Annotated in this window: 46 protein-coding genes, 2 tRNA genes and 1 riboswitch (2 of these 49 cut by a window edge); of the genes, 13 read left to right on the forward strand and 35 right to left on the reverse strand. The window is 50.5% G+C overall.

Going from position 1 to position 57671, the window contains the following annotated elements; genetic code table 11:
- On the reverse strand, positions 1 to 401 hold the 5' end (the start) of the coding sequence (locus tag A3849_RS11165) for a helix-turn-helix domain-containing protein (protein WP_074111483.1). 421 nt of this gene lie to the left of the window's left edge; 401 of the gene's 822 nt are visible here — the first part of the coding sequence; its start codon is at positions 399 to 401; its stop codon lies beyond the left edge, outside the window.
- A 327-nt stretch (positions 402 to 728) separates the two neighbouring features.
- Between A3849_RS11165 and A3849_RS11170 the strand changes: the two genes are divergently transcribed.
- From A3849_RS11170 to A3849_RS11200, 7 genes are all read left to right on the forward strand, one after another.
- Positions 729 to 1919: a serine hydrolase domain-containing protein gene (locus A3849_RS11170; protein ID WP_074111484.1), complete on the forward strand. Its 1191-nt coding sequence runs from the start codon at positions 729 to 731 to the stop codon at positions 1917 to 1919.
- A complete protein-coding gene (locus A3849_RS11175) occupies positions 1919 to 2737 on the forward strand; it encodes an ABC transporter permease (protein ID WP_074111485.1) in 819 nt (272 codons plus the stop codon). Before A3849_RS11170 ends, A3849_RS11175 begins: the two co-directional genes overlap by 1 nt.
- Positions 2738 to 2765: 28 nt before the next feature.
- Positions 2766 to 3548 carry an ABC transporter permease gene (locus A3849_RS11180; protein WP_074111486.1) on the forward strand — a complete coding sequence of 261 codons (783 nt, stop codon included), beginning with the start codon at positions 2766 to 2768 and terminating at the stop codon, positions 3546 to 3548.
- Positions 3545 to 4543 (forward strand): ABC transporter ATP-binding protein, encoded by a 999-nt coding sequence (locus A3849_RS11185; RefSeq protein WP_074111487.1) that lies wholly within the window; start codon positions 3545 to 3547, stop codon positions 4541 to 4543. The genes A3849_RS11180 and A3849_RS11185 overlap by 4 nt, the downstream gene beginning before the upstream one ends.
- A 3-nt stretch (positions 4544 to 4546) precedes the next feature.
- The gene (locus A3849_RS11190; protein WP_074111488.1) at positions 4547 to 5035 is read left to right on the forward strand and encodes a GNAT family N-acetyltransferase; all 489 of its coding nucleotides are present in this window, start codon (positions 4547 to 4549) and stop codon (positions 5033 to 5035) included.
- Between the two features lie 105 nt (positions 5036 to 5140).
- Entirely contained in the window at positions 5141 to 5707 is a 567-nt protein-coding gene (locus A3849_RS11195) for a hypothetical protein (protein ID WP_074111489.1), read from the forward strand.
- Between the two features lie 56 nt (positions 5708 to 5763).
- Complete coding sequence (locus A3849_RS11200) at positions 5764 to 7071, forward strand: TerD family protein (protein ID WP_074111490.1); 1308 nt, start codon at positions 5764 to 5766, stop codon at positions 7069 to 7071.
- 247 nt (positions 7072 to 7318) lie between these two features.
- Here the strand turns inward: A3849_RS11200 and A3849_RS11205 are convergent, their stop codons facing one another.
- Complete coding sequence (locus tag A3849_RS11205; RefSeq protein ID WP_074111491.1) at positions 7319 to 13438, reverse strand: S-layer homology domain-containing protein; 6120 nt, start codon at positions 13436 to 13438, stop codon at positions 7319 to 7321.
- A 244-nt stretch (positions 13439 to 13682) separates the two neighbouring features.
- Here A3849_RS11205 and A3849_RS11210 point away from each other — a divergent pair, with 244 nt between their 5' ends.
- The gene (locus A3849_RS11210; RefSeq protein WP_074111492.1) at positions 13683 to 14882 is read left to right on the forward strand and encodes a HupE/UreJ family protein; all 1200 of its coding nucleotides are present in this window, start codon (positions 13683 to 13685) and stop codon (positions 14880 to 14882) included.
- Positions 14883 to 15002: 120 nt separating this feature from the next.
- Here A3849_RS11210 and A3849_RS11215 read toward each other — a convergent pair.
- From A3849_RS11215 to nrdR, 3 genes are all read right to left on the reverse strand, one after another.
- A tRNA-Lys gene (locus tag A3849_RS11215) sits at positions 15003 to 15075 on the reverse strand.
- A gap of 12 nt (positions 15076 to 15087) precedes the next feature.
- Positions 15088 to 15163, reverse strand: a tRNA-Ala gene (locus A3849_RS11220).
- Between the two features lie 304 nt (positions 15164 to 15467).
- The gene (nrdR, locus tag A3849_RS11225; RefSeq protein ID WP_074084047.1) at positions 15468 to 15944 is read right to left on the reverse strand and encodes a transcriptional regulator NrdR; all 477 of its coding nucleotides are present in this window, start codon (positions 15942 to 15944) and stop codon (positions 15468 to 15470) included.
- Positions 15945 to 16109: 165 nt separating this feature from the next.
- On the opposite strand from nrdR, the gene A3849_RS11230 reads away from it, so the two are divergent.
- The gene (locus tag A3849_RS11230; protein WP_074084046.1) at positions 16110 to 16328 is read left to right on the forward strand and encodes an alpha/beta-type small acid-soluble spore protein; all 219 of its coding nucleotides are present in this window, start codon (positions 16110 to 16112) and stop codon (positions 16326 to 16328) included.
- A gap of 91 nt (positions 16329 to 16419) precedes the next feature.
- Here the strand turns inward: A3849_RS11230 and A3849_RS11235 are convergent, their stop codons facing one another.
- The 12 genes from A3849_RS11235 to A3849_RS11290 all read right to left on the reverse strand — a co-directional run bounded on the left by A3849_RS11235 (position 16420) and on the right by A3849_RS11290 (position 36236).
- A complete protein-coding gene (locus tag A3849_RS11235) occupies positions 16420 to 16983 on the reverse strand; it encodes a lytic transglycosylase domain-containing protein (RefSeq protein ID WP_074111537.1) in 564 nt (187 codons plus the stop codon).
- Positions 16980 to 17576, reverse strand: a complete 597-nt coding sequence (coaE, locus tag A3849_RS11240; RefSeq protein ID WP_074111493.1) for a dephospho-CoA kinase — start codon at positions 17574 to 17576, stop codon at positions 16980 to 16982. Before coaE ends, A3849_RS11235 begins: the two co-directional genes overlap by 4 nt.
- Before the next feature lie 9 nt (positions 17577 to 17585).
- Positions 17586 to 18332, reverse strand: coding sequence for a manganese efflux pump (locus A3849_RS11245; RefSeq protein ID WP_074111494.1), 747 nt, complete (start codon positions 18330 to 18332; stop codon positions 17586 to 17588).
- 190 nt (positions 18333 to 18522) lie between these two features.
- Positions 18523 to 19365 carry a DNA-formamidopyrimidine glycosylase gene (gene mutM, locus A3849_RS11250; protein WP_074111495.1) on the reverse strand — a complete coding sequence of 281 codons (843 nt, stop codon included), beginning with the start codon at positions 19363 to 19365 and terminating at the stop codon, positions 18523 to 18525.
- A 51-nt stretch (positions 19366 to 19416) separates the two neighbouring features.
- Positions 19417 to 22089 (reverse strand): DNA polymerase I, encoded by a 2673-nt coding sequence (gene polA, locus A3849_RS11255; protein ID WP_074111496.1) that lies wholly within the window; start codon positions 22087 to 22089, stop codon positions 19417 to 19419.
- 204 nt (positions 22090 to 22293) lie between these two features.
- A complete protein-coding gene (gene phoU, locus A3849_RS11260; RefSeq protein WP_074111497.1) occupies positions 22294 to 22953 on the reverse strand; it encodes a phosphate signaling complex protein PhoU in 660 nt (219 codons plus the stop codon).
- A gap of 68 nt (positions 22954 to 23021) precedes the next feature.
- Complete coding sequence (gene pstB / locus A3849_RS11265; RefSeq protein ID WP_074084040.1) at positions 23022 to 23777, reverse strand: phosphate ABC transporter ATP-binding protein PstB; 756 nt, start codon at positions 23775 to 23777, stop codon at positions 23022 to 23024.
- A 240-nt stretch (positions 23778 to 24017) separates the two neighbouring features.
- The gene (locus A3849_RS11270; RefSeq protein WP_074084039.1) at positions 24018 to 24746 is read right to left on the reverse strand and encodes a response regulator transcription factor; all 729 of its coding nucleotides are present in this window, start codon (positions 24744 to 24746) and stop codon (positions 24018 to 24020) included.
- Positions 24747 to 24941: 195 nt separating this feature from the next.
- A complete protein-coding gene (gene pnpS, locus A3849_RS11275) occupies positions 24942 to 26735 on the reverse strand; it encodes a two-component system histidine kinase PnpS (RefSeq protein ID WP_074111498.1) in 1794 nt (597 codons plus the stop codon).
- A gap of 674 nt (positions 26736 to 27409) precedes the next feature.
- Positions 27410 to 31159, reverse strand: a complete 3750-nt coding sequence (locus A3849_RS11280) for a carbohydrate binding domain-containing protein (protein ID WP_074111499.1) — start codon at positions 31157 to 31159, stop codon at positions 27410 to 27412.
- A gap of 72 nt (positions 31160 to 31231) precedes the next feature.
- Positions 31232 to 34195, reverse strand: coding sequence for an alpha-amylase family glycosyl hydrolase (locus A3849_RS11285; RefSeq protein ID WP_074111500.1), 2964 nt, complete (start codon positions 34193 to 34195; stop codon positions 31232 to 31234).
- 367 nt (positions 34196 to 34562) lie between these two features.
- Positions 34563 to 36236, reverse strand: coding sequence for a fumarate hydratase (locus tag A3849_RS11290; RefSeq protein WP_074111501.1), 1674 nt, complete (start codon positions 36234 to 36236; stop codon positions 34563 to 34565).
- Between the two features lie 103 nt (positions 36237 to 36339).
- On the opposite strand from A3849_RS11290, the gene yfbR reads away from it, so the two are divergent.
- A complete protein-coding gene (gene yfbR, locus A3849_RS11295) occupies positions 36340 to 36999 on the forward strand; it encodes a 5'-deoxynucleotidase (RefSeq protein WP_074111502.1) in 660 nt (219 codons plus the stop codon).
- A 168-nt stretch (positions 37000 to 37167) separates the two neighbouring features.
- Here the strand turns inward: yfbR and thiH are convergent, their stop codons facing one another.
- The 5 genes from thiH to A3849_RS11320 all read right to left on the reverse strand — a co-directional run bounded on the left by thiH (position 37168) and on the right by A3849_RS11320 (position 41278).
- The gene (thiH, locus tag A3849_RS11300; RefSeq protein ID WP_074111503.1) at positions 37168 to 38280 is read right to left on the reverse strand and encodes a 2-iminoacetate synthase ThiH; all 1113 of its coding nucleotides are present in this window, start codon (positions 38278 to 38280) and stop codon (positions 37168 to 37170) included.
- 30 nt (positions 38281 to 38310) lie between these two features.
- Complete coding sequence (locus A3849_RS11305; RefSeq protein ID WP_074111504.1) at positions 38311 to 39075, reverse strand: thiazole synthase; 765 nt, start codon at positions 39073 to 39075, stop codon at positions 38311 to 38313.
- 70 nt (positions 39076 to 39145) lie between these two features.
- The gene (gene thiS, locus A3849_RS11310; protein ID WP_074111505.1) at positions 39146 to 39349 is read right to left on the reverse strand and encodes a sulfur carrier protein ThiS; all 204 of its coding nucleotides are present in this window, start codon (positions 39347 to 39349) and stop codon (positions 39146 to 39148) included.
- A 64-nt stretch (positions 39350 to 39413) separates the two neighbouring features.
- Positions 39414 to 40016, reverse strand: coding sequence for a thiamine phosphate synthase (locus tag A3849_RS11315; protein WP_074111506.1), 603 nt, complete (start codon positions 40014 to 40016; stop codon positions 39414 to 39416).
- A 124-nt stretch (positions 40017 to 40140) separates the two neighbouring features.
- Positions 40141 to 40242, reverse strand: a riboswitch (TPP riboswitch).
- 166 nt (positions 40243 to 40408) lie between these two features.
- Positions 40409 to 41278 carry an SDR family oxidoreductase gene (locus A3849_RS11320; protein ID WP_074084029.1) on the reverse strand — a complete coding sequence of 290 codons (870 nt, stop codon included), beginning with the start codon at positions 41276 to 41278 and terminating at the stop codon, positions 40409 to 40411.
- Between the two features lie 234 nt (positions 41279 to 41512).
- Here A3849_RS11320 and A3849_RS11325 point away from each other — a divergent pair, with 234 nt between their 5' ends.
- The gene (locus A3849_RS11325; protein WP_074111507.1) at positions 41513 to 41938 is read left to right on the forward strand and encodes an NUDIX hydrolase; all 426 of its coding nucleotides are present in this window, start codon (positions 41513 to 41515) and stop codon (positions 41936 to 41938) included.
- 182 nt (positions 41939 to 42120) lie between these two features.
- On the opposite strand, the gene A3849_RS11330 is transcribed toward A3849_RS11325, so the two are convergent.
- The 4 genes from A3849_RS11330 to citZ form a co-directional block, all read right to left on the reverse strand.
- On the reverse strand, positions 42121 to 42546 hold the full coding sequence (locus A3849_RS11330; RefSeq protein WP_074111508.1) for a hypothetical protein: 426 nt from the start codon (positions 42544 to 42546) through the stop codon (positions 42121 to 42123).
- 115 nt (positions 42547 to 42661) lie between these two features.
- Entirely contained in the window at positions 42662 to 43603 is a 942-nt protein-coding gene (gene mdh / locus A3849_RS11335) for a malate dehydrogenase (protein ID WP_074111509.1), read from the reverse strand.
- A gap of 89 nt (positions 43604 to 43692) precedes the next feature.
- Positions 43693 to 44988: an NADP-dependent isocitrate dehydrogenase gene (icd, locus tag A3849_RS11340; protein WP_074111510.1), complete on the reverse strand. Its 1296-nt coding sequence runs from the start codon at positions 44986 to 44988 to the stop codon at positions 43693 to 43695.
- Positions 44989 to 45146: 158 nt separating this feature from the next.
- Positions 45147 to 46259 carry a citrate synthase gene (gene citZ, locus A3849_RS11345; RefSeq protein WP_074111511.1) on the reverse strand — a complete coding sequence of 371 codons (1113 nt, stop codon included), beginning with the start codon at positions 46257 to 46259 and terminating at the stop codon, positions 45147 to 45149.
- Positions 46260 to 46647: 388 nt separating this feature from the next.
- On the opposite strand from citZ, the gene ytvI reads away from it, so the two are divergent.
- Positions 46648 to 47763, forward strand: coding sequence for a sporulation integral membrane protein YtvI (gene ytvI, locus A3849_RS11350; protein ID WP_074111512.1), 1116 nt, complete (start codon positions 46648 to 46650; stop codon positions 47761 to 47763).
- 114 nt (positions 47764 to 47877) lie between these two features.
- Here ytvI and A3849_RS11355 read toward each other — a convergent pair whose 3' ends face one another.
- From A3849_RS11355 to A3849_RS11365, 3 genes are all read right to left on the reverse strand, one after another.
- Positions 47878 to 48276: an FxsA family protein gene (locus tag A3849_RS11355; RefSeq protein ID WP_074111513.1), complete on the reverse strand. Its 399-nt coding sequence runs from the start codon at positions 48274 to 48276 to the stop codon at positions 47878 to 47880.
- A complete protein-coding gene (locus A3849_RS11360; RefSeq protein ID WP_074111514.1) occupies positions 48273 to 48800 on the reverse strand; it encodes an acyl-CoA thioesterase in 528 nt (175 codons plus the stop codon). Before A3849_RS11360 ends, A3849_RS11355 begins: the two co-directional genes overlap by 4 nt.
- Positions 48801 to 48881: 81 nt before the next feature.
- Positions 48882 to 50063 carry an MFS transporter gene (locus A3849_RS11365; protein WP_074111515.1) on the reverse strand — a complete coding sequence of 394 codons (1182 nt, stop codon included), beginning with the start codon at positions 50061 to 50063 and terminating at the stop codon, positions 48882 to 48884.
- A gap of 117 nt (positions 50064 to 50180) precedes the next feature.
- Between A3849_RS11365 and A3849_RS11370 the strand changes: the two genes are divergently transcribed.
- Positions 50181 to 50924, forward strand: a complete 744-nt coding sequence (locus A3849_RS11370; RefSeq protein WP_074111516.1) for a G1 family glutamic endopeptidase — start codon at positions 50181 to 50183, stop codon at positions 50922 to 50924.
- A 123-nt stretch (positions 50925 to 51047) separates the two neighbouring features.
- Here A3849_RS11370 and pyk read toward each other — a convergent pair whose 3' ends face one another.
- The 6 genes from pyk to A3849_RS11400 form a co-directional block, all read right to left on the reverse strand.
- A complete protein-coding gene (pyk, locus tag A3849_RS11375) occupies positions 51048 to 52472 on the reverse strand; it encodes a pyruvate kinase (RefSeq protein ID WP_074111517.1) in 1425 nt (474 codons plus the stop codon).
- 330 nt (positions 52473 to 52802) lie between these two features.
- Entirely contained in the window at positions 52803 to 53804 is a 1002-nt protein-coding gene (locus A3849_RS11380; RefSeq protein WP_074111518.1) for an acetyl-CoA carboxylase carboxyltransferase subunit alpha, read from the reverse strand.
- 1 nt (position 53805) lies between these two features.
- Positions 53806 to 54699 (reverse strand): acetyl-CoA carboxylase, carboxyltransferase subunit beta, encoded by an 894-nt coding sequence (gene accD / locus A3849_RS11385; protein ID WP_074084017.1) that lies wholly within the window; start codon positions 54697 to 54699, stop codon positions 53806 to 53808.
- Between the two features lie 75 nt (positions 54700 to 54774).
- On the reverse strand, positions 54775 to 54963 hold the full coding sequence (locus A3849_RS11390) for a glutamate decarboxylase (RefSeq protein ID WP_074111519.1): 189 nt from the start codon (positions 54961 to 54963) through the stop codon (positions 54775 to 54777).
- A gap of 146 nt (positions 54964 to 55109) precedes the next feature.
- Positions 55110 to 55610: a phosphatidylglycerophosphatase A family protein gene (locus A3849_RS11395; protein WP_074111520.1), complete on the reverse strand. Its 501-nt coding sequence runs from the start codon at positions 55608 to 55610 to the stop codon at positions 55110 to 55112.
- A 73-nt stretch (positions 55611 to 55683) separates the two neighbouring features.
- Positions 55684 to 57671, reverse strand: partial view of a DNA polymerase III subunit alpha gene (locus A3849_RS11400; protein WP_074111521.1) — the 3' portion only. It continues 1729 nt past the right edge of the window; only the last 1988 of its 3717 coding nucleotides appear in the window; its start codon lies beyond the right edge, outside the window — the gene reads right to left on this strand; the stop codon is at positions 55684 to 55686.

Here is a 57671-nt window from a genome sequence, read left to right on the forward strand (position 1 = left end):
GTTAACAGCAACTTCTCATGCATATCATGGGCTTGTACTCCCCACAATGCATCCAGGGATACATGAATATTATGTACTTCATCCACTGGCATTTTAAGAAATGGATAAACACCGCCTGGTTTGAAGTGTACTCCCACAACTGTAGACTTCACAGAAGTATCAATGATGAAAGACTTCGAATGTGGCCCACAAATAACAGAGCTGCCATATGCCCTCACCAGGCCTTTATTTTCCCGGTCTATTAGGTTAATCTTCCCCCCACTCAAGTTGAACACAAGTTCAATCGAACCATCCGGCAGCGTGAGTTCCTGCGAATACGGTGAGGTATAGCCTTCGAAATACCAAAAAAAATCCACAAAACCTGACAAAGGAGCTTGTGGAATATAAGTGCGTAACAGCATGGTGTTTACCTGACAGGAGCTATGGACATTAATCCATGTAGCCGCTCCACCCTCTCTTTGGCTGCATTCTCACATAGGTCTAATATAACCTTTTACTTCCATTTAAAAAAGTATTTCAACGAAGTATATCTCCCCGATAAAATCATGAACACCTCTACGTTATCACCTAAAAGATGAATAATCACCCGGGCAAGTTTGGTTATAAATTAAACTCTCTGTTGTAACATCCATTCCTTGGAAATATACTTAACGTAGTCATTTTGAGAGCGCTTTAGTTAGAGCTGTCAACTTCGCATGCGTAAAAATAGATAAGGAGGCACATATCATATGCTATTTACACCAGGAGTTACCGACTGCTCACCGGCAGAGGCAGGTTACGACACTTCAAGAATCGGGGTTTTGAATGCCCATTTTCAGACCCTGATCGATCAAAAAAAGATCCAGGCCGCATCTTACTGCGTCTCCAGGTATGGAAAGACATTTATGCACGGGGCTATGGGACCGCTCTCTTTCCGGGAAGATAGCACGGACCCGCTTTTACCAACAACCGTTCATAATATCGCGTCCATTACTAAAGCCATTACCTCAGTTGCTATCGCCAAGCTTGTGGAGGACGGTATTCTCCGGTTTGACATCCCGGTTGGCGCCATACTTGAACCGTTGAATGTGGCCCCGTTTGATAAAATCGATATCTATAGCCTTCTGACCCATACCTCGGGCCTGTTTCCCGACTGTGCAGGGAGCATCCCCTATCATAAGTCTTATTGGCAGCTCATTGAAGAGTATTTCGAAAAATATACCCCTGAGGACGGTGATCCCGACTGGATCACAGCCGCGCTGAGCTGCGGCGTCAATAAGAAAGTAGGCGAAGAATGGCAATACTGCTCCTTCGGCTTCTGCCTGCTCGGAGAAATTATTAAAAAAGTGACCGGTGTAACCGCTGAGCAGTACATAGAAGAGCAAATCCTGAAGCCTCTGGGTATGAAGGACACGGTTTGGGAACTGACGCCTGAATTGGCCAAACGCGCCATTATAAGAAATGAGAGACATGAAAAGCGGCTGAACGATCTAGTCAACGGTACTCAGCCTGAAGACTTGCAAATAGAACAGCTGTGGGATACGGTTTCCAAAACCGGGGGAGGCCTCGCCTCTACACCTGCTAACCTCATCCGGTTCGCCAACATGCTCCTGGGCATGGGAACCCTGGGCGATACCCGTATTGTCGGCCGCAAAGCAGTGGAAAAAATCACAACCCGCACCCTGCACGGGGTTCCCGATTACTGCTGGGGTAACGACGTCAAAGACCGGAGCTACGGCATTGGTCTCGATATGAGAAGAGGCCCTGCCTTCCTCTACTCGGAGACCAGCTATTTCCATGAAGGTGCGGGGGCCTGCTGCATGGCCATTGACCCCACAGAACAGCTCGCTGCCGTATGGTTTGTGCCTTTTGTCGGTGATAATTGGTACGCGGAAGGCTTGTTCAATGTAACCAATATCATTTGGTCAGGACTGATCTAATGAACAGCTTGAAGCACAATTGGCTGATTTGCCGGACGGTAGCGGGCGTGACCTACAAAGAGTGGAGTGCTTACCGCACTCATTCTATGGTGTCCGTTATCGTCGGCCCTGTATATTTTATGGTGCAATATTTCATCTGGACGGCGGTATATGGAGGTCATTCTTCGCTCGGCGGCATGGCACTCCCCGAGATGATCCGCTACTTTGGGGCTACTGCGCTTATCGGTTACCTGATCATGGATTTTGCCGACTGGAACTTATCCATGCTTGTGCGCACCGGTAAATTTCTCACCTTCCATTTGCGCCCGATTCATCACCGTTCGTTCGCATTCTTTCAGAAACTCGGCCATCGGTCTTTAGGCTTCCTGTTTGAATTTTTGCCGTGCCTTCTGATCTTCATTTTTATTTTTGGAGTAGATATGCGACCGGCAAGCCTCCCATGGACTTTTCTGTCGGTGCTGCTTGCCTTTCTAATGAATTTTTATGTGAACTACATGATTGGCCTGACTTCATTTTGGCTTGTCCAGTCGGGCGGAATACGAAGCGCGTTTATGCTGGTGTCGGGTATTTTTTCGGGTGCGCTTATTCCGCTTGATTTCTTTCCGCACTCGCTGCAGGTGATCCAGTTCTTCCTGCCGTTTCAGTACATGGCTTACCTGCCGGCAATGGTGTTCACCGGGCATTATTCTCTTGGAGGCCTTGAGCTATCCATACAGCAAGCTGTAGGTATGCAGGCCATAGCAGTGCTTATTACGTTCGGATTGAACGAGCTCGTTCGCCGCCAGGCTATGAAGCAGTTTACCGCTGTCGGTGCGTGAATGACCCCATGAAAGGACAGTTCTTACCATGAAACGGTATCTGGATGTTTACAAACAGTGTATGTATTCAGCTGTGCAATCAGCTGCGGCCTATCGTATGAATTTCATCGTCAGCAGCCTGATCACACTAGTCGGCAACATTTTGTTCCCACTGGTGACCCTGCTTATTTACCGGGCGGGAACCAGCTTTCCCGGCTGGAGCTTGTATGAGGTGTTGCTAATCCAATCTGTATTCACCATGTCCAGCGGGCTTTCAAGTGTTATTTTTGGCGGCGTTCTATGGACTACTATGTCGCATGTCCGTGAAGGAAGCTTCGAGGTTATTCTTCTTAAGCCGCTGAATCCGCTGTTTTATATTGTTGCGACTACATTTTCTACCGACAGTATCGGCTTGTTACTGGGCGGGATCTCTCTATTTATATTCTCTGCTGCACATGCAGGCGCTATTTCGGCCTTGTACTGGCTGCAGTTCGCCGGATTATTCATCGCAGGGACAGCTGTCCTGGCAGGATTATCCCTCATGATGGCTGCGATGTCCTTCAAATGGGTAGGCAATTCGAGAATCTCCGAGCTTGCCGACAGTGTGCTGCACATTGGAAAATATCCATTGCCCATTTTCCCGAAGGCTGTGCAGGCGGTAGCCTCGATGATCATTCCGGTGGGGATGATAGGCTTCTTCCCTGCCTCTGCTCTTCTTGGACGGGCGCAGGCCAGCGATTTCGCGGCTATTCTGCCGTGCTTCTTATTCCTGGCGGCGGGAGTATGGATTTATCGGCATATGATCAGATTGTACGAGGGGGTAGGCGGATGATGCCGGTTATTGATGTGAAGCATTTAACCAAAACTTATAAAACCTACAAGCGTGGCGCAGGTATGGGACAGACCTTCAAGAGCTTCTTCCAGCGCGAAGAAGTCATGGTCCACGCGGTCAACGATATCAGCTTTGCTATTGAGCAGGGAGAAATTTGCGGCATTCTGGGACCCAACGGGGCAGGGAAATCAACGGCAATCAAAATGCTCTGCGGAGCACTGTATCCTACAAGCGGGGAAATTCAGGTGCTGGGTTATTCGCCTGCCCGGGACAGAAAGCGCTATGTCGGCAAAATTGGAGCCGTATTCGGTCAGAAATCCCAGCTCATCTGGGATATTCCCCCTATCGACAGCTTCAACATGAACAAAGCCATCTACGGGATCGCCAATCCGGATTTTAAAAGCCGTCTGGAAGAGCTAACGGAGCTGCTGGATATCGCCCACGTGATCGAAAAGCCCACTCGAGTGCTGTCTCTTGGCGAACGCATGAAATGTGAATTCGTCATGGCTATGCTGCACCAGCCGGATATTTTGTTCCTCGATGAGCCCACCATCGGCCTTGATGTGATCGCCAAGGTCAAAATCCGTGAATTCGTTCACCAGATGAACAAGAAGCAGAATATGACATGTATTCTGACCACCCATGATCTGGAGGACGTGGAGGAGCTTGCACACCGGGTCATTGTCATTAACCACGGGGAAAAGGTATTTGATGATTCACTTCAGCAGCTGAAGCTTTTTCTGGGAGAGAAGAAACGAGTCAGTTTTACTTTTGCAGAGTCCGTACAGGGCACCGTCTTCGACAATGCCTATACCAAGGTAATCGATAGGCCTTCCGGCTTTCAGATTACGCTTGAAGTGGATACGGCTTATATTTCAATCAGCGATTTCCTTGAGGATATCTCCCGAAAGCACCGGTTCTCCGATATTTCGGTCAAGGAACTGCCGATCCAGCAGGTGGTTATGAATATTTATGAGAATGCGGCGGGTAATTAACCCATGAGTATTAAATTTAAAAAAGTGAGCGACTTTAACCGGGGAATACTCTTTGAATTATTGACAGATGCGTACTCATTGGATTGCAGATATGAACAAAACTGTTCTTCTGATTGGCAGGATTTTGATAACTTTTTCTTTGACCATTTAGAAATTGCTGATAAATATGGGCTTATCACTACACTAAATGATGAAGCGATTGGCTTTGTTTCATGGGATCCGAGAAATATGCCTGAGTATGCGGAAATAGGTCATAATTGCATTGCGTCAAAACACAAAGGCAAGGGTTATGGTAAAATGCAGCTTCAAGAAGCAGTTAATAGAATCATCCAACATGATGTGCGAAAGATTGTTTTATTCACGAATGAGGACTTAATCCCTGCTCAACGAATGTATGAGCGTGTCGGATTCGTAAAAGATCAAAAAAGAGAGAATCAGAATGTTGCAAATATTGCGGGTGAACGCATAGACTATATATATTTTGTAAAGTGAGTATAGTGTTTGTCATTACTAAATTACTAATCCTCTCTCCCAAGATTCCCCATATTCTGCTATGCTAATAGAATCATATAGAAGAAGCAGGAGGCGGAATTTTGAATGGATGCATTTCAATATGAGCTTACATCAGAGACGAATATCAATCTGAAATATGAGTATGGAGGTGAGTACTTCACGTTCAGCCTCTACCGGGATGACAGAGGATGGGTTCTTCACCCTTTTGACGGCATCCTGCTGAGGAATCAGGCGATGTGTGCCCTTGTCGCACAAGAGTTGTTCAAGCACAAGCCTTTTCAGGTCATGCTGGCGAAAGAAGGTATTCTCTTCACCGATATACGTTCCACGGTTAACCTTGATAATGTGAACACTCCGATTGCCGCTCGTAATGAGCGGGAGTCTTACGATAACGATAACCCGGCTGATGATCTGATGGAATTTGTTCAGCAGCACTCGGTTGAAGAGGTCATTGATTACGAGTGTAGTCTTGTCGAAAACCGTATCTCCTTTTATAGAGAAATTCTGCAGCGTATGTTCATGGACAATCTGGGTCCCTCAGATCCGGAGTTCCAAAAGGTGCAGGATATAGTCCGTATATATGAACAGTCCTTGGATATGTTATCCAGTCTGAACGGCCCGAATCTCGACACTGGAAGACGCGGCAGATAGTAACCTCCTGCTGATATTGGTCCAGATGCTACTAATCTTTTGAAAGGCTGGTTCTGATGACATTTGAGCTAATAAAGGGACAAAAATGCAACTTAACAAAAGCCGATCCACTCCTTACCCGTATTATAGTAGGGATGGGCTGGCATAATGCAAGATCTGAGGTTGAGGTTGATTTTTCTGTGTTTATGCTTACGCCATCCCAGACAGTCTCTAAAGATGAGGATCTTATTTATTATGGTAATCCTTCTACTCCGAACCAATCCGTAGCTATAGTGCCGTCCGATCAAAGAGTCAACACAGTGTTAACCGACAACACACAAATCGCTGTCGAGCTCAGTCAAATCCCTGCAGACTACGAACGGATTGCCTTTGCACTCACGATATATGAAGGGGAGAAACGGCTGCAAAACTTCTCGCTATTGGACGATGTATATTTACGGATCATCAATGCAGTTGATGGAACGGAACTTTTGCGCTACAGGCTTGGTAAAGCTTTTTCGGTAGAGACCGCCATTGTCGCCGGAGAAATCTATAGATATCATAATGAATGGAAATTCAGCGCTGTGGGTTCCGGATATGCAGGAGGCTTAGCTGCCTTATGTAAAAGTTATGGGATACAGGTCAATAACATCCTCCCGTCAGTTCAACCCGCCAGCCCAGTAATTCAATCGCAGCAGCCCCCCCTCTCTCTCCCAGAGCTGCGGTCACGGCCTAAGACGGCGGGTAATTTGCCCCCCTCTTCACCACCATCACCTTCAACCGCTCCTTTAGATCTCAATACCATCCTGCTTAAGAAACACGGGGAGGTGATCAATCTCCAGAAAGGGACTGAATCCCTGGGCGAGATCCTGATCAATCTCAACTGGTATCAAAAAAAATCATCGGGCTGGTTCGGAAGTAAAGGAATCGACCTGGACCTTGGTTGTCTGTTTGAATTAAAAAATGGCATTAAGGGCTCTGTCCAAGCACTTGGTGAATCCTTCGGAAGCTTGAACAGGCCGCCTTACATCTCCCTTGACGGGGATGACCGCACCGGATCCATAGCCACGGGCGAGAATCTGCGGATCAATGGCCATTATCTCTCCGAAATCAGCAGAATTGTGGTCTTTGCTTTTATCTATGAAGGCATCACGAACTGGTCTGAGGCTGACGCCATTGTAACCATCAAGCAGCAAGGCGGACCAGAAATCGAGGTCCGGCTGGATGAGCATAATAATCATAAGGGGATGTGTGCCATCGCCATGATCCGTAATCAGAAGGATGAGACCTTCAGCGTGGAGAGACTCGTAGAATATTTCGCCGGGCACCAGGAATTGGATCAGTATTATAACTGGAATCTGAGATGGGAAGCCGGGAGTAAATAGCGGATTCTCCAGATGGAGTCCGTCTTACGTATACCAGTTAGGTAGTGAAGAACACACACCGCTTTTTATACTCTAGCCTTCTCAGTTTACTTCAAGGAGGGATTGAGTATTAGAGCGGTTTTTTTGTGGGATAAATTATGACTTGGTTGATGAAGTTTATGCGGTCTTTCCAGTATAAATGTTGCAAGAAATAAATAGTGGACACCGTTATTCACAGTGTCCACCATAGTTGTAACTACATTAACTTTTACATGTCAAGACCAAGGTCAAGCGTTACGTTTAGCATCCGAAGAATCATCAATACCGCTTCAGCACGGCTTGCTTTATTGTTTGGCTTGAACTGATTGACGCCGGTCCCGTTGATGATGCCTGCACTGTGCAGTTGCTCGATATACGGCTTTGCCCAACTGTTCGACGTATCTGAGAAGGAATTCGTCGTAGCCGAAGTCATGTTCATTACACGAGCTAAAATTGCGGTGATTTCAGCTCGGGAGATAGATTGGTCAGGCTTGAAGGAGCCGTCGCCCGTCCCATTCAATACACCTGCTTGTTTCAGCGCGTTGATCACAGCCTCCGCCCAGTGTCCTTTTGTATCTGAGAATGTACTGTTGGCAGCGGCTTGGGAAGTATCCAAATGTAACGCCCTCACAACCATTGCTGCAAACTCAGCACGAGTTACATTCGCGCTGCCATGGAAGTTACCATCAGGTGTGCCAGTAACGATGCCGAGCTGCGCTGCAAGCGTTATTCCCTGCGCGCTCCAGTCCGTCGGTTTAACATCCGGAAACGTAACAACAGGTGCAGAACTGAGCAATTGACTGAGCGTTTTCTGCAAGTCAATCGGGCTTGGAATCAAGCTCTCATTAATGATAGGATGTATATCCGTCGGTGCCGTAGGCAGCACCGATTTCGGCGTTGACGTTGGCGTTGGTGTACTTGTCGGCTTCAGTGTCGGTGTTGGTGTACTTGTTGGCGTCGCTGTCGGCGTCGCTGTTGGCGTCGCTGTCGGCGTTGCTGTCGGCGTACTTGTCGGCGTCGGTGTTGGTGTACTTGTCGGCGTCGGTGTCGGAGTTGCAGGATCCTCTATACTCTTCACTAACTCCGTTGTATTCCGTACACGAATCCGGATCCCTTCCGTATTCTTACCCGTTATACCTATAGCTTCCAAGGTATCTCCGGCTGCCAGAACTGGAACAGGTCCGCTCTGCTTGGCAATATATCCGTCAGTAAAGACAAGCACCTGTCCTGTTCCATCATCTATCACATAAGAATTCTCATCAAACTGTGAAATGACCTTGCCTTTTACCTTCACTAACAGACCTTGGTTTGTTTCCAGGTTAGCTTGTCCGGTGGTTAACGCACGCGGTACCACCGGGCTTGTATGCCCCGTTTTGATTACATCCGCAGCGAACGAACCAAATTCAAGCTCTTTGTTATTCTCAAAGGTTTTCGTTTGACCATAGACTCTGACGGTATCCCCCTCGACCAGCGTATTTTCCGGCACTTCTTTAAATGCCATAATGCCGCCTGTAGCATCCTGTACGTAGAACGCATCGAAGAAGATATTCGAGCCGGTAACCACAGTTCCCTCGATCACTGCAGGTGTGCCATCAGGTTGGGTTCTGGTATCAGCAATGGTATTGATCACCGTCTCGCGGTGAGCCAGCCAGTTGATGGAATTTAGCCCAAGCTCATTATTGCCTTTAGGATTATAGGCTTCATCAAGCTGCTTATCATTGACAAAATTCATCCCCGAAACAATGATTCTGCCGCTTCCTACCCCTTCTGAAGCGATCGCAGGAATAGCAGAACCTCCGGTTCCATCATTAACATTATCATAGGTATAGCCGCCGGCAGCGACCTTATCCTGGAAGGTTGTCTCATTCCCTTTTACCAAAATCGTTACGTTGCTAGTGTCCGTAAGCGGGAGATGACCTGCCTTTTCCAGACTGGCGCCACTATAATACTCAAGCGTAGTTGCCCGGTCCGTTATATAATTACTGACTAGTCCGGGATGAAGTCTGACGGTAAAAGTATTCGTCCCTACTGGCTGGGACCAGAAGTTCCCCTCTGGACTCGTATCAAAAATCCCGTCATTGCTGACCTGAATTGTAGATCCGATTTGTTCCAGCAGCCCGTTTGCGATTGCGGGATTCGTACTGTTATTGCTCTTCTCGGTTAAGAATAGGGAGCCGCCCTGCTGTACGAAGCTTGCAATCGCCGAACTCTCATCAGCGGTTACAGCAACTGCAGGATGTGTAAACATAAGCACTTTTACATCTGCCAGAGTGGATGCAGTAATGGCGCCTGTATTCTCCACGACAGTGTACCCTTCCTGCCGGAGCTGGGTAGTAAAGGTCTTCAGGTTGTCCTTATAAGTACCGCCATCTGTTGAAGTATTCTCATTCTTATGGGAGGCATCAATCATTACCTTGATTCCCAGGGAGGCTTTGATCGTTACGTCCAGGCGGAACTGATTATCCCCCGGGGAATCTCCCACCGGTGTATCCAGTACAGCAATCAATGTATGATTGCCCTGCAACGGATTAGCCCAGGTAACTGTAGCTGAGGCTGTACTTTTCGATAGGATGGAAGGTACCACTGCTTTATTAATAAAGTGCGCTTCGTCAACCATGTCATAGTAGAAGTTAACATTCAGATTGGACAAGTCCTGTGAACCCAGGTTGGTCAATCCCGCTTCAAGTACGGTAGGACTGCCTGCAACCAGGCTGTTCCCTACAATATTAATTCCACTCACTTTCACATCGGTTGTCACCTCTTGTGACCAGATTGGTGCAGAATAAACCTGCTCTCCATCCATTTGCGTCACTTTCACAACAAACCATTGTTGCCCGCCGGTAACATGAACGGTAGGATTCCAAGTGAAATCAGAGGTCATCGGTGTGATCGAGTCCACGACTTTATCACCATTAGTGATCAATTCGACTTTAGCTATTCGGTCATCTGACTGGTAAGTGCTGCTGAGATAGTTGTATTCAGGCGTAGTCTTCTTTTCGACAACATCATCTTTCCCGGACACCGAGAAATTCAGGGTATCCCCTTTGACCGTTGCCCCCATATAGCTGCCATTCGCAAGGAAGTCTAGTGTAAAGTTAGGGTCTTCCGTCATATACACACGCATATTGCGCATGGATTGCAGTAAAGATTCCTGTGATAAGTCACTAGCCACGATGACCGTTCTGGCATTGGTCTGCCCCCAGGTGCCATCATGATTATCCTCGCCATACGTTGGAGCCACATGCCAGCCCAGATCGAGCGCCTTGAAGAATTTACCTTCTGCATTCGCATAGCCGTAGTGGCCGGATCCATTCCCCACCTCAAACATCGTGAACAATTTATCCACATTCCGGTCATAAGGTGTGAAGTTATTAAAAGCATTCGCGGACATATCCGGATGATTAAACTGTGCAACGACATCATCATAAGTCATAACCCAGGCATAATACTTGCTCAAATCCTGATATTGACCCGAGTTCTGTTTACGGTCGATAAAGTTGTCAGTTCCAAAGACATTGGAATGTCCCCAAGTTGTAGAAGTCATTTCAAAGGCAGGAAAAACAACAAAGCTGTCATTTTTGGTATAGCTCTTGGCTAAATCCTTAGTCAACTTCCAGTCTTCGCCGCCGGTACGCTCCGGAGAGCCTTTATGATCTACAGTATCTTGACCTACCAAGGCAGCATCAATATCATGCGAATGGTCTGAAAAAGCAAAGAAATCATAGTGATGGGCTTCCGCTGCTTTTAAAGCATCTTCAGGTGTACCCGCAGCGTCATGCGATATATTGGTATGGTTATGCGTTGTTCCGCGATAGTGATTCCCACCGGTAAATACTGGTGTCACTGTGAAGGTCCATGTATAGGTTCCCTCATTTTGCTTGGTATCACTGACTTTCACAATAACTGTGTGATTACTCACTGATAAATCCGCAGAATTGGTAATCTCAATGGTATCCCCATTAATCTTTGCAGGTACAGCCGTTCCGTCTAGTGTTACTTCCAGAGTAGATGCGTCAAGACCGCTTGGCTCATCTACTTTCACGGAAATGACAGGTTGTCTGTCTTCAATCTTTGTTCCTGACATTGGTGTTTCTTCGTAAAATTCAGGTGCAAACGTATCGTCAACAACAGAAACGGTATGAGGCTGATCCGGGGATCCCGACTGCTTCGTATCCTGCCCCATTTTGGCTTCGATGTAATAATCAAAACTGTTCCCGGAAGCAACAAAGCCGGAATTCAATACAGCAGTATAAGCACTGCCACCGGTTGAAACCATGGGCTTCGCAGTATAGACTCCGCTTGCTGTTCTGTAATAAAGGATTACAGAGTCTGCATTTTTGGCCGTTGCTGTAAACTGAATATCAGTATTCGTATAAGCTTCTGTTACCGCTTGATGCACAAGGGAAAGCTCTTTAACCTCCTGCACATCTGCTATGGATCTTGGAAATACCTGATATCCGCTCTTATACGTGCTGCCTGATACGTACTGGCTGAATATCCCGGTAAAAATATAGCTTGAATCTTTCTGCAACCGGGTGGAAACATCAATGCCACTGGCAGTGGTAACCCGTACCGTAATCGTTTTGTTCGTTACAGGCTCTGCAACGGTCAGGTTATATCCATTGCCGGAAATGGCCGGAATGTTAGTGATTTTCCCTGTGAATTTTACTAGCGATCCCTCATGCGGCTCCGCCTTCGTATAATCAATCAGATCGAGCAGCGTCGACTCAAAAGGGAGTGGAAGAGTGGTTGTATTATTTTTAACAACGGTCGTAGGCGTAATTTCGGTTAGGCCATTGTAAAACTGAACCGCACCTGTTACGGTGACCAAATCTCCTTCTGCAACGGTTACGCCTGCAGGCAGTGCCCCGAACACCGCAATGCCGCCCGTTGCATCCTGCATATAGAATGTATTGGCTGCAGTCACCTGGTTATTGCCAATCACAACCCCTTGTATCGTAAAAATCTGATTGATTTTATCCGATTTACCCGCACTGTCATTCGTCCGCAAGGTGCTGATAGGGGTAATCACCGTTGTATCTTCTTTGGTAATGGCTGTGCGTGGACCTTCCAGGTTCTTGCCGTTTAGCGTAGCTGTTAATTGCGCTACATAGACTTCATCTGTCCCGTTAGCAAATGTAAAGGAAAAGGAACCATCGGCACCTGAGATAATGTAGTCTTTGCCGTCGGCTGTAGAGGAGAATCGCGTCCCTCCTGCCGCATTATTGTAGCTGTAGATCAGCGAATTCGCTGCTGCTGCTCCTGCGGCTCCTACGATTCTGCCACCCCCGCTTGCGTCGAGGTAATAGGTCAGTTTGGTCTCATCGAGCACTGCGCTTGCCTGTGCCAGATTGATCATTACAGCATTACTGGCCACCTTATCCAGTTCAGTTGACGTAAGATAAACTTGCTTGTAGTCACCGGAATTATCGAAGGTCAGATGGAATGCTCCGGAAGGATCCGCATACACGGCCTGGGTAACCGGAACAGTTCCGGTACCTGGAGCACTTAAATACATGGAGACATATGTAGAGGAAGTAACAGAGGATATATCACCTGTGATTGTACCCACCGAGCCTTGGCTGGTGAACTGAATGTTCTGGCCAAGCGGTTGTGCGCTCTTGGTAATTACAACAGCAGGAGTTGCTGAGTTCCTTGGTGTAAGCACGGAGGCCGCAACGAAATCCGTACTATTATTATTGGTGTCCAGGCCAGCACCTTTGCCGGGTCCGGAGTTGCTGCCATCCTCGGATTTTCGTTGTGCACTGGTAGTATTGCTTAATGCACCGAGCTTAGCACCTTCAAAATCATTGGCGGCACCGTAGCCCAAGAAATCTACAACAGCAGGATCAGCAACACCCGTGATGGCAGTCTGCGTGTTTGTAAGTGCCACTTTGCCATCTCCGGCAGCCAAAGCGATGGTGCCTGTAACATCAGGCGCGGGAAGATCCGCTGGTGAATTAGTACCCTTCGCTTCTTGGATCAGCAGGAAGCCGTGAGCTTGAATTACCTTCCCTGTTAAACTAGTAATAGTTGGCGAGGTTCCCGTAGCAACGGCAGAGAATGTTCCTGCCTTAGAAGCATATTGAACGGCATAACCATCCAGATTAACCTCACTGTCTGTAGGATTGTATAATTCAATGAAGTCATAAGAATAGGGGGCTCCGCTATTCCCTCCCCCGCCATATACCTGGCTAATCACAATATGCGGCGAATCTATCGAAGCAGTCGCTGAAGCCCGGGACATCATCCATCCTTGCGGGAATACGGACAACAAGAGCAGGAGTACGGCTAAACCCAAGCTTGTCCTTTTTCTAAATCGGTTGAATCGGCTACTACGAAATTCCATGAATAAAATACCTCCTCTTGTGCTATAAGCTTCTTCCAACGGCACCCTATGAAAGGACGTGAGACTCCTTGCTAGATTAACAATAAGCATGCATTGTAAAAATTATATTATTCGATTGTATTAATTTTGTAAAATTTAATTTTTAACCTTACATAGGCATATACACCGAAAATAATTATTCGCTATAATAATGGTTATGCGACTTGCAGCAATTCTACTGCTCAACTAATAGGGAGGGACCTCTTTGTCATCTCGTAATTTCCGATCCAGCACACTTCATGGATTCATTCTCATCACAGCACTCATCGTTTCAGTTGCCTTCTCCAACCAACTGGCATCGGCCCATGCCCTCAGCGCCAGCTATACTACAGTTACTTTTGACAAAGACAAGACCGATTTCAGCTTTTCCTTAGACGTCATTTCTATTCTTGAAAGCATGGATGTAGATACCAATGGAGATGGAATTCTTCAAGAGGACGAGCTTGAGCGGAACAAGCATAAATTAGAAGAGTGGATCGGCGACAGTGTCGTTCTTGAAATGAACGGGAGCGAGCAGGCCGGAGAGCTTCTGGGCATCAGGCTTGATCAAAAGAGCGATAAAGAGGTAGTGACCTGGCATTATGCCTATCCGGCGTTCGAACCTGGACAAACGGTCTCTATTCTGGATGGCCTCTACTCCCAGACTACAAGTTCTCCCTATGTCAATCTAATCACTGCGCACAACGGGAGTCAGGTAAGTGAGACGGTTCTGCAGGGGAAAAGCCGGACATGGACCATGCTACTAACCGAGGATCAGCAGCAGCAGCAATTGACCTCTTCGTCCAATTCATCCAATCCGCAGACACAGAGCCCTTCCTCTCCAAATGACGGTAGCAGCACTATGAGCACTACGTCTGATTGGTTCTCATTCTTCAAATTGGGGATGAATCACATTTTGACCGGATATGATCATCTATTGTTTCTGTTCGCCCTTTTATTAAGAAAGCAAAAGCTTAAACAGTATATTTCCATTATCACGGCATTTACTTTAGCGCACAGCATCACATTAACTCTCGCAGTCCTGGGCTGGATTAGCTTACCTTCACGGTTAGTGGAATCGGCCATCGCCTTGAGTATCTGTTATGTAGCCCTGGAGAATATTTTCCGTAAAGAAATACGCTTCCGCTGGGTGGTCACATTCTTATTCGGGCTTATCCACGGTATCGGCTTCTCGGGTATTCTGCGCGGAATGAACCTGCCCAAAACCCATTTAGCCGTGGACCTGATCAGCTTCAATCTAGGGATTGAATGTATCCAGTTAGGCATTGTGCTGCTCCTGCTTCCAATCCTCATTTATTTTCAAAAAAAGAGCTTCTTCAAGCCCACTGTCACCTATGGTTCTTGGATAATTACCACCCTTGGGGCTGTATGGCTGGTTCAGCGGCTGTTTGGACTACTGATATAACTCAAAAAGAAATAGACCGCCCTCTCGCAAAGGATGCGGTCTATTTCCTGACTGTACTTCCGAAACCCGCCACGCTTTCCCAGACAACAAAAAAACGGCATTTCTGCCGTTTCTTTAAGATGGACTCTCAGGGGCTCGAACCCTGGACAAATAGATTAAGAGTCTACTGCTCTACCAACTGAGCTAAGAGTCCGTATGATGTTATTGGTGGAGCCAAGGGGGATCGAACCCCTGACCTCATCGCTGCCAGCGATGCGCTCTCCCAGCTGAGCTATGGCCCCATGAAGCGTTTTAGAACTACAATATGTATTCTAAAAACTGACTCTGTCCGTAATGTTTATGTCACTTAGAAGTTAATTTGTTTCGTAGGCGACTTCTATATAATATAAAATTCCGGACTCTGTGTCAACACTTTTCTCAAAAAAGTTTTTGGATTGATCCTCTGCCCGTCCGCTGAAGGATTTAGGAGTAGCAATAAACCACCTTACAGTACGGCGGCTTATTGCTTCACAGGGAAAATTCCATACAGCTTGCAGGCTAAAGAGAGAACGCTCTCACTCCACATAGCATACCCTCAGCAGCTCTCTATAATCCCTCCAGCTCTCCAGTACTCTTGGACAAGAGGCCTTTCAGCTCCTTCATGAACATGTTGATGTCCTTGAACTGCCGATAGACGGAGGCGAAGCGGACGTAAGCGACTTCATCTACAGGGTAGAGCTGCTCCATGACGAGCTCACCGATCTGACGGCTCTCCACTTCAGCCAAGGCGATCCCGCGCAGGGACTTCTCAACTTCGGAGACGATGACCTCCAGGCGCTCGACGGAGACTGGACGTTTCTCGCAGGCGCGGATCAGGCCGCGCAGGATTTTATCGCGGCTGAATTCTTCGCGGCTGCCGCCTTTTTTGATCACAATCAGTGGCGTTTCTTCGATCATCTCAAACGTGGTGAACCGCCGGCTGCATGACTCGCATTCCCGCCTGCGGCGGATTGACTTATTTTCGTTGGCCGGACGGGAGTCCAGCACTTTGGTATTCGTGTGATCACAGTATGGGCATTTCATAAGCTTAATCACTTCCTTTTGCAATATAGGTGTCGTCCCGTTCCGGCAAGGAATCCGGCTTCGAAGCGCTCATTCTAATTTCCATAAATCACCGTTTATTTGTTGTTATGAAGATGGCAAGTCCAGCACATAATACTGTTACCAACCGATAGGAGGTGAACAGTAATGAGCCAAAATAACAGCTCCAATAACCTGGTAGCTCCAAATGCACGCGGTGCCTTGGATCAACTGAAATACGAAGTTGCCCAAGAACTCGGTATCACGCTCTCCCCAGATGGATACCAAGGCAATAAAACTTCTTATGAAAACGGTTCGATCGGTGGTTACATCACTAAACGTCTTGTAACCCTGGCTGAACAATCACTGGCAGGTCAGTTCAAATAAACATTTCTCCATAAGTATGCCGAGAAGTATTATTCGACTTTCGGGTCGTGTAATACTTCTTTTTTGCATGCAAATGTAGGGTTGCTACACTCTAGAATTCATTATAGATCTCTGTGTACTGTTCGTAATAATAAATGACACGCTGCACATAATGACGGGTCTCGCCAATCGGAATATCCTTCACTGCCGCCTCGCTCCCGTCCCAGTCCCCTTCATCCAGCCATCGCTGCACCTTGCCTGGGCCAGCGTTGTATGCGGCAATAACCGCCGTGCGGTTGCCGTCAAACTTGCGGGACAACGAAGAGAGATACCAGGTACCCAGCTCAATGTTAGCGGAAGGCTCTTCCTTAAGCCTGTCCAGCGATACATCCGGGAGCTTGGCCTTTTCGAGCGCCCACTTGGCGGTATCCGGCATCAGCTGCATAAGACCTATGGCGCCTTTTTTAGATTCACGTCCGGTTTTATAATTCGTCTCAACCCGGATGATTGCCGCCACAAGGAACGGATCCATCTCATAGGTAAGACTGTGCTTGCGGATCTCATTCTTATAATAAATGGGATAAAACCAGGACATCCAGTTCGTACTCAAGAACAGAATGGCTGTAAAGCCTACAAACAGCAGGAGCAGCACTCTTTTTTTACGCAGCCATTTCATGATAGACCCAGCCTGTCCCATAAAGCTGCAACCTGCTGCCTTGTATCATCCAGATTACCCCTGTTGTCGATAACATAGGTGGCTTTACTACGCTTCAGCTCAATGTCCATTTGGGCATTCAATCTGCCTTCAGCCTGCTCCATCGTGAGCGTATTGCGTTCCATCAGACGGTCCAGCTGAAGCTCACGGGGAACGTAGACCACGATTATTTCCTGAAACAGATTGTCCAAACGGGATTCGTACAAGAGCGGAATATCTACTATAACCAATCGCTGGGGATTATCCTGTTCCAATGCATACATCTGGTTTTTAATCTCCCGGCGGATCGCCGGATGTGTCAGATCATTCAGCTTCTGCCGGGCCTCAGGATCGTGGAAAACGATCTCTCCAAGCCTGGCCCGGTTCAGTGTTCCATCCGGCTGCAGGATTTCTTCTCCAAACTCTTGCACGGCAGCGGCCAGCACCGGAGACTCCGGAAGCATTACCTCTCTGGCAATGACATCGGCATCCACCAGTCGCGCCCCCTTATCCACAAAGATTGCGGATACGGTGCTTTTTCCGGAGGCAATGCCTCCGGTTAAGCCCATAATCATGTACTCACCTCATAATAGCTTCATTATTCCCATTGCAATTAATAATAACGCAGGCAGTAAGGCAGCATGCCTCATCCAGTAGCTGCCTGACAGCTTCAGCCCCGTCTTCATCCCGAGCAGCAGAAAAGTTCCGCTAAAGAGGGCAATCATCAGTGATGTAGAGACCGGACTGAATCCCAGTAATGCTGCTCCAAGGCCCGCACCGAATGCATCCAGCGACAGTGCAATTCCAAGCACCATCGCTTCCATAGAGGATATGCTGCCGGAAGCATCCATATCGGCGGAAGAAGGTGTGCGAAGAATCTGGATCACGACTCCAAGATGCCGCAGCTCCAGCGAGAAAACCGCCGATTTAGGCGGTTCTGTGTCCACTGCTTCCAAGGAACCCTCATAACCAGGGCTCTCGGCAAGAGCAGCAGCAGTCTCCCGTCCAGCAGCCCCGTCAGCCTTCTCGCTATCAGCATCTGAACTATGCTCTTTTTCCTTCTGCATCAGCATCTGGAACAAAGACCAGCAGCCCATCAAGACGAGAATAACCGCTCCAATACTGGATGCGGCATGAGGAGAAACCACCTTGGCCAGCAGCACACCGACCTGCATTGAGACACCAATGACGATCCCCGAACACAGCGAGATAATCAGGATCGAGAGCAGCGGTATTTTCATTTTACGCAGCCCATATGTAACACCAACACCAAAACCATCCAAACTCAGGGCAAACGCCAGCAGCAGCAGTGAAAAAAATGGGCTGAACACCCGCAATCCCTCCCGTGAAGAACCGGCAGCCCGCCCGGATGGCTCCGGGCAAGGCTCCGTTCGCTCTAATCAGCATTCTTCACACAGTATATGGGCGGGACAGGTATTGAGTGCCTGACTTTTATTGCTGTATGGACAATATTAGCGTAAAACCGGAAGTACAGCAGTGCCAAATCTTACGATGTAACGCTTACTTTATGATCCCTTTTTGCGGCTGGCAGTTTGGACAATAATGCGTGCCTCTGCCGCCCACCACACTTTTCTCGATCAGTGTGCCGCAGCTCGCACAAGGCTGATCCTTGCGTCCATAGATAAGCAGCTGATGCTGGTAGCTTCCGCTCTCTCCCTGGCCGTTGACATACGATTTCACCGAAGATCCTCCTGCATTCACAGCCTCAGTCAACGTTGCGACAATAGCATGATGCAGCTGATCCAGCTGACTTCCGGTAAGCGACTTGGCGCCCGTTTCCGGGTGAATACGGGCACGGTGCAGCGCTTCATCTACATAAATATTTCCGATGCCGACCACATATTCCTGATTGAGTAGCAGCGGCTTAATTTTGGTGCTTTTGCCTGAGACGATTTCCTTGAACCGTTCCGGTGTAAAAGATGGCGCAAGCGGCTCTTCTCCCAGCTTCTTCAGCGGCAGCAGCAGTAAATCCTCACCCGGCTGAAACAGATGCATGGTGCCGAACTGGCGCACATCCGTGTACCGCAGCTCCGTACCATCCGTAAAATGAAAAATAACATGGGTATGTTTGTCCAGCGGCTCATCTCCCTGATAAAGACCGTAGCGGCCCTCCATCCGCAGATGGGATACCATAACAAGGCCATCCAGTACAAAGCGTAAAAACTTTCCTCTGCGCTCCACTTGTACTACAGTATGGCCAGCCAGCATGCCCGCAAAAGCCTGAATATCGTCTGGACGTTGAATGATCCGCGGCAGCCGGACGGTGACGTTCTGTATCTGCTTGCCCGTAATTAAGGCATTAAGTGTTCTTTTGACAGTTTCTACTTCCGGTAATTCCGGCATAATGACTCACCTCCCCTTCATTATACCGGATATACGATCCTTGCGGGGGGGCTATTTCGCCTCATACCAGTTGCTTCCATAACTTACCTCTGCCTTAAGTGGCACCGATAGCTTCAACGCTCCTGCCATTACTTCCGGCAGCAATTGTTTCATCAACTCCAGCTCATCTTCGGGTACCTCGAACACCAGTTCATCGTGTACCTGCAGCAGCATGCGGCTTTTTAGCCCGCGCTGGTGCAGCGCCTTGTCCATGTGAACCATAGCCAGCTTGATGATATCTGCCGCTGTCCCCTGAATTGGGGTATTCATCGCTGTACGTTCGGCAAAAGAGCGCAGATTGAAGTTCTTCGCATTAATCTCCGGCAGATAGCGGCGGCGTTCCAGCAGCGTGGTCACATAACCCTGCTTGCGGGCTTCTACTACAATATCGTCCATATAACGGCGTACACCTTTGAACACTTCGAAATACTGCTCAATGAAATGTGCAGCCTCTTTCCGCGGAATATTGAGGTTCTGAGACAGGCCGTAATCGCTGATGCCGTATACAATCCCGAAATTGACCGCTTTGGCGGAACGGCGCATGTTGCTGTCCACTTGGTCGGCGGCAACACCGAACACATCCATCGCTGTTTTGGTATGAATGTCCATATCCTCCAGAAAAGCTTCCTTCATCCGCTCATCGCCGGAAATATGCGCCAGCACGCGCAATTCGATCTGCGAGTAGTCTGCCGCCAGTATGGACCAACCCGGCTCGGAGGGCACAAAGACCTTGCGGATTTTGCGGCCTTCCTCCAGACGGATCGGAATATTCTGCAAATTTGGAAACTGGCTGCTAAGGCGTCCGGTTGCTGCAATAGTCTGGCGGTAGAAGGTATGCACCTTCCCGGTCTCCGCAGAGATTTCCTTCAGCAGACCTTCTACGTAGGTGGACTGAAGCTTCGCGATGGTACGGTATTGGAGAATCAGCCTTACAGCATCATGGTAGGGAGCCAGCTTCTCCAGCACCTCGGCATCCGTGGAATAACCTGTCTTCGTCTTTTTGACAACAGGCAGGCCCAGCTTCACGAACAGTATTTCGCCCAGCTGCTTCGGTGAATTGAGGTTGAACTCAGTACCGCAAATCGAATAAATATCCGATACCAGCCTGGAAATCTGGGCCTCAAACTCCTTGCCTAGATCGATCAGATCCTGTTTGTTGACAGCAATCCCCTGCTTCTCCATGTCAGCCAAAATGCGTGACAGCGGCATTTCCAGATCGACAAACAGGCCGGTCATATCCGTGTCCGTTAACTCCTGCTGCTGTTTCTGTACGATACCGAGTACGGTGGCGCTCTTACGGGCAACATGATTGCCCAGGATTTCAAGCTCCGGTATTTTATATTTAGCACCTTTGCCGAATACCTCTTCATCCGGAGACAATCGGGGCAGGCCATATTTGGCTGTAAGGTCATTCAGATTCTGGCTGGCTTCCGTAGGGTCCAGCAGATAGGCAGCCAGCTGAACATCATTAGCGGCTCCGGCAAAAGCAATCCCCTGCCAGTGCAGTGCCAGATCCGCCCGGTGCAGATCATATCCGCTTTTGGGTGCTTTCTCATCTCCGAGCCAATCCCGCAGCTTCGCCGCAGCAGGGCTCTTCAGCAGTGAAAAGGGCACGAAAAAGTGCTGCTCTGGCGAGGACAAACCGATGCCGATCACTTCCGAACGGTGCGGATTCTCACCGTTTGTCTCCACATGCAGTGCAGAAATGCCAGGCAATGCAGCCAGCAGCTCCGGCAGCTCCGTTTCCCCTACGATGGTGATATCCAGCTCCGCAGCCGGAGCCGCTTCTGTTCCATCTTCAGAGACTCCACCTGCAGGAGCATAGGCGCTCAGAGACAGACGCTCCAGCAGGGACTTGAATTCCAGCTTGGCCAGCGCCGGGCCGGCAGTATCTTTTTTGATTCCGGTAAAGACCATATCCTCCCAGGCATGCTCCAGTGGAACCTCACGGTAGATCGTCGCCAGTTTCTTACTCATTACAGCGCTGTCTGCGTGTTCCTCCAGCTTCTCCTTCATTTTACCCTTCAGTTCATCCGTTCCGGCCAGCACGCCTTCTACCGAACCGAACTGCTGCAGCAGTTTCAGTGCTGTCTTCTCGCCGACCCCTGGCACGCCGGGAATATTATCACTGGCATCTCCCATCAGACCCTTGAGATCGATGATCTGCTGTGGTGTGAGATCGTATTTGTCGCGGATTTGCTGCGGCCCGTACATTTCGACCTCAGTAACCCCTTTACGCACCAAAGCCACTGTCGTATGATCCGAAGCCAGCTGAAGCATGTCCTTATCCCCGGACACAATCATAACCTGGCGTCCAGCCTCATCGGCTTCCCGGGATATACTTCCGATAATATCGTCAGCTTCGTAGCCGTTAATTTCAAATTGCGGCACACCGAGATTGCGCAGCAGCTCTTTTAGCATTGGGAACTGTTCGGAGAGCTCAGGTGGTGTCTTTTGACGGCCTCCTTTGTAGTCTTCATAGCCTTCATGCCGGAATGTGATCTTCCCTGCATCAAAGGCTACAATCATATGGGTGGGCTTATGCTCTTCAATTAAGCGCAGCAGCATGGTTGTAAATCCGTACACTGCGTTGGTCTGCTGCCCTGCGGTATTCGTCAGCGGCGGCATTGCGAAAAATGCGCGGTAAATAATGTTATTGCCATCTATTAGAATCAACTTGTCCATTTCTGCACCTCGCCTTTATCTTGCATACTTCTTTACATTTTACCATATGCCCTGCTCAAGCAGAAACGGCAAGAGGTCATTCAACGCGGAAATACTCCAGTCATACAAAAAAAGCAAGCCTTCACTGAAGAAAGCTTGCTGTCTGAGTTTCAAAGGCGATATCGCCCCTTCTATAAACGTGTCTAATGAAAACAGGTCATTCTGCTATTGATTCAAATCGGGACGTTTGCCGGTCACCAGGTAGACTACACTCTCGCCAATATTGGTGGCATGATCCGCTATCCGCTCAATATACCGGCCAACCAGCGTCAGCAGCATAGCCTGATTCAAGAACTCCGGTTTTTCGACCATATAGGCATACAGCTCATTAATCATCCCGCTGTACAGTTGATCCACGTGGTCATCATCCTGGGCCATTTTATAAGCCAAATCCGTATTTTCGTCCAGATAGGACTGAATCGCTTCCGTGATCATTCCCGTTACAATCTCTGCCATACGCGGAATATCCACAAGTGGCTTAATCAGCTGTTGACCTTGGATCCGCATAGTGACCTTGGCTACATCCAGTGCCAGATCACCCATACGCTCCAGATCGCTTGATATTTTGAATGCTACAATAATACGGCGAAGGTCCTTCGCTACTGGCTGCTGGGTGATAATGAGCCGCGAACCGATTTCCATGATTCTGTCTTCCATGGCATTGAGACGCAAATCCGCCTTCACGATCTCCTGAGCTCGCTCAGTGTCCAGGTTCTGCAGAGCAAGTACCGCGCCTTCCAGCGCGTCTGTTACATGCTCGCCCATCTGCTGCAGCAGGCTGCGCAGCTCTTCCAAATCTTTATCGAATTCTTTTCTGCGAATCATTATAAAAGCGATCCTCCTCAAAAACGTATGGTCAGCCTGTCACTCTGGGAACATGCCAATCACTTGGATCAGCCGAAGCGTCCTGATATATAGTCTTCAGTGCGGGAGTCCTTCGGATTCGAGAACAGCATCTCGGTATCCGCAGCCTCCACGATTACACCGTTCAGGAAAAACACTGTGCGGCCCGATACCCGTGCGGCTTGATGCATATTATGTGTGACCATGACAATCGTATACTTGTCCCGCAGCTCCTGCACCAATTCCTCGATCTTAAGTGTGGATACCGGGTCCAGAGCGGAGGTCGCCTCATCCATCAGAAGAATATCCGGCTGTACCGCAAGCGCTCTGGCAATGCAAAGACGCTGCTGCTGCCCGCCGGAGAGACTGAGCGCCGATTTCTTAAGGAAATCCTTAACTTCCTCCCACAGGGCGGATTGGCGCAGGCTCTGTTCCACCAGAACATCCAGCTCTGCTTTGCCGCGGACTCCGTGCAGACGGGGACCGTAAGCCACATTGTCATAGATCGATTTGGGGAATGGATTCGGCTGCTGGAACACCATGCCTACCTGCTTGCGCAGGCTTTCCACTTCCACCTCGTCGCTGTAAATATTTTTACCGCTAATGTTAACCTTACCTTCAATACGTGTACCCGGGATCATATCGTTCATACGGTTAAGAGTACGCAAAAGGGTGGACTTCCCGCAACCGGAGGGTCCGATAAAAGCGGTCACCTGTTTCTCAGGCACTTGAAGGTCCACGCTTTTCAGCGCGTGAAATGACTCATAGTAGAGATCTAGCTTCTCTATGTCAATGATGGATTTCATTAGTTTTTGTGTCTCCTTCTCATCATCTTCGTACCCCATGATAAGCTTTCAGTGTAAATAGAGTTGAAGAGAATTGTTAACAGAATGTTAAATCATATGTAAGGTTTGGATGACAAGATAACAAGAAACAAAAAGCCCTCACATTGTGAGGACTTGCCACGGTCAACCGACGAATCCAATTCATAGCTTTTGTCAAAATGCTAGATATTTATGCATTCACTTAAAAAGAACACTGTTATTTTACATGACCGGGCTTCTTTTTTTGTTCACCACAAGTTTGTAGCCCACCCCGCGGATCGAATCGATATGCACGGATTCCGGGTCCAGCTCAAGCTTCTTGCGCAGGGAACTGACATGTACGTCTACGGTGCGTTGTCCTCCGATGTAATCAAAACCCCAGACGGCATTCATCAGATCATCACGTGTAAGCACCACCCCTGGTTTGCGGGCCAGATACAGCAGAACCTCGAATTCTTTGGGCCGGAGGTTGATGCTCTGCCCCCCCAGCAACACCTCATACCGCTCAGGGTAAATCTCCAGCTGTCCCAGGATTATGGTAGATGCAGGTACTGATGTATCCGGTTGAACTTCTTCGGCCAGCCCGGAAATCCGCCGCAGTACAGCACTGACACGGGCAAGCAGTTCAGATACGCCAAAAGGCTTGGTTATATAATCATCGGCCCCTGATTTCAGCCCCCGAACCACGTCCTCTTCGGCATTTTTGGCAGTCAGCACAATTACAGGCGTTCGGATGCCTTGACCGCGCAGTTTATCCAGAATATCAATCCCATTCATTCCAGGCAGCATCAGATCCAGTACGATTAAGTCAAAAGGTTCTCTAGTCGCACGGTCATATCCTGCCGTTCCATGATCCTCAACGGTGACCTCATAGCCTTCCTGCGTCAAATTATACGACAGCAGCCGGGACAGTGTCGGTTCGTCTTCAATGACAAGCAATCGTTGTGCCATAGTTTCCCCCGTCTTCATATGTTTTCAAATTTACAAAACTGCAGGCAAGCCCATCATATCACCGGAATGTTAACCCGGTGTAAAATAGCAAAGGATTCATAATTTTTAAGCCTCTAGAATTAATACTAGCTCTTTGAATCCTTGCTGGCAATCCGGGCAGTGAACAAAACTGCCCCTAATATTGGCACTGTCCGCTTAGTGAGAACCTTCCTGCAGCAGCGGAAGTTCCAAAATAAAGGAGCTGCCGATTCCAAGGTCGCTTTCTACAGAAATCGATCCGTGATGCAGCTCAACCAGATGCTTGACAATGGACAATCCAAGCCCGGTTCCGCCGGAGCTTCTGGATCTGGCTTTGTCGACCCGGTAGAACCGTTCGAAAATCCGCGGCAGGTCCTTCCGCGGAATTCCCATGCCGGTATCTCTTACGGTAAAGGTAACCGTCTCTATCCCGTCATTCATTTGGGTGTTAACCACAATTATATTTACGCTTCCGCCTTCATGAGTGTAATTAATCGCATTGGATAACAGGTTCATGAAGATCTGGCGTAGCTTATCTTCATCCCCCTCCATGAACAGCTCAGCAGGCACATCCGCACGCAAGCTGATATTCTTCTTCTCGGCTACCTTGCTGAGCGTTTCGAGCACGGAATCGAAGAATTCAATCAAATGGACCGGTGAGCATTCCAGCTGGACGCGTTTGGATTCTATTTTGGAGAGTTCCAGAATGTCGCCGATCAGGCGGTTCAGCCTCTCATTCTCATCATAGATAATTTGCAGAAAAGAGCGCGCGGTTTTCTCATCAGTGACTCCACCGCCAAGCAGTGTCTCGGCAAAACCTTTTACTGCAGCGACCGGGGTCTTCAGCTCATGGGATACATTGGCTACGAACTCGCTGCGCATTTTCTCCAGCCGGCGGATTTCCGTTACCTCCTGAAGAAGGAACAACATCCCCCGGCATGAACCGTCTTGAATCATCGGCACGCCGTCCAGCCGCACGATCCGCTCCGCGGGATTATAGATGCTCCGCTCTTCATGGATCGGCTCATTGCGGGAAACACCCTCCTCGATCAGGCGTGTAAGCTCATAGTGATGCTTCAGCTCCTTGTACGAACGCCCTGCCATCTCACTGTTCTTCACATCCAGCAGCCGCTCGGATGCCCGGTTCAAGAGAGCAATTTCACCTTCTGCATTAATCATTACAATACCGCCGGTCATATTGTCCAGCACGCTCTGCAGCAGATCCTCGTTATTCCGGATCGTCTTGAGCTGGTCCTGAAGACTGTCTGCCATCGCATTGATTGCATTTGCAAGCTGACCGATCTCGTCTCTGCGGTTCATTGGAACCCTTGCATCATAATCCAGATCGGTAATCCTCCGGGCGACTCTGGTAATCTGCTCAAGCGGAGAGGTCATGCTGGAGGCAACTTTGTAACTAACAAAAGTAGCTGCAATGAACAGCAGCACCAGCCCGCCTGCCATGATCATCCAGGCCCGGTTCAATCCCTCTGTGACTGCATCGAGCCCCATGGAGAGACGGATATAACCATCGAAGCCCTGATCAGATACAACAGCCCCGGCTACGTACAGCATCTCCCGGTTAAGGGTATCACTGTATCGGATCGCGCGCCCAATCCCTTCTTTGGCTGCCAGTACTTCCTCTTCACGAGTGGAATGGTTGTCCATCTCCATCGGATTTTTCTCTGAATCGCCAATGACTTTGCCGTCTTTCAGAATAAAAGTAATCCGGGAACTGGTTAACTTGGCGATATTCTCTGCCTGCTTAGTATAATAGCTGACTGCGTCCGGACTGGCTGTATCTCTAAATTGAAGAGTACCGGACAGCAGATTTATTTCCCGGGACATGTTTTCTTCCAGCGCGGAAATATGTGAATCTTTAAAGAGCTTGGCCATGGTAATACCTGCGCCGATCATGGATATGCCAATCAGGGCCATAAGTATCAGTGTAAGACGAATGCGAAACGGTCTCATGAATTGTATCCTCATCCTTATGATTGTGTCCTTGAGAACATCCTACCTTCATTTTCAGTAAAATACCAGTTCCCGCACCGATTATCAACGCTGTGTAAAATCGGGTAGCGGAATGCCACGACACTGCAGAAATCAAGTTATGATGACAAGCCGTATGCTCGGGCAGGGCTATTGCAAGCCAGCATTTATTGGCTGTTTATTGTTCGCGAATCTACCGTCAGGCAATAAATATAGGCTTTGCACCTTCATCGCTTCTACAATCCTTCTGTTGAACAAACTCACCCTAACGGGTGAATCCAGCATCTCATTGCCGCAGGTAACGGCATTGCTACCTAATCAAGGGTATTTCTACCTTCTATTCTGCCGGCTGTCCCGTTTACGGCGAGATCAGAAGTATTTCTACCTTCTATTCTGCCCGCTGGCCCGTTTATGGCGAGATCAGAGGTATTTCTACCTTCTATTCTGCCCGCTGGCCCGTTTAGTTCATTTCGTTTCCTCCGGTCAGTTTCTTCACGTTTATCCCTCTCACTTTTCAATCGGAGTGATCCACAGTTTTTTTACACAGTATAATTTCCTATACAAGGATGCAAACAAGGAGCGGCTCTGGACTGAGCCGCTCCTTGTTTGCATGCCTGCATGGTTCATATGTGCTGTTGTCAGCAGCTTTGATCCTGCTATAGGTCCTTCCAGCGCTGCACGGTAAGGTTGACGGTCTGCGCCCCACCCGCAGGTGTAAGCGTGCGGTTCGCAATATCCGCCCCGCTTGTGCTGGTCTCTACTGAAGTCCAGCTGCCGCGTGTAACCTTATATTGTACTGCCGTTCCCGCCGGCAGGCTTAGTGTGATGGAATATACGCCATCACTGCCTTTGGTCAGCTGGTACGCAGGGTCTGCTGCATTCCAGCTGTTGAAGCTGCCAGTTAAATACACTGGCCCGCTTGCTGGAGTCGTACTTGGAACAGTGACCCTGAAGGTCACGCTGTCCGCTTGCGGCACACCTGCTGCGATGCTGCCGTTCACTACACTCCACGTGCCTGCTCCAAAATGATAATTGTTGCCGCCGTTGTTGTCCCAAGTCCCGCTGCCGTTATTAAAGGCTGCTGTCAAGCCTGAGGCTGTACCTAGTGGAATCGTGAGGGCCTTGTAACCCGCAAATGCGGAGGCTTGCATTTGAATTCCCGGCGCTGTTGTCCAGACTGAGGAATTATCTAATTTGTAATGAATATACGCGTTACTGTAAGCCGTATTTTTGTAATAGATTGTTGCCGCAGTGGCCACAGGCGTGGCCGTCGCTGTCGCTGTCGGCGTAGCCGTCGGGGTCACTGTCGGCGTAGCCGTCGGGGTCACTGTCGGTGTGGCCGTTGGTGTTGCTGTCGGGGTCGCTGTCGGTGTAGCTGTTGGTGTCACTGTCGGTGTCGCTGTCGGTGTCGCTGTCGGCGTCACAGGGCCACCCATCTTAATGTTTCCGGTTGGCGTGTAGGTCCAGGTGCCAGTGCCGAACAAATAATTGCTGCCACCATTACTGTCCCAAGTTCCGCTTCCATTGTTGAAGCAAGCCTCCAACTGGGTAGCGGAGCCGATATTGATCGTGATTTTATTATAGCCGGCTACTTCAGCTGCTGGCATAACCACGCCTGGTGCTGTCGTCCAGGTTCCGCCTACAGGACGGTAATGAATATAAGGTGTCGTGTAGCCCTGCTTGTAATAAATGGTTACATTATTTCCGGGCGGGGTGAAGACCAGTGCGGCTGCGCTTAGTGCCGACAGATTGCCTGCGGCATCCAAAGCTTTTACCGTATAGCTGTAACTGGTTTCAGATGCTAACCCGTTGTCTGTATACGAGTTACCTGCAGTAGATCCGATCTTGATCCCATTGCGGTAAATCTCATAACCAGCTACACGGATGTTATCGGTAGATGCGTTCCATGTGAGTGCAGCAGAAGAAGCATTGATCATGGAGACTTGAAGGTTAGCCGGTGTGCTTGGCGCTTCTGTATCTGGAATTGCTGGCTGATCCGTAATAAATGGATGCGTACCTTCAACAGTCCCCTGCATGCTTTCCGTATATTTGCCGTTAGCCAGCGTGTACTTGCCTGCTCCGACAAATACCTGCTGGATATCGCTGCGGGTTACATTACCTTTGGCATCTTTGGCTTCAATATAATAATCCACTAACTGGTCACGGTAATCAGAGATGTAACTGTAATAGAGATTTCCGATATCCGTTGCAGGAACCTTCTGCATGATGGCTTTACTGCTTGGCTGCCAATCGACTCCATTGATATCAGGACTCAAATCACGGACATTCATCGGGTACTCTACCCATTGTCCAACCTTGGCGGGATCAATACCAGACACACCGGAGGCCGCCAGGGCAGCCGGATCATAGACTTTAAACGTATTGTCTGAAGCATCCGCAGTCTTGTCACGGTGGGCACGGATTTTGACTTTGATGTCACTGATACCGCTCGTATCAAAAGCATAGGTATAGATAGAGAAAACGTTGTTAAAGTGCTGCAGGGTCCAGCCCTCAGCCTTACTGACATTAGCGCTGCCGGGATTGTACGGGTAACGCTGCGGCCACCAGACAGAAGGGCCTGTTTTGTCTTTGGCCAGCTTTTGCGATACATAAGGCTTGGAAAAGTACAACGATTGGTTAAAGGACAAGGCCGGCTTCACGCTGTCATCAACATTCTCGTCATAATATCCGAAGCCGGAATCCATCGCCGGAAGCAGGAAATACCAAGCCAATTCGGCCGGATTTGCACCGCCGGAATAATCACTGGAACTGTTCCCTTTTACAGGAAAAGAGAGCATCCAGGGATTCAGTTGATTCCCGTCATACGTAATCTCACGATCCAGCGCCGTAGTCGGCTTCCAGTAATTCGGATGGTCGTCTAACCAGATTTGCTCTGCCGTTTTGGCATAATTCAAGGAAGCCTGGAGCAAGGCGAAATTGCGTTCAAGATAATGATATCCCTTCTCGAAGGATACCGTCATCCCCTCCTCAACACCAGAAAGATTCTTCTTCGGGGCGAGCGATGTTCCGTTAACCTGGTTAAAGGTGGCGAACTGGCCCTTCCAAATACCGAATGGAAGATGCCAGTGATACCAGGTCGGATCGGAAGAGGAGTCACGGGTGTCGATCCAAGATCCATCCTGCACGTGAACCACATCAGAGGCTGCTGGTGTATTGCTGCGCAGATATTCATCGATACCCATACCCTTAACGCCGCTATCAGCATAGGTAACATTCCCGGCATTCCGCCAGGTTTCTTCAGAGCCTGCCCGGCCCGAAGAATTATCCCCATCATGAGCTACGACAAAAATCTGCTTTTGGGCAACCAGGTTCTCATATGGCTTAAGCGCGTCAGCTTTGACCTGGCCCAAATATCCTTCCTCCCAGGACTCTGCCTGCGCTACAGGAACGCCCACTACTCTGGACTCCGCTCCGCTTGCAGGATCGACGTAGCGAACCCAATGCGCAGTTGAGGCAAAAGGATATTTGTTGTATACCACCTGCTGTTCATTGAACATGTTCTGACTCACCCAGGCTCCTGCGGTACTGACGTTCTGCAGGTCTGCCCGGTTGGGCGGCGATACCATCGTGTCTGTACCGGGACTGTTCAGCAGCGGATAATCTTTTAGTGTGCGCGAGAAATGGTTATTGCCAATCACGGACCACTGGATGCCCAGCTTCTGCAGCACCGGAATAATCCGTTCAGAAAAGCCCAGCTCCGTGGGGAAGAATCCCTTGGAGGATTTGTAGCTGCTTCCCAAAAAATAAGGCTGTGCCAGCGTGGCCCCATGATAGATCATGTCCTTCAGCAAATATTCATTGCCGGCAAGCGGTCCCATCGAGTGATGTCCGGAGAAATGAATCATATCGAGTGTTTTGTTTCCGTTGGTTGTTTTGAGCTGATCGTAGGCATTCTTCCAGGGAGTGCCCCAAGCCGGATTGTTGTATCCGCTTACATTCCCTTGTTGAACAATGCTGTTCACGTTGTTTACGACAGCACCAGACATCGTGACATACATCTGCGCTTGTGGATAATTGCTGTTCAGTGTATTCGCCACACTCCAGGGCCAAGTTAGATACGCGCCGGTCTTAGCATGATGGGAGTAATAGGATACCAGGTCATCGTGAGGCATCGGCGAACCATTGGGCAAGTAATAAGTATATCCGGCAGGGGGATTCTGCTTCAGTTGGATCACTTCACCGTCATACGTATAGCGAATCGGACTGCCGATCGGGGCGGAATTATAAGAATTCAAATCATAATAAGCCCAGAAATTAGGCATATGGTTATGGTACACATTCGAAGCAGCAATTTCTGCTGACACATTTGTGACCATAGTCTGGCCGAACAGCAGAAGGCCCAGCATCAGGGCTCCAATTTTGCGCCTAGATCTTAAGTGCTTCATATTCTTTTCCATCTCCTCTCTTATTATAAAAGAAACGGGAGCATTGATTCCTCAGTGCTCCCATTACATGAACTATAGGTCCTTCCAGCGTTGAACGGTAAGGTTGACGGTCTGCGCCCCACCCGCTGGTGTAAGCGTCCGGTTCGCAATATCCGCCCCGCTTGTGCTGGTCTCTACTGAAGCCCAGCTGCCGCGTGTAACCTTATATTGTACCGCCGTTCCCGCCGGCAGGCTTAATGTGATGGAATATACGCCATCACTGCCTTTGGTCAGCTGGTACGCAGGGTCTGCTGCATTCCAGCTGTTGAAGCTGCCAGTTAAATACACTGGCCCGCTTGCTGGAGTCGTACTTGGAACAGTGACCCTGAAGGTCACACTGTCCGCTTGCGGCACACCTGCTGCGATGCTGCCGTTCACTACACTCCACGTGCCTGCTCCAAAATGATAATTGTTGCCGCCGTTGTTGTCCCAGGTCCCGCTGCCGTTATTAAAGGCTGCTGTCAAGCCAGCGGCACTTCCCAGCTGAATCGTAGCCGTTTTATAACCCGCGTAGGATGACGGCTGCAGCTGCACTCCAGGAGAGGTGGTCCATACTGCCGATCCATCCAGACTATAATGAATATAAGAATTCGTATAAGCGGTATTCTTGTAGTAAATGGTTACTGAATTGCCAACAGGGGTTGCTGTAGGTGAAACTGTTGGCGTTGGAGTAGCTGTTGGTGTTGCCGTTGGGGTAGCTGTAGGGGTAGCTGTAGGTGTTGCCGTCGGCGTTGGGGTAACTGTTGGTGTTGCAGTTGGCGTAGCTGTCGGCGTCACTGGGCCGCCCGACTTGATGTTACCGGTTGGCGTGTAGGTCCAGGTGCCAGTGCCGAACAAATAGTTGCTACCACCGTTGCTGTCCCAGGTCCCGCTGCCATTATTGAAAGCTGCCTCCAGCTGTGTGGCAGAACCGATATTGATCGTGATTTTATTATAGCCGGCTACTTCAGCTGCTGGCATAACCACACCTGGTGCTGTCGTCCAGGTTCCGCCTACAGGACGGTAATGAATATATGGCGTCGTGTAGCCTTGCTTGTAATAAATGGTTACATTATTTCCGGCCGGGGTGAAGACCAGAGCGGCTGCGCTGAGTGCCGACAGATTGCCTGCGGCATCCAAAGCTTTTACCGTATAGCTATAGTTGGTCTGCGCTGCCAGTCCGTTATCCGTATAAGAAGTGTTTGCCGTTGTTCCGACTTTAACTCCATTGCGGTAAATTTCATAACCGGTTACCCCGACATTATCTGTGGAGGCAGTCCAGTTAACGAGCACACTGGATGCATTTTGCACTGTAGCTGTTACATTGCTTGGAACAGAAGGAGCCACGGTATCGATTACCGGCTGGGTTTTGGAATAGATTTTAGCCGAATTCGCTCCCACAGTTACTGTAATTTGTTTGCCAGTTGCGCCTCCTGATTGCACGGTTACAGTGTCAGAAGTATTCAGTTGATTAATGAGTACTGTGCCTGCAGTTAGTGTGCTTTCTGCGCGCAGCGGGATGGTAACGGTCTGCGAACCGCTGGAAGCATTGCTGAATACAGAGATGACTTCCTGGCCCACATTAGTTCCACTGTCTACACGCCGAGAGAAGGCATACAGGTTCTGGGCGGACCACATTTCACGCTGGGTGCCTGTACGGAGTGCAGGATTATTTTTGCGGATGTCATTCAGTTTGGCAATATGCTTATAAGTGCTGGTATTCTCATTAAAATAGTTCTCGACGACATTGCCGCCCGCATCCCGTTTGACCATGGACCAGCGGTTCCAGGTATCAGCGATCCCGCCTGTCATAATCTGACCGTTGCCGTTGCCTTTATTCTGCTCTGTACCCTGGAAGACCACGGGTGTTCCACGGACAGTGAAGATGAAGGACAAAGCATTCTGCATTTTATCCACGTTGCCGCCCGCTTCGGTCAAAAAACGGTTGCGGTCATGATTGTCGATAAACGTAACCATATGGTTCGCATTTCCGTTGTAATAAGAATCCTGAGCGAGCGTGCTTTTGATGTTGGAATCAAAGGACTGCCCGTAAGCAAAACTGTTCAGTACCGAGAAGAACATAGGGAAATCAAGCATGCCCCATTCCTTGTTGTTGCCTACCCAGCGGGAGACAAATTCGGCGTTGCCGTCAAAGTTCTCACCAAAGGTATTTACGCCTAAAAGATTCTGCAGTTCACCAATGTCTGTCGGTTTGACCAGCTTAGCAGCATCCACGCGTGCTCCATCCGCACCCGTATAGTCAAACCAGCCTTTAATAGAATTGAATACAGCCTGTTTGGCGGCAGGAACATCAAAGTCGATATCATCCAGCCCGCCAAGATCGTGATTCTCTAAATAATCCTGAGCCCATTGATCGTATCTTCCGTCTGCCAGCGACCAGTTAATATCACCATTATGGTGATACCAGGCCGGATTATTAAAAGGCGCCGCAGGCTGCAGACCTGCTATATCATAATACGCCTGACTGCCCAGCATATAGTCCCCAATATGATTCGGCACTACGTCGATAATCACCTTAATGCCAAGCGCATGGGCGGAATCTACCAGTTCCTTAAGCTTCTCTTTGGTTCCAAAGTAAGGATTGGCCTTATTGGGATCCTTAACGTTGTATCCGTGGTAGGCTGTGTTTTTTCCTGTACCGTTGTTATCGCGGTTAGTCATCTGCGGTTCTGCCACCGGAGAAATCCAAATCGCGGTATATCCCATGTTATGAATATAGGGCAGTTTGTCGATAATACCCTGCCAGTCTCCGCCTTTCATGTAGCGAAAATCATCCTCGGAAGTTTCTCCGTAACGGATAGCGGCACCAGTAGCATTATTGGAGGTATCCCCATCATTGAAGCGGTCAACCATAATCTGGTAGATTGTGTCATTCTCAGTAACTGTACCAATGCTCGCTGCTTCAACCCGTGCGGTTGGCAGCACAAACAAGTTAGCCGTAATGGACAGAACAATTGACGTGATTAATGCCGGAATAAGCCATAGCTTGCGTTTCATTCCTCATCTCCCTCTCATAAGAGCGCATATCGAACCAGACTGCCTGTGAATACCATTCCATCACTTGCAAGACGATGCTGCGGACAAGGAAACCGGTTTCCCTCATAAAAATTACCATGGCTATGTATGCGTTGTCAAGTATAATAATTGGCGCCCTTCTGACAATGATCCCCTGGCTTTTGTACCAAGGTGACTCGCCCCTGCTCCCGAAAAAACAAAATGACTCTGGCGGGAGAATTCAACTGCACTTCTACCTTTTCATTTTCCTAAATCGTCTAGCCCGCTCCAGGCGAACGCAAAAAGCCCTCCCCCACTAGCAATGGAAGAAGGCTTGCGGAAAATCTATAATCCAGCTTCGTTTCACAGCTTATTTAAAAACCGGTTCCCGGAATTGCGCCAGCTTGGCCGCAGAATCCTTTTCCACATCTGCATGCAGACTGTTGCCGTGCGCGTCCATGGTTACAATAGCCGCGAACCCGTCCACTTGTAAATGCCACATAGCTTCGGGAATTCCGAACTCCATGAAGTCAACGCTGTTCACCTTCTTAATGCACTCCGCATAATACTGCGCCGCGCCTCCAATGGCATTGAGATAGACACCGCCATGCTCCTGCAGCGCCTGTAGTGTCTTGGGTCCCATTCCGCCTTTACCGATCACGGCACGGATGCCGAATTTCCGCATAATATCACCTTGATACGGTTCTTCACGAATGCTGGTAGTCGGACCTGCCGCTTTTACATGCCAGCCTTCATCGTCCTTCAGCATGACCGGACCGCAGTGATAGATCACCGCCCCGTTCAGATCCACCGGTGCATCATGATCCATCAGATACTTGTGGAGCGCATCGCGCCCGGTATGCATCTCTCCTGACAGAATAACTACATCTCCCACCCGAAGACTGCGGATATCTTCCTCACTGATCGGAGTGGTCAGCCGGACCTCGCGGGATTCTCCAGCTGCTGGCACCGCCGGCTCCCCGGCCGGATTCGCTGCTGCTTCAGCAGCCGAGAGCACCGCAGGAGCTGCAGGAATAGTCGCATCCTCTGGTACAACACCAGAGCCTTTACCGTCTGCAGCAGCGCCAACAGCCTCAAGCACGGCAGCAGATGCGGAGCTATCTTCCGTCTCTACGGAGATTCCTGTTCCGCTCTCATACAGCCATTCCTGAATCGTTCCGGCTGCCGGATCAACGAGGATGCCCTGGCGGCGGAATGCCCAACAGTTATAGGCAACGGAGACGAAAAAACTGGCCGGCAGCCGGTTCATTACACCAATCTTACAGCCCAACAGTGTGACTTCACCGCCAAAGCCCATCGTACCGATACCCAATTTGTTAGCATTCTCCATAATATAGTCTTCAAGCTTGGCCAGATCCTCAACGGGATTCACATCCTCCACCTTGCGGAACAGCTGTTTCTTGGCAAGCTCATACCCGGTGGTACGGTCCCCGCCGATACCGACCCCGATGAAACCGGCACTACAGCCCTGGCCCTGTGCCTGATACACCGAGTGAAGGATGCATTTGCGGATGCCGTCGAGATCGCGGCCTGCTTTGCCAAGGCCCTCCAGCTCCGTAGGCAGGCTGTATTGAATATTCTTGTTCTCGCAGCCTCCGCCCTTCAGAATCAGCCGTACTTCCACTGCTTCTTCTTCCCACTGCTCAAAGTGAATCACCGGAGTCCCTGCACCCAGATTATCCCCGCTGTTCTCACCCGTCAGCGAATCTACAGAATTGGGGCGCAGCTTACCATTCTTCGTCGCACGGATAATGGCATTATGGATATCCTTCTTCATCTCGATCTGATTCACACCTACAGGTGTATGAATGATAAAAGTCGGCATCCCTGTATCCTGACAGATCGGAGATACCTGCAGCTCAGCCATGCCAATATTCTGCGCAATGGTAGTGAGCGCGAGGCCGGAGCGGGTAGCCCGGTCCTCCAGAGCACGTCCCTTGGCTACTGCCCGGCGCACATCGCCCGGCAGGTTTGTTGAGGTTTCCACGATCAGATCATACACGCTGTTTTCAAAATGCTGCATCTTCAGTCCAGCTCCTCTCCATGCGTTCGCGGTTGTCCAAACTCTGTTACAATTAGTTTTATCATAACATATTAAACCACGCATGAAAGGGGTTACGTAAAAATTGAATTACCATTTTTCAGCCTATTTGTACCGGCTTCAGTATATCCAGCGCTGGAGCCTCATGCGAAGCACAGCACCGGAGAACGTTGCACAGCACTCGTTCCAGGTTGCCCTGCTGTCGCATATGCTCTGCTCCATCGGCAACATCCACTTCGCCCGCTCGCTGAATGCCGACCGTGCGGCCGCAATGGCGCTGTTTCACGACGCCACTGAGGTCTTCACCGGCGATATCGCTACGCCGGTCAAGCACAACAATCCGCGTCTGCTGTCCAGCTTCCGCGACATGGAGCGGGCCGCCGCCGAACGGCTGAAGGGGATGATTCCGCCGGAGCTTACCTCCGTCTACACACCGCTCCTGCAACCTCAGGACAGTCCTTCCGGCTCTGAGGATGCCCTTTTGCTGCGTTATGTCAAAGCTGCAGATCATCTGGACGCTTACCTGAAATGCGTATGGGAGGTTGCTGCAGGCAACCGTGAATTTGCAGCGGCCAAGGTGCAGACCGCAGCCAAACTGCGCGGGCTTGAAATGCCGGAAATGGAATACTTCCTGATTCATATGGCTCCCGGCTTCGAGATGTCCCTGGATGAGCTGTCCGCCGGTCCAGACGGAGGATCTGTGGATGACGGACAGCCGATGGATGGCGCGGACAACCTGTTATAAACAGTGGGCTCCTATGATCGGACCCGTAGGAGCCTCAATCAAATTCTAATCAGTGAATACAGACCAGGCTGCTTCAAGCAGGAATAGCAACAGATTCACAGATTCACTGCATGTTTTTCTGACAATTAGCTCCTCAGCACCTCAGCACGGTAACCACGGCACCCCTTATCATGCCTGCAGCTTCAGCAGGTCCCAATCCTTGAAGACGGGCTGCAGGCCGGCCGCCTGAAGCATCACCGTGATCTCCTGCACATTCCGTTCATCCGAGATTTCGAATTGCGGAGTCCCGCCATCCTGGGTGTGTCCCCCTACTTCGGTGGAGACACCTGCCGACATTTTGGTGATCCCAAGAAGGATCAGATGATCCCGCAGGGAGGCGGGCTCCCGGGTGGACAGGGTAATGCCGGAGTGTGGCAGAAACAGGCGATAAGCCAAAATAATCTGCACCAGCGCACGGTCGGTGACATCGCTCTCCGGGTTGAACTCGCCCAGATACGGACGAAAGCGCGGGGCGGATAAACCGATTTCACATTCCGGATATTTGTCCTGCAGATAGCGGGCATGCATCGCGGTCTTGAAGGCTTCCTGGCGCCAATCATACATGCCCAGAAGCGCACCGATGTTGACCGAGCGGAAACCGGCCTGACAGCCCCGTTCGGGGGCATCCAGGCGATTGCGGTAGACTCTTTTGGGACCTTTCACATGCAGCTTGCGGTAGGTTTCCTGATGGTAGACCTCCTGATACAGAGTCAACCCGTCTACTCCCGCTTCCCTAAGCTCCCGATATTCCTCGGTAGAAAGCGGATTCACCTCTATACTGACAGAAGAGAAGTACTCATGCAGAATTTCTACGCATTCCTTTATATAAGCGGCCGGACTTTCCGAACGCGACTCCCCGGTCAGAATCAGAAGATGGCGCAGGCCTGTGGAGGAGATCGCTATGGCCTCTTGTCTGACCTCCTCCGGGGTCAATTTTTTTCTCGGAAAATCATAAATCGAGCTGAAGCTGCAATACGTACAGTGATTCACACAGAAATCAGCCAGATACATCGGTGTGAACAGCTGCATCACATGCCCAAAATGTGTGCGGGTCAACCGCTGTGCACGCTGAGCCATCTCCTCCAGACAAGATTCCGCAGCCGGAGACAGCAGAGCCTGCAGGTCTTTTTCATCCAGACGATCCTTGAGAATTGCCCGCTTCACATCCTCCACCCGGTACTCCCGCCACAAGCTCCCGTAAGGCAGTTGCTCCAGACGAGTCAGTGGTTCAAAAAAGCTCATGTTACTCCCCCATTTCCGTTAGCCTGTGAGTCACTTCAGAAATCCGGTCAATGGCGAAGACGCAACAGCCGTCTCTTCCACTGGACCAAGTCCAGCCAAATATGCCTTGCGGCCTGCAACTACCGCCTCGCGGAAGGCTTCTGCCATTAGCAAGGGATCACGGGCGGTAGCGATTGCCGTATTGAGCAGCACAGCGGATGCGCCAAGCTCCATCGCTTCTGCCGCTTCGGACGGACGGCCGATGCCGGCGTCGACGATCACCGGTAGATCCACCTCAGAGATGAGAATGCGCAGCAGTTCTGTGGTACGCAGTCCGCGGTTCGAGCCGATGGGAGAGCCGAGCGGCATGATGGCGGCGGCTCCCGCTGCCTGCATCCGCAGCGCGGCTGAAAGGTCCGGGCTCATATAGGGCAGCACTACGAAGCCTTCGGCGGCCAGTATCTCCGTAGCCCGGATAGTCTCCAGGTTGTCTGGAAGCAGATATTTCTGATCCTTGATGACCTCAATTTTGACCCAATTGCCAAGGCCTGCGGCCCTGGCCAGTCTGGCGATCCGCACAGCTTCCTCAGCAGTGCGCGCACCCGAAGTATTCGGAAGCAGAGTCATATGGGAAGGAATATGGCTGATAATATTGTCCTCGCTCTCTGGATCTACACGGCGCAAGGCAACCGTGATTACCTGTGAGCCTGAAGCTGAAACCACCTCGGGAATCATTGTATTGCGGCTGTATTTGCCGGTGCCGATGAACAGCCGGCTCGATAACGGAATGCCGCCAATCACCAATGGATCTAACATGAACTCGCCTCCTGGGATGAAATTCGATAGCGTGAAAAAAATTCAAATATTTTATGATAGCCTCATGGCCTCAGCCCCCGCCCACAAAATGCACCAGTTCCAGCCTGTCGCCTTCACATAATACCTCCGACCCGTAATGCTCCTTGCCGACAATCTCACCATTTCGTTCCACGATCACAAGCCGAAAGCTCCATTCGGGCCGGCTTAACAGATCGGCAACAGTCCGGCAGTCTTCCGCAACCACTCCGGGCTTGCCATTAATGATCAGATTCATGCGCTCTCACCTCCTTCGTGTGATCACTTTCACGGATTTGCTGAATTCACATACACCACAGGTCCTAAGCCTCCTGGACCGCCAACCGGTAAGCACGGGCAGCAGCTACAGGATCATCTGCTCCGCAAATGCCGGACATGACCGCAATTCCTGCAGCTCCGCGACGGATCACTTGACCTGCATTCCCCGGCTCCATCCCGCCGATAGCGATCAGTGGAATACGGGTGCTACGGACCGCTTCCTCCAGGAGCGCCAAACCGCGCCCCTGTTGACCGGGCTTGCAGCCAGTAGGGAAAATATGCCCGAACAGGCAGAAGTCCGCTCCCTGTCTGCCTGCTTCTGCTGCTTCTGCGGCGGAGTGCACCGACCTGCCCAGCCGGAGGCCGGAGGCCGCTGCACGGGCTGCAGCAGTCGGCAGGCTGTGCCAGGCTAGCTGGACAGCACCTGCACCGGCGGCCAGTGCAACATCCAGACGGTCATTGATGACCAGTCTGGATGCGGGGATTCCAGCACGCAGCAGTTGCTCTGCCATCCCCAGCAGCTCCAGGGCAGAGCGGTGCTTTTCCCGCAGATGAATATAGTCCACGAGCGGATGCACAGCAGCCGCCAGGCTGATGAACCGCCCCGGCTCCAGCTTCCCATCAGAGATCAAATGAATTTCCGCCACTTCTTCACCTCCTGCTCCACTTTTTTACGACAAACGGGCAACACAAAAAAAACCGCCCCCGCGATAGGAGGCAGTCATAAATTTGTACAGGAATACGGGTGTAAGAAATACAACCCCGCTGCAGTTCATTCATTCTCCGCTTTCCTACGCTGGTTTTAACCAGATCAGGTTCAAAGGGTCCGAACGTCATGTTCGTCTCAGCCTTGCGGCACCCCTAGGGACAATTGCAGTATTCAGTTGCTGACGTGGTTCATATTAACATATTCTTCCGCGGAAAAGCTATCCCTTTTACCGAAAGCTTCACAGCTTGCAAGGGACATGAAAAAAGCAGACCACATGGACCTGCTATTGAACCGTTATATTTCCGAAACCGACTGGCCGCACAGCAACTTCTAGCCGTTGACAATTTCCCCGCCGTTAACATGCATGACCTGACCGCTAACATAGGATGAATCATCCGAGGCCAGATAGACATAGGCTGGTGCCAGCTCTTCCGGTTGTCCCGGACGCTGCATAGGCTGTGTGCCGCCGAACTCACTGACCTTTTTGGCATCAAATGTGGATGGAATCAGCGGTGTCCAGATCGGACCCGGAGCGACAGCATTCACACGGATGCCCTTTTCCGCCAGATTCATCGATAGCGAGCGGGTGAAGCTGAGAATCGCGCCTTTGGTGGACGAATAGTCCAGAAGTTGCGGACTGCCGCGGTAGGCGGTGATCGATGTCGTGTTGATGATCGTGGAGCCTTTTTTCAGATGCGGCATTGCTGCCTTAGTCAAATAGAACATGGAGAAAATATTCGTACGGAACGTCCGCTCCAGCTGCTCGGAGGTAATATCCTCAATCTTGTCCTGCGGATGCTGCTCGGCTGCATTGTTAATCAGGATGTCCAACTTGCCCAATCCCTCCACCGCCCGGTTGATCAGATCCTGGCAGAACGCTTCTACGCCGATGTCACCGGCAATCAGAATACACTTCCGTCCTTCCTGCTCTACTTGACGTTTGGTCTCTTCGGCATCAGAATGCTCATTCAGATATGAAATGACCACATCCGCACCCTCTTTGGCAAAATGAACGGCAACCGCCCGTCCAATGCCGCTGTCGCCTCCCGTAATGAGCGCCGCCTTACCCAGCAGTTTGCCTGCTGCCTTGTAGCTGGACGTTTCAAATTCAGGGCGCGGATTCATCTCGCTCTCGATACCGGGCTGACGGTCCTGCACCTGGGGAGGCAAGGTTTTGGTAGTCTGTTTATTTTCTGGCATGATCCATTCTCCTTTCGCTGTGTACCTTTTGTTGAAGTAACCACATCGTATTAGGATGGCTTCTGCATCATCAATTATACAATCGTTTTACGTTATGTTACTTACCACACTTCCCGGCTGTCCAAACAAAAATATAGTCGTTTTTGACGTAAAGGGCCGATATAATTTAGTGAAGTAATGATTGATATGGGTTTCGGAGCGATTACCAAAAGGATAAGGAGGCGAATAAGTGATATGACGAGAAATGCACGGAGTATCATCGTTGCCGTCAAAGGAGTCATCCTGCATCAAGGCAGAATCCTGCTCGTACAGCGGGCTGCTGCAGATGCGATAGGAGCAGGCAGCTGGGAATGCCCCGGCGGAAAAATAGAATTTGGAGAAGGCCTGGAGGCTGCACTGGAGCGGGAGATTAAGGAGGAAACCGGACTGAAGGTCACGGTGGAAAAGCTATTGTATGCCGTGTCCTTTCTGACCAATCCGGGCAGGCAGCTCGTCCTCATCACCTACTGGTGCATGACCGGTGAGAATACAGTAGTGCTCTCTGATGAGCATGCAGATTACAAATGGTGTACCCGTCACGAGCTTCAGACTCTGCTCCCGCCCGGGATACAAGAAGAATTTGAGAAAAGCAATGTATTTTCGTCAGAGGAACTGTTATAAGATATCCGGGCTGGAATGCAGAAAAGGCCCACCCCCTCGAATCAGGGGCAGGCTTGACGGTTTGGTGAATCATCACCCATACCAAGTGGAAACGGCTTGGCCGTCCTTTTAAGGGACGGAATCCGTTTCAGCGAGAAATAGAAGGATGATTTATAGCGTGAAACCTATAAATCCTTATATTTCTAGATAATGTGTCTATACACCATGAAAAACACCATTACGATCAGCACAACCATCAGCAGCAGGCTCATGGTGCGAAGCTTCGCGGTATGGTCTGACACATCACGGTTCTCACGCATACCAGCTGCGGCTAGACGCAGCGGCTTGCCCATGATGCCGCCCAAGGCAAACATTGCCAGCAGGAGTACAACCACGACCACCATCCAGGCTACGGTGTAATCCCCCTGAGAGATCATGTATCCGCCGGTCAGCAGCTGAATGACCAGACCATACTGGGCAAACCGGTTCAATCCGCCAATGGCGCTAAGCGTCCCTTCTTTGGCTCCAGCAGACAGCTTTCCAGTGCCGCTCAGAATGAACGGAAGCACCAGGTAAAAACCGACCGCCAATGTCCCGATCATATGTAAGAAAAAGAAAATCCGATCCATTGATTAACCTCCTCACTTTCGCTGTGATATAAGTTACATTCTTATTATACCCAACCCCGCCGTCCATGAAAAGAAAACCCTCATTTCCATTCAAGAAATGAGGGTTTGCCGGAAATTATACCGTAACCACTGAAGTTACCGCACGTACAGAATCTGCTGACTTATCCAGAGCCGCCTTTTCTTCCGCCGTCAGCTCCAGCTCGTAGATCTTCTCAATACCTTCTGCACCAAGCAGTGCCGGGATACCCATGAACAGTCCGTCATAACCATATTCCCCTTCCAGCAGGGCAATGACGGGAATAATCCGCTTCTTGTCCTTCAGGATCGCTTCGGCCATTTGTACCAGAGACGCTGCAGGAGCGTAGTAAGCACTACCATTACCGAGCAGGCTGACAATCTCGCCTCCACCGGCACGGGTACGCTCTACAATATCGGCAATCCGCTGGGCAGGAATAAGCTTATCAATCGGAATACCGCCTACACTGGAGTAACGGATCAGCGGAACCATATCATCCCCATGGCCACCCATCACAAAGCCGCGTACATCCTCTACCGAAACATTAAGCTCTTGTGCAATAAAGGTGCAGTACCGCGCGGTGTCCAGCACACCAGATTGACCAATTACACGATTCTTAGGAAAGCCTAGGGCATTATAAGCAACGTAAGTCATGGCATCCACCGGATTACTCAGGATAATAACTATGGATTCCGGGGCTACACGCTTCACATTCTCACAGACTGATTTTACGATGCCCGCGTTCGTATTCACCAGGTCATCGCGGCTCATCCCCGGTTTGCGGGCTACTCCCGCCGTAATGATGACGATATCTGAATCGGCTGCATCGCCGTAGCTGGAGGTTCCTGTGATCTGGGCGTCATACTTCTGTACCGGACCGGCTTCCTGCATGTCCAGCGCCTTCCCCTTGGTCTGGTTCTCCAGCTGGGGAATATCCAGAAGCACGACATTACCAAGCTCCCTCTGGGCAAGCATCAGCGCCGTGGTGGCACCGGTGAAACCGGCGCCCACAACTGTAATTTTATGACGTTTGATAGCCACGAGTGATCCTCCTAAGCGTTTGTTAGGAATACGTATTGAATTCCTTCGTACAAACTCACTTCGTAAGCATATGCAATAGATTTCAGGGACTACAGGTGATTGATGATCTCGTCAGCAAATGCTGAGCATTTCAGCTCTGTTGCACCTTCCATCTGGCGGGCGAAATCATAGGTTACGGTCTTATTGTTAATGGCTGTGCTCATACCTTTGTAGATCAGATCAGCCGCTTCCTGCCAGCCCAGATGCTCCAGCAGCATGACGCCGGACAGAATCACTGAACCCGGATTTACCACGTCCTTATCCGCATACTTAGGTGCAGTACCATGAGTAGCTTCAAAAATAGCGTGACCCGTAATATAGTTGATGTTCGCGCCGGGTGCGATCCCGATGCCGCCGATTTGTGCAGCCAGTGCATCGGATAGGTAATCGCCGTTCAGGTTGAGCGTTGCAATCACATCGAAATCGGTTGGACGGGTCAATACCTGCTGCAGGGCAATATCCGCAATCGCATCCTTGATGATGATTTTACCTGCTGCTTCTGCTTCCTTCTGGGCAGCATTAGCTGCAGCCTCACCGCTCTGCTCCTTGATGGCATCATATTGATTCCAGGTGAAGACATGATCGCCGAATTCCTGCTCGGCTACTTCATACCCCCAGTTTTTAAACGCGCCTTCGGTAAACTTCATAATATTGCCTTTGTGTACCAGTGTCACACTCTTGCGGCCATGCTTGATTGCATATTCAACAGCGGAGCGCACCAGGCGCTTCGAACCTTCCATGGATACGGGTTTAATGCCGATTCCGGATGTTTCCGGGAAGCGGATTTTGTTCACACCCATCTCGTTTTGCAGGAATTCTATAACCTTCTTCACTTCAGCGGAACCTTCCTGATACTCGATTCCGGCATAGATATCCTCCGTGTTCTCACGGAAAATCACCATGTCCACTAGCTCAGGATGCTTCACAGGTGAAGGCACTCCATCGAAATAGCGCACCGGACGCAGGCAGACATACAGATCCAATTCCTGTCTCAGTGCTACATTCAGGGAACGGATGCCTCCACCGATCGGAGTAGTCAGAGGTCCTTTGATCGCAACAATGTACTCGCGAATTGCTTCAAGCGTATCATTCGGCAGCCATTCACCATATGTATTGAAGGCCTTCTCGCCGGCAAATACTTCGTACCAGGCAATCTGTTTCTTACCGCCGTATGCTTTGGCTACTGCGGCATCCAGTACCCGTTTGGAGGCTTTCCAAATGTCGCGGCCTGTACCGTCACCCTCAATGAACGGGATGATCGGATGATCCGGAACGAGCAGCTTGCCATCTTCGATTGTGATTTGTTCGCCTTCTGTCGGCAGATCGTATTTTTCCAGTTTCAACATTAGTGGGTATTCCTCCTAAAAATTTTGTTTGGTGAGCCTAGACTTCCTTGAATAGTCTTCGAATAGTCTTCGTTCAAAACTCTCTCTGGAAGCATAGGCTTTGAGTTTGGTTTATAGTTCATTCTACTAAAGGGGTACAGCGGCCCGCAAGGGCTGCTTTATCTCTCGTCCACCGGAACGTATTTTTGTTCGGACATTCCTGTGTATTCTGCACGCGGGCGGATGATGCGGTTGTCCTCATACTGCTCCAGAATGTGAGCTGTCCATCCCGAAACACGGCTGATTGCAAAAATCGGCGTGAACAGCTCCCGCTCAATGCCCAGCTGTGTATAGACCGAAGCCGAATAAAAATCAACGTTAGGCTTCAAGCCCTTACGCGAAGTAATCAGCTCCTCGACTTTGACAGACATATCATAGAGTGTTGTATCATTCTTCATCATCCCCAGCTCACGGGACATCTTCATCAGATGTTTGGCGCGCGGATCACCATTTTTGTAGACCCGGTGCCCGAAGCCCATGATCTTCTCACGGCGCTCCAGCTTACCGCTGACATACGATTCCACCGCATCCAGACTGCCGATTTCCTCAAGCATCTTCATAACCGCTTCATTCGCACCACCGTGCAGTGGTCCTTTGAGCGCGCCGATAGCCGAAGTGACCCCTGAATAAATGTCAGACAGTGTAGCAACCGTAACCCGCCCGGCAAAGGTGGACGCATTCAGCTCATGGTCGGCATGAAGTACAAGCGCGGTGTCTAGTGCCTTGACCGATACAACATCTGGCTGCTTGCCCCAGAGCATATACAGGAAATTCTCGGCAATGGACAGACCTTCTTTAGGGGCTATGGGCTCAAGCCCCTTACGAATACGGGCCAGCGCAGCAACCACTGTCGGGATTTGTGCCTGCAGCTTAACAGCTTTGGTCTCATTAGCTTCACGGCTCATATCGTCGGCGGCCGGATCATACAGGGCAAGGCTGGATACAGCCGAGCGAAGTGCAGCCATCGTGCTCACTTCTTTGGGGTACAGCTTCATTTGTGCAATCACCTGATCAGGGATTGGCGCAAAGGCGCTGAGATCACGCCGCAGGGCCTGCAGCTCAGGAGTCGTCGGCAGATTACCGAACCACAGCAAATAAGCAGTCTCTTCGAAAGTAGCGTTCTCCGCAAGATCATCGATATCGTATCCGCGGTAAGTGAGTACGCCGTCCACAATCGAACTGATCGAGGAGGTTGTGGCAACAATGCCTTCCAATCCTTTAGTAGCTGTCATAGTATCTCTCTCCTTTGCCAACTAGGTATAAATACTGTTATTACAGGGATGAAAACATTTACATTTTGATGTATCCAAACAATCAATAATTATGCAGATTGACATGCTGCAAAGAATGCAACGAACTTTCGGTGTGTAACCTTTAATAATCATACCGGATTTTGACGGTTATGTGAACAACGTGGAAGCTTTGGGACGCATCAAATGATTTTATCGGACAGATAGAAAAAAACTTCTGAAATCCCTGTTTCATGTTTGCGCTTTCAGTTTATAACGGCTGCTGTGAAAATGCGGATTCACGGGTCCGGTTAGTCTTTATATCCAATCTCTGAATATATATTAGACGAGCTGGTTCAGTAGCAGCAGCCTTTATTTGGAGGGATCTGGCATGGATTCGCTAGTAATAAAAAGAGTGCTGCGCGGCCTGTGGGTCGTGCTGGCGGCCTCATCACTGCTGGTGTCCGTCTATGTCTTGCTCCCGCTTATGTACCCTCTGCTCCTTGCCTACCTGCTCGCCTACCTGATGCATCCTCTGGTGCTTATTCTACTAGGCCTCAAGCTTCCGCGCTGGCTGGCTGTGTCGCTGTCACTGCTCTTTTATGTAGGGGGTACTGCGCTCGTATTGACTGCACTGATCACCCGCCTTGTTAAGGAACTGATCGTCTTGCTGCAGACATTCGATCTGCACACCGACCAGTGGCGGGAGCTGCTGCTGTCCATTAGCCGGAATGCCAGCATTCAAAATATTATTAACCAGATCAATCAGTTTTACCACGATAACCCAAACTATCATGCCACTATCGACAGTAATATCAGCAGGACTACGGAAACAGTAGGCCAAGCCATGACTCAATTCATTACCGGATTCTTCAATATGATCCTGAAGCTGATCTCCGCATTGCCAAGTCTGGGTACCATCCTTATCGTCATCATGTTATCCGCCTTCTTCCTCAGCACCGGCTGGGACCGGCATAATGCGAAGCTGAGAGCGCTTGTGCCTGCACCGATGCTCAGACCGGTATCCGAGATCTGGAAGGATCTGCGCAAAGCACTGTTTGGCTACCTTAGGGCACAGCTGGTGCTGATCTCAATCACGGCTATCATCGTCATTACCGGTCTCCTGGTACTTGGCGTAGACTCTGCATTTGCCATTGGGCTGACGATTGGACTGGTCGATCTGGTGCCTTATCTCGGAGTGGGGATTGTGCTGCTGCCATGGGCTCTATACTCCTATATGACCGGCAATCTGGCACTTGGCATCGGGTTATCGGTGCTCTATGCCGTAATTCTCATCACCCGCCAGATTCTGGAGCCTAAGGTACTTGCAAGCAGCATTGGCCTGGACCCGCTTGCCATGCTAATCGGCATGTTCGCCGGCCTGCAGCTGTTCGGCATGCTTGGTCTGATCCTCGGACCCGTCCTATTGGTCGTGCTTGATGCCTTTCACCGGGCCGGCGTGTTCCGCGCACTTCATAGTTATATCGTGAGCGGCAGGTTGCATTAACGCTGAAGCGTGCTTGTAGTGGAATTGAGTAAATAAAAAGAGCGCTCTATTGCATGAATCTGCAATAGAAACGCTCCAGCTGAACCGGGAATCCGGCACTTTCCTGTTACCGGCTTATCTGCGGTAAAAGGTGAAGGTGCCGTTTTTCATTTTTTTCTCAATCCATTTCAGCAGAAAAACCCGGTATAGCGGCCGGGTCAGCGGAAACACCAGCGAAAATCCGACAATATCCGTCACAAAGCCCGGCAGAATCAGCAGCAGGCCGCCAAAAAAAATGCACAAGCCGTCCAGCATGGTCCGCCCCGGCACCCGGCCCTCCTGCATCTGTGTTCTGCTGTCGAGCAGCACCTTCTTGCCTTCGAAACGCATCATCAAGAAACCGATCACAGAGCTGGCCAGCATGAGCAGCAGTGTCTTGGGTGCTCCGAGAAAACCTGCCACATAAATAAACCCGAATAATTCCACGGCCGGGATAATGAATAATGCAGCCCACAGCCATTTGTTCCTGATCATACTGCCCCTCCTTCTTCCCTAAGCGCCAAGGTTATGGCGTAAAACAATTCCGGAAGTATCCGGTCCAGTCGAACTGGCTTCCAGTCCATATTCAGCCACACGTGGCTGGTTGAACCCGTAACGAGCAATTCACCAGGCAGCTCATCAAGATATACAGGACCAGCTGTAAGCGCGGAAGAATCAGGTTCACCTGTTTCCGGCTCGGCCAATCGGCGGATTTCATATTCATATACGACCCGCAGTGCTGAAAAAGTAGTCAGGCGCGCATACACAGCAACAAGATCATCATATCGCGCCGGACTTTTAAATTGCAAATCTGCAGCCGTGACTGGCAGAAGCACACCCATATTTTCCAGTGTACGGTAGGCAAAGCCAAGACCCCTGAACATTTCTGTGCGTCCGCTCTCAAACCAGCTCAAATAATTAGCGTGATAGACCACACCCATCTGGTCTGTCTCCTGGTAGCGTACGCGGAATGAAGTGGCATGCCAGCGGCTGGCCAATCCCGGATTACGTGATCCCATAAATACCTTGCCCCTCTCTAAGCAGAAACGGCTGCTGCGTTCTTATCTTCTCAATAGGAATGTTAATTGTTACAGTGCCCCCTAGAGGCTTGCTCCTTCAGATGCCACCGGCAGCGGGACATTTCTTCGTGAGCTTCGAACAACGTAGAAAATCAAAAGTGCACCCGCCGCAGAACTGATCATACAAGACAAATTCATCAGCCACACACCACCCTCGTCCAGTAAAATCCCGTTCAGCAGATTGCCCAGAATCCCCGCAAAACCGGAGAATACGATGTTGAACACGCTTTGGCCGGTAGCCTGCATCTCAGGCAGCGTGATGTGCGATACATATTCCACCGCAGCGATGTAAAAGAGTCCGAAGGACACACCATGCAGTACCTGAACACCAATCATTACCGCAGGGGCCGGAAAAGCGAACTGGATTCCCCACCGCAGCACATAGATCAGAGCACCCAGCAGCAGCGTGCGCTCCCTCCCCAGCTTCCGGATGATCTTGGAGGCAAACAGCATGGAGGGGAAGTTCGTGAACGAAGCGATGAACAGCGCGATCCCCGCATGGCTGGTCGAGCCTCCTACTGATTGAAAAGCAATCACAAAGTAAGTACCGAAAGCGGTCATAGTCTGGTTGACCAGAAAGCTCCCGCCCAGAAAAGCCAGAAAGATCTTATTCCCCAGCAGATTTTTGATTCCTTTGGAGAACGACTGGCTCATCATCCGGTTCTCTTCCGCCTGTTTGGGCAGGGTAAACGCAATAATAACCGCGACACTGTTCAGAAGCAGAAAGGGCAGCCAGATCGTGGATACAGAAAAATGCGACACATACTGTGACCCGGCATAGGCCCCTACGGCCGCTCCTATGCTCAGCATCATCCGGACGCTCCCATAAGTGGAACCTGCCTGATTCGCCGCTACAATGGCATAGGAGTCGGCGATAGGAGCCTGTGTAGAAGAGAAGATGGTAGATACGGTATAGACCATCAGCAAAACTATGAAATACTCCGACTGATAAAAAACCGCCAGCACTGCTGGTACGGCCACACTAAGGATCAGCACCAGCCGTGCCTGATTGTAACGGTCTGAGATTACGCCCCATAAGGGCTGAATACAGATAGCAATCAAGGTACCCGTAGCCATCAGCATTCCGATCCGGCCGCTGCCGAGTCCATTGTGTTTTAGCAGCAGTGTAAGATACGAGCCAAAAGAGCCGCCGGCAAGTCCTAAAAAAAGATAAAACCCGCGCAGCTTCAATAATTTATCCATTTGTACGATAAGTCCTCTCTATTCCTTTTTAACGGAATACCCATACTTTATAAGTCTACACCGCATTAAATAGAGCAGCAGACCTAACTTCTCATATTGGTAAAAGGCGGTGAAACTGTGAGCAAAGCTAATCTTTCAAAAGGTACACGGCCTTGTATTACGGATAAATCCCATGCAGGCAGAGCCCGAAGCACCGGTTTTGGCTGGACCTCCGGCAACTGGAGCGGGTATGCCATCTCAGGCAAAAGGGCTTCCTTCCGGCGGATTTCCGGTGAATGGACAGTTCCTTTTGTCAAACCCACTTCCAGTCCCACCTATTCCTCTGCCTGGATTGGAATCGACGGCTTCAGGAATAACAGTCTGATCCAGACAGGAACCGGTCATGAATCCATAAACGGAGTTCTACATTACTATGCCTGGTGGGAAATTCTTCCTGCAGCTGAGACTGTAATCCCGCTTCCTGTTTCTCCAGGTGACCACATGCGGGCTTCCATCGTCAAGCTTAGCAGCGGCAAATGGCGAATTTCGCTCTGCAACCTCAGCAAAACCTGGACTTTCCATACTGTTCAGCGGTACTCCGGCCCGCAAACCTCTGCCGAGTGGATTTTGGAAGCGCCCCAGGTAGGAGGCAGCATCGGGGGACTTACCAAAATGTCACCCACCCGGTTCTCTTGCTGCCGGGTGAATGGAAAGAGTCCAAAACTTACGCCTGCCGACGGCGGAATTATGGTTCAGAATAAGGTTACAGTAGCTGTTCCTGCCTGCCCCAATGCAAGCGGGGATGCTTTTATCGTCAAACGCGTCTATCGAAAAGGGAAACCTCTGATTCATTCCAGAAGCCCTATTTTTGTCCGTTCATAATGTACTTTCCCCAAAACTCTCTATTCAATATATAACATCCATATTAATAAAAAAAGCAATGGCGTCTTGCACCATTGCTTTTTTGGGATTCAATCACACATGGCTGAGACAGATTCCTGAAGACTAGTCAGCAGGGATCGTATCTACTTTTACCAGGTTAGTGGAACCGGAACGTCCAAGTGGAATACCAGCTGTAATAACAACCAGATCTCCAGCTTTCACCAGGCCGGATGCTTTACCGCCTTTAAGAGCTGTTTCGAGCAACTCGTCTGTAGAAGTAGCTTCCAGTCCGTGAACCGGAGTTACGCCCCATACGAGAGCCAGTTGACGCATAGTTCTTTCTTGTGTTGTCACAGCGATAATCTGTGATTTCGGACGGTATTTGGAAACCACGCGTGCAGTGTGGCCCGTTACTGTCGAAGAAATAATAGCCTTAGCGTTCAGGTCCAGAGCGGAGATCGCTACGGATTGGCTGATTGCTTCAGTTACAGTAGTTTCCTGAGCGATTTGCTGCTTCATGAAGATTTCACGGTGGTTCAGTGCGGATTCAGCCTTCTCAGCAATGCGGGACATGGTCAGTACGGATTCTACCGGATATTTCCCGGCAGCTGTTTCACCGGACAGCATGATTGCATCAGTTCCGTCGAAGATTGCGTTCGCTACGTCACTCGCTTCGGCGCGGGTAGGACGCGGGTTGCGCTGCATGGAATCCAGCATTTGTGTAGCAGTGATTACCGGTTTACCGGCAATATTACATTTTTGAATCATCAATTTTTGAGCCAAAGGCACATCTTCAGCTGGAATTTCCACACCAAGGTCACCACGGGCAACCATCAGGCCGTCGGAAACTGCCAGGATTTCATCAAGGTTGTCAACACCTTGCTGGTTCTCAATTTTGGAAATGATTTGGATGTGGGAAGCGTTGTGCTTCTCAAGCAATGCACGAATTTCCAGAACGTCGCTGGCTTTGCGAACGAAGGAAGCGGCGATAAAATCGATGTCCTGTTCAATCCCAAAAATGATATCATTGGTGTCTTTTTCCGTAATGCCCGGCAGGGAGATTGCAACTCCTGGTACGTTAACGCCTTTTTTGCTCTTGATCGTACCGCCGTTAACAATGCGGGTCTTGATTTCTGTGCCTTGAACGTCAACAACGGTAAGTCCGATAAGGCCGTCGTCGATCAGGATAGTGGATCCTACTTGAACATCGTTAGGCAGGTCGCTGTAAGTGATGGAAATACGGTTTTGGTCGCCAAGGATTTCTTCCGTAGTCAATGTCAGATACTCGTCCTGAACCAGTTCAATCGGTTCTACTTCCAGCTTGCCTGTGCGAATTTCTGGTCCTTTGGTGTCGAGCAGGATAGCAACGGTTTTGCCAAGTTCTTGGGAAGCTTGACGGATCGTTTTGATCCGGTTGCCGTGCTCTTCAAAATCGCCGTGGGAGAAGTTCAGACGGGCTACATTCATACCGGCCAAAATCAATTTTTTGATATTCTCCAACGATTCACTAGCAGGACCAATCGTACATACAATTTTACTTTTCCGCATTAGGTTTTCCTCCGTTTTTTCGTTCTCTCTGTCTCACTTTTTCCAACTACAAAATCTACTATAAGGCATGCAATCTGCATAGGAACTTTGTCACATGTACCTTTTACTGCACCCTTATGAATATTACTGCAACTTGGACACAAAATCAATGTTGCAGCGACTTTTTACAGTAAATTTACTCCGGATTTTCAAAGAAGGGCAACAAAATAAAAACAACCCCGGAGCGATCACAGGGCTGTTATGATGGTAATAAATGTATACGGCTGCCCGTCCAGATCGAAGGCTGCCAAATCCCGATTTATGTCTAAAAGTGCAAATGGTTACCCATCCTTAGTCGACGATTTGCACTTCGGCCTCTGCACTGATCAGCTCAGCCTCAGCTTCGGCAAACACACCGATTTTGCGGAATTTAAGGTAACGGTCTTCCTTGAGCTCGGCGCAGTCCATACCCGACAACTCCTGCAAATGCCGCCATAAGGCATCCTTGATCGCCGCAGCGGTCTCTTCGTAGTCACGGTGAGCTCCGCCCCTAGGTTCAGGAACGATCTCCTCAATCACTTCCATCTCCAGCAGATCGGCCGCTGTAATCTTCATGGCTTCCGCAGCCTGCTCCGCCTTGGAAGCATCCTTCCACAGAATTGAAGCTGCGCCATTCGGCGAAATCGCTGAATAGATAGCATGCTCCAGCATCAGGACGCGGTTCCCTACCGCCATAGCCAAGGCCCCGCCGCTGCCGCCTTCGCCAATGATAACACAAATGACGGGTACGGCTAACTGCGACATTTCATACAGATTTCTCGCAATAGCTTCCGACTGCCCTCTTTCCTCTGCCGTATTCCCGGGGTAGGCTCCCTTGGTATCGACAAAGGTAATGACCGGACGGCCGAACTTCTCGGCCTGCTTCATCAGCCGCAGTGACTTGCGGAATCCTTCCGGGTGGGCGCTGCCAAAGAAACGGAGAATATTCTCCTTCGTATCCTTGCCCCGCTGCTGGCCGATCACCGTAACAGGAGTCCCGTTCAGCTTGGCAATTCCGCCAACTACGGCGAGATCATCTCCGAACAGGCGGTCACCATGCAGCTCAATAAAGTCGGTAAAGATCAGGCTCATCAGATCCATTGAAGTTGGACGGCCGTGATGCCGCGCCAGATGCATCTTCTGGGACGGCGAAATGTTAGAGTATATTTCATCTTCAAGCACACGGTAGCGTTCTTCAAGACGGGCGATTTCATCGCTGAAATCAATCCCTTTCTCTTCACCGAACTGATTCAGTTCGGCTATCTTCTTGCGCATTTCTAACAGAGGCATTTCAAAAGGCAACTCTCCCGCCAACCTAAAAGCCCCCTTTCACATCGTGTAAATCCAGCAGCTTGGCAAGGGTTGCACGCATTTCCTTACGGTGCACCACCAGATCAAGCTGTCCATGCTGCAGGTTGAATTCGGCAGTCTGGAAATCGTCCGGCAGCTTCTGGCGGATCGTCTGCTCAATGACAATCCGTCCGGCAAAGCCGAAAACCGCTCCCGGTTCGGCGATGATAATATCGCCCAGACTGGCAAAGCTTGCCGATACACCGCCCGTAGTCGGATCGGTAATCACGGAGATATACAGCCCGCCAACCTCGCCAAATCTGGCAAGCGCGGCACTGGTTTTGGCCATTTGCATCAGACTAAGGATACTCTCCTGCATCCGGGCACCGCCCGATGTGGAGAAAATCAGCAGCGGCAGTCTCTTCTCGGTGGCTTCTTCCACCGCACGGGTAATCTTCTCGCCGACTACCGAGCCCATGCTGCCGGTAAAGAACTCAAAGTTCATCACAGCCACAATTACAGGATGGCCGTTAATGGTTCCCTGGCCTGTAATGACAGCCTCAACCTGTCCTGTTTTGGATTGCTGCTGTTCCAGCTTAGACGCATAGCCGGGAAACTGCAGCGGGTCCACAGAGGCCATTTCACTGTCAAACTCAATAAACCCTTCAGGGTCCAGCGTCATCGCGATCCGTTCGGAAGCGTTCAGGCGCATATGGTAGCCGCAGGAAGGGCATACCTTCAGGTTCTTCTCCAGCTCCTTGCTGTATTGGATCGTTCCACATTTACTGCACTTGCTCATTAGCCCCTCGGGAATCTCCCGTTTGGGCCGTTCGCCTTCCGCCGATCCGCCGGTCCGCTCCACACGTTCTGAAGGAATGGTCGCGTACTTCCGTTTTTTCTGAAATAAATCTTTGAACAAGGGTCGCACCTCTTCAGCCGTTTATTTGCGTATACAGCGGCATGCCGCTGTTATGACTGTAATCTAAATGTTATTTCAGGGATGCAGAATCAGATTAAGGGCTTCCTGCACTTCCTCAAGCTCACCTGAAGGAACCAGAATCTCAAACTGCTGCTTGGACATATTAATCGGACGGCATTTTATCAGAAATCCTTCTTCCGCAAGCTTGCTCTGAATCATATCCGCCACTCTGGCGGTCGGCGCTATATAGATTACCGTCCACATGCCCTGCAAGGCCTCCCTAATCTTAATTCCCAGCCGTATCCCGTATAATGGAATCATGATAACACAGTTTTCTTTTTTCCCGCAACAGGAGCAGCGCGATGGAATTCAGACCAGGGGGCATCATCCGGCGTTTCCCGGGCAGGTAATTATTCCGTCCCGCTGATATGTGGATATACCTTTGCTCCTTCGTGCCGGTGGGCAATTCTTGCTGAAGCTGCAGCTGCAATTCCGGCGACAAGATCGTCCAGAAAAACATGGATACTCCCTTTATCATCGTTCAATTTCCCGATAATTCCCAGCTTTATTTTGTCAAGATATCCGAAACCTGTCAGTCCTATCATCCCATATACGCCCGTAATGCCGAGTGCCAGCGTCTCATCTGCACCATAAAGCGATTCATCGGCTTCCAGTACCGCCTGCAGCGGCTGGGGAAGCAGTCGTTTTTCCGCCAGTTCATCCAGCGCAACACCGGTCATCAGCGTGTACTGGACTTCTCTTTTGCCGAGCACTGCCTTGACACTGGACAGGCACTCTTCCTCTGTTAAATCCGCATAATAAGCCGATTGTAAAATATATACGATCTCAGCAATGGACGACAGGGATACTCCCCTGCGTTCCAGCAGCTCTGCTGCCATTTGATAAGACATGATGACCTTCCCCTTTCCGCACGGGCCTTGCCCTGTGGTTTCCTAATGTATGCGGAAAAGGGCGGAAATGTTCTTATTTTATTCGGACAGTCCCGGTTCCCATCATCGCCTCGATAGCTGCAACCAGCTCGTCTGAGGGCTTAATCCGGTAGCCGTCGCTGAGCGCCAGCAGCTTCTGGTTCCGCTCATAGAACAGCAGGGTGTCGGCCGGGCCAGGGTGGGTCTGCAGCAGCGCCTGGAGACGTGACAGGAGCGCCGGATTCTCGGCGGCTGGCGTGATCTTGATAAAGACACGCTGGCCGCTGCCCGCTGCCCCGGAGTCCCGGGCAGCGGCCTCTCCGGCGGCCGGGCCGGGCTGGCCGCCGGGTCCCTGCGCCGGACGCGGGGCGGCTGCTGCAGCCGCAGCAGCGGCGCGCGGCGCGGCTGCTGCCGGCGGGGCTCCGCCGCCGGCGTTGCTGCGGGAGGCGCCGGTGCCGCCGGCGCCCGCTAGCTGCGCCGGAGCCCGGGCGGGCGCTCCGGCTGTGGCCGCCCGCCCGGGGCCTCCGGCCCGGGCGGCGGCTGCGCTGCGGCGCTGCAGCAGGCCGCGGAGCGTGTCCGCGCCAAGCGGCGCGACCTCTTCGGCCAGCAGCTTGAAGCCTTCATCCTCCTGCTGCACCTTGGCGCGCAGGGCCAGCAGAGCGCCCTTCACGATCAGGGCGCGGCTGCGTTTCCAGACCTCAGGGAAGAGTACGACCTCGCAGCGCTCAATCTGGTCTTCCCATTCCACGAAGGCCATTGCCTTGCCGGCCTTCGTGGTGATTTCCTTGACGGACACGACCATGCCCGCTGTCACGGTCTGGCTCTCATCCGCCGCTTCGCCCAGATCCATGAGCCGCTGCATGCCCGGTTCCTCAAGCAGCTCTGAGGCATCGTCCAGCGGATGCCCGGACAGATAGAGCCCGAGAAGCTCGCGTTCCAGCTCCAGCTGCTGGGTAACCGTGAAATTTGGAATATCCGGGTAGCGGATTTCCCAGTTCGGCGTTTCTATCAGATCGTCGAAGAGCTGAATCTGCAGCTCGTCGCGTTCCTTACGCCACTTCAGTGCGGCATCCACGGTCTCATCCAGCATGGCAAGCAATTGGGCACGATGACCCGGAAGCCGGTCGAACGCTCCCGCCTGTAGCAGAGACTCCACCACCCGTTTGTTGCAGACGCGGAGATCCACGCGGCGGCAGAAGTCGAGCAGGCTGTCAAACGGCCTCTCCTTGCGGACCTCCATAATATTCTCCACGGCCAGGGTGCCGACATTCTTGACAGCTGCCAGTCCAAAGCGGATATGCCCTACACCTTCGCCCGGGACGGGAGTGAACAATACGCCGCTCTCGTTGACATCCGGCGGCAGCACACCGATCCCGCTGCGGCGGCATTCCAGTACATATTCCGCCACCTTACGGTGGGTCCCCATCACAGCCGTCAGCATGGCTGCCATGAACTGGACGGGATAATGAGCCTTGAGATAGGCCGTCTGGAAAGCCAGCACGCCATAGGCTGCTGCATGGGCGCGCGGGAATCCGTAGTTGGCAAACCGCACAATCATATCATAGACGGCATTGGCATCCGCCTCTGTATAGCCCTGCTGAAGGCTGCCCTGCACGAAATGGCCGCGCTCCTTGTCAAGTGTCTCCCGCTTCTTCTTGGAGACCGCCCGGCGCAGCAGGTCCGCTTCTCCGAGCGAAAACCCTGCCATCAGCGAAGCAATCTGCATGATCTGCTCCTGATAGACGATTATACCGTAGGTATCATCCAGGATCTGCTTCAGATCGGCATGCGGATACTCCACTTCGATCTGGCCATGCTTGCCTGCGATATATTTAGGGATGAACTCCATAGGACCGGGACGGTACAATGCCACCACCGATACAATATCCTCGAAGCCTGTAGGCTTCATATCCTTAAGAACACGCCGTACCCCTGCAGACTCCATCTGGAAGACCCCGGTGGTTTCTCCTGCGCTCAGCATCTCATAGGTTAGAGGATCATCATCGGGAATGATGCGGAAATCCGGAGCACTGCCGGTCATTT

Source organism: Paenibacillus sp. P46E, from assembly GCF_001909095.1.
Taxonomy (GTDB): Bacteria; Bacillota; Bacilli; order Paenibacillales; family Paenibacillaceae; genus Paenibacillus_AQ; species Paenibacillus_AQ helianthi.

What these genes read in the sequence shown, in the direction of transcription:
- A3849_RS11170 (WP_074111484.1), top strand. Translation starts at nt 729, where the DNA reads ATGCTATTTACACCAGGAGTTACCGACTGCTCACCGGCAGAGGCAGGT.
- A3849_RS11175 (WP_074111485.1), top strand. Translation starts at nt 1,919, where the DNA reads ATGAACAGCTTGAAGCACAATTGGCTGATTTGCCGGACGGTAGCGGGC.
- A3849_RS11180 (WP_074111486.1), top strand. Translation starts at nt 2,766, where the DNA reads ATGAAACGGTATCTGGATGTTTACAAACAGTGTATGTATTCAGCTGTG.
- A3849_RS11185 (WP_074111487.1), top strand. Translation starts at nt 3,545, where the DNA reads ATGATGCCGGTTATTGATGTGAAGCATTTAACCAAAACTTATAAAACC.
- A3849_RS11190 (WP_074111488.1), top strand. Translation starts at nt 4,547, where the DNA reads ATGAGTATTAAATTTAAAAAAGTGAGCGACTTTAACCGGGGAATACTC.
- A3849_RS11195 (WP_074111489.1), top strand. Translation starts at nt 5,141, where the DNA reads ATGGATGCATTTCAATATGAGCTTACATCAGAGACGAATATCAATCTG.
- A3849_RS11200 (WP_074111490.1), top strand. Translation starts at nt 5,764, where the DNA reads ATGACATTTGAGCTAATAAAGGGACAAAAATGCAACTTAACAAAAGCC.
- A3849_RS11205 (WP_074111491.1), bottom strand. Translation starts at nt 13,438, where the DNA reads ATGGAATTTCGTAGTAGCCGATTCAACCGATTTAGAAAAAGGACAAGC.
- nrdR (WP_074084047.1), bottom strand. Translation starts at nt 15,944, where the DNA reads ATGAAATGCCCATACTGTGATCACACGAATACCAAAGTGCTGGACTCC.
- A3849_RS11230 (WP_074084046.1), top strand. Translation starts at nt 16,110, where the DNA reads ATGAGCCAAAATAACAGCTCCAATAACCTGGTAGCTCCAAATGCACGC.
- A3849_RS11235 (WP_074111537.1), bottom strand. Translation starts at nt 16,983, where the DNA reads ATGAAATGGCTGCGTAAAAAAAGAGTGCTGCTCCTGCTGTTTGTAGGC.
- coaE (WP_074111493.1), bottom strand. Translation starts at nt 17,576, where the DNA reads ATGATTATGGGCTTAACCGGAGGCATTGCCTCCGGAAAAAGCACCGTA.
- mutM (WP_074111495.1), bottom strand. Translation starts at nt 19,365, where the DNA reads ATGCCGGAATTACCGGAAGTAGAAACTGTCAAAAGAACACTTAATGCC.
- polA (WP_074111496.1), bottom strand. Translation starts at nt 22,089, where the DNA reads ATGGACAAGTTGATTCTAATAGATGGCAATAACATTATTTACCGCGCA.
- phoU (WP_074111497.1), bottom strand. Translation starts at nt 22,953, where the DNA reads ATGATTCGCAGAAAAGAATTCGATAAAGATTTGGAAGAGCTGCGCAGC.
- pstB (WP_074084040.1), bottom strand. Translation starts at nt 23,777, where the DNA reads ATGAAATCCATCATTGACATAGAGAAGCTAGATCTCTACTATGAGTCA.
- A3849_RS11270 (WP_074084039.1), bottom strand. Translation starts at nt 24,746, where the DNA reads ATGGCACAACGATTGCTTGTCATTGAAGACGAACCGACACTGTCCCGG.
- pnpS (WP_074111498.1), bottom strand. Translation starts at nt 26,735, where the DNA reads ATGAGACCGTTTCGCATTCGTCTTACACTGATACTTATGGCCCTGATT.
- A3849_RS11280 (WP_074111499.1), bottom strand. Translation starts at nt 31,159, where the DNA reads ATGAAGCACTTAAGATCTAGGCGCAAAATTGGAGCCCTGATGCTGGGC.
- A3849_RS11285 (WP_074111500.1), bottom strand. Translation starts at nt 34,195, where the DNA reads ATGAAACGCAAGCTATGGCTTATTCCGGCATTAATCACGTCAATTGTT.
- A3849_RS11290 (WP_074111501.1), bottom strand. Translation starts at nt 36,236, where the DNA reads ATGCAGCATTTTGAAAACAGCGTGTATGATCTGATCGTGGAAACCTCA.
- thiH (WP_074111503.1), bottom strand. Translation starts at nt 38,280, where the DNA reads ATGAGCTTTTTTGAACCACTGACTCGTCTGGAGCAACTGCCTTACGGG.
- A3849_RS11305 (WP_074111504.1), bottom strand. Translation starts at nt 39,075, where the DNA reads ATGTTAGATCCATTGGTGATTGGCGGCATTCCGTTATCGAGCCGGCTG.
- thiS (WP_074111505.1), bottom strand. Translation starts at nt 39,349, where the DNA reads ATGAATCTGATCATTAATGGCAAGCCCGGAGTGGTTGCGGAAGACTGC.
- A3849_RS11320 (WP_074084029.1), bottom strand. Translation starts at nt 41,278, where the DNA reads ATGCCAGAAAATAAACAGACTACCAAAACCTTGCCTCCCCAGGTGCAG.
- A3849_RS11325 (WP_074111507.1), top strand. Translation starts at nt 41,513, where the DNA reads ATGACGAGAAATGCACGGAGTATCATCGTTGCCGTCAAAGGAGTCATC.
- A3849_RS11330 (WP_074111508.1), bottom strand. Translation starts at nt 42,546, where the DNA reads ATGGATCGGATTTTCTTTTTCTTACATATGATCGGGACATTGGCGGTC.
- icd (WP_074111510.1), bottom strand. Translation starts at nt 44,988, where the DNA reads ATGTTGAAACTGGAAAAATACGATCTGCCGACAGAAGGCGAACAAATC.
- citZ (WP_074111511.1), bottom strand. Translation starts at nt 46,259, where the DNA reads ATGACAGCTACTAAAGGATTGGAAGGCATTGTTGCCACAACCTCCTCG.
- ytvI (WP_074111512.1), top strand. Translation starts at nt 46,648, where the DNA reads ATGGATTCGCTAGTAATAAAAAGAGTGCTGCGCGGCCTGTGGGTCGTG.
- A3849_RS11355 (WP_074111513.1), bottom strand. Translation starts at nt 48,276, where the DNA reads ATGATCAGGAACAAATGGCTGTGGGCTGCATTATTCATTATCCCGGCC.
- A3849_RS11360 (WP_074111514.1), bottom strand. Translation starts at nt 48,800, where the DNA reads ATGGGATCACGTAATCCGGGATTGGCCAGCCGCTGGCATGCCACTTCA.
- A3849_RS11365 (WP_074111515.1), bottom strand. Translation starts at nt 50,063, where the DNA reads ATGGATAAATTATTGAAGCTGCGCGGGTTTTATCTTTTTTTAGGACTT.
- pyk (WP_074111517.1), bottom strand. Translation starts at nt 52,472, where the DNA reads ATGCGGAAAAGTAAAATTGTATGTACGATTGGTCCTGCTAGTGAATCG.
- A3849_RS11390 (WP_074111519.1), bottom strand. Translation starts at nt 54,963, where the DNA reads ATGTGGACGGTAATCTATATAGCGCCGACCGCCAGAGTGGCGGATATG.
- A3849_RS11395 (WP_074111520.1), bottom strand. Translation starts at nt 55,610, where the DNA reads ATGTCTTATCAAATGGCAGCAGAGCTGCTGGAACGCAGGGGAGTATCC.